Here is a 57,671-nt window from a genome sequence, read left to right on the forward strand (position 1 = left end):
TCTCCGCCCAGTCCTCCACCTTGATCACCCTCCAGAGAGTGGAGGGGTCAACATTCAGCCGTCGCCTGGGGGTCAGTATTCACGCGTCGTCGACAACAAATGGGCCCGGGTGCTGGTGCATGTGCCCGACCACGGCTCAGAGACTCAGCAGGCGACGTACTCGATCTATCGGGGAGCGAGCGCGTCGGGGGACAAGACGGTGACGCGTACCATCAACGCCAAATCTCATTGGGAACAGCAACGCCACCGGTGGGTGTCGCTCGGCGTCTTCGACTTCAACGGCATTCCCGAGATCAGCCTCAGCAACATGACGCGGAGCGGGGAAGGCACGAAGGGCTGGTCCGGCCAGCACAACATCGCCTGGGACGCGGTGGCGATCCAACCGCTCCCGCGCAAGCCGAAGAACTTCGTGGTCGCACTCGGCGACTCGTTCTCCTCCGGCGAGGGAGCGGTCAGCGAGTACGAAGACGGCACGGACTACGACCGTGAGACGGACATGAGCGGCCACAGCGAGGAGGGCAACCAGAACGCCTGCCACCGCTCCAAGTGGGCATGGTCGCGCAAGGCGACCCTCAATGACCAGCCCGAATGGCTGATCGGGGGCCGGGAGACGAACCTGGACAACGACCTCGACTACCACATGGTCGCTTGCTCCGGTGCGCAGACCGAGAACGTGATCGCCTACGGCACCGAGAACGCATGGGGCGAGGGGTCCACCAGCCAGCGCGACACCACCACCGAGGTGCCGCAGATCGAATCGGGATTCCTCGACCAGAACACCACGCTGGTCACCCTGTCGATCGGGGGCAACGACGCAGGCTGGTCCGGAGTCGTGCTGCACTGCCTGAAAAACGGCAACTGCCCGTCCACCACGATGGAAGGGACCAGCGGCCCGCTGAGCGAGGTCTTGCCGCAGCGGATTCACGACCAGGTCATTCCGTCGGTCGAGACGGTGCTCGAACAGATTCACACCAGGGCGCCCAACGCGAAGATCATCCTCATGGGCTATCCCCGGCTCATCTCCGACAACGGCGACTGCCTGGATGTCGACGTGTGGATTCCTTTCCTGAACAAGACCCTGGGCTTCGGCCTCAGTGGCGACGAGACGGCATGGCTGAACGACATGGCCGACTACTTCGCCGAGCGGATGGACGCGCTGGCCGTCAGCCTGCGCAACCTGGGCACGCCGGTCTGGTTCGCCGATCCCCGCGACTACTACGAACGAAAGGCACTGTGCGGCGACCCGCCCGGAATCAACTTCGCCATCGTGACCTTCACCCCGGGCGAGAACCCGGACGCCGAGTTGTGCGATTACGTCGAGCGGTTTTCCTGGTTCGACGAATGCCCGCACTCGCAGTGGCGCCTGGGATTGTCCTCGCAATCGTTCCACCCGAACCTGAACGGCACCACGTTCTATGCCAACGCCCTCATGGACGTCCTGCGCCGACCCGAAATCGACCAATGATGGCCTGGCGCCAGGCGAACGAATATTCCACAACCGCACAGAAGGAGCTCTTGTATGCCGCAACGAACATCCCAACGAGTACTGGCGCTGGCCGCCGCAGCGATCGGGATGATCCTGCCGCTGGGGATTGTCGCACCGGCGCACGGTGATTCGCCTTCCACGGTGGCCGTCGACCCCCTCCCCGCCGACACGGTGCTCAAGATCGGAGCGGAGCCGAAGAGGACCCTCCGTCCTGCTGGCGCCAAACCGAAAGCGGCACTCTCACTTCCTGAGCTGAGCTGGCGGCCTCTGTACAACTGGGGCAACCGCTATGCCGTCACCGTGTCCGGATGGCCGCCCAGCAAGGCCGAGGGCGGGCGCCTGTGGATGGGGCCGTACGGCAATCCATGGTGGCACCAGGAATGGTGGTTCGGCCCGAAGCTGGGCGGCACCGCCTACCAGATGATGGTCCGCCACAGTGCGAAATGCATGGACGTCGAAGGCCCCAGCCTCGAAAACCTCGCCCCCGTTCATCAATGGGGTTGCTACCAGGGCAACAACCAGTTCTGGTACCTCCGTGACACCGGCTACTACGACAACGAGACCGGCTGGACGCTATGGGAAATCGTAAATGCCCGCAGCGGCAAGTGCCTCGACATCAAGGACGTCAATCCCGACCCGAAGGCATACCTCCAGCAATACACCTGCCTGAGCAACAAGCCGTGGAACCAATCGTTCATGGTCCCCGGCATCTGAATCGCCGCCGGACACCCATCGCTACGAAACCGGTGGCCCACTGCCAGGGAGACTCCATAGTTCCCGGGACTGAACAAGTGCCCTCATCCAGGGATTCGCGCATCTACGCCGAGCGGAACCGCGCTAGATGCCAACACACGACATGGGCGTCCTGTGACCAGAAATCGACCAATAGCGGCCTGGTCGCCAGGCGAACAGAAGGAGATCAGTACATGAAAGCAGGACGACGGTCCCGCTCGATTCTGCTCGGGCTCATACTGGCACTCGCCAGCAGTCTGATAGTGGTACTGCCGGCCGCACCCGCGTATGCCGCGTGCTATGGCGCTACTTGCAATGGCCTCGATCCGGTCGCCCAGGGCTGCTTCGGCAGGTCGATCGTTCCCAACACCGAAAAATGGGGCTCGCGCGAGGACTATGGAATGTACATGATCCATTCGAGCGGGTGCAGCTCGCGCTGGACCAGGATGAATATCACCAGCTGCCCGACCGTCCAATGCCTCGATGGGCGCATAGCCATCACGCGCCAGCGCTGGAGTCAGCAAGAAGGCTGGTATAACGCGCAGTTCTACCACAAGGCGTTCAGCTTCATGGCCAGTAACGTCCAGATCAACACGCCGATGGTGCCTGACCTTGCCGTTCAGGAACGTTACATAGCGTGCTACCGATTCGAGGGGACGGAGGGGTCGTCGTACGTCGGGTCGTGGGAGTGCGGGAGGGGGGACAATGGGGATGGCTGGGTCTATGACCCTCCCCAGTAGATTGTCAGGCGGTCCCGGCATGGCCGGGCCGGTGCATGGAACCGATATTTCATGATCTCCGGCGTTCGATGGGCTTGATATCTTCCTCCCGAGCCGCAACAGGGCCTCGTCGGCACGTGTCGGCGGGGCCCTGCCCGCTGCTGGAGAGCCCGGTGTACGCCTTTCCTGTGCCGCGTTCGGCGGCATGGTGGCGACCTTCGTTATGACAGGCTAATGACGGCGGTCCTCATGCTGGAATCGCAGCAGCGGAAAAGGAGATTTCACGTGAAACGGAAGCGCCGATCCCGCTCGATTCTACTCGGGTCCGTCCTGGCACTCACAAGCAGCCTGATGGTGGTGCTGCCCGCCGCTCCCGCTCATGCCGCATGCTATGGCGCAACCTGCAAAGGCCGGGATCCGGTGGATCAGAACTGCGCCGGGACACCGGTACCAGGCACCTCCTTATGGGACATCCCGCGAGAGAGATGGGGCATGTACATGGTCCATTCCAATGGCTGCAGCGCACGATGGACCAGACTGAACGTCGCGTCATGCTTTTCGACCGGATGCGTAAGGTGGCGTATCACGATCACCCGCCAGCGCCCGGGCAAGAACGGCGGATGGATTACCACAGATTTCTCCGACAAGCTGGTCGATACGGGCCCGCATAGTCAGTTCAACACGCCGATGGTGGCTGACAATCCTGACCCTGGCCATCCAGAACGCTTCCAATCGTGCTACCGGGACGAGCCCGACACAGGCCCAGGCCCCTGGCAGTGCAGTTCATGGGTCACCTGACCCTTCCCGGTGGACCTCGCCCATGACGTGGTGCCTGAATCATCGGCCGGCACCGCCGGCCACCCATCCTCGCCATCGAAAGGAAGAACTCTTGCGTATTACTAGCTGGATGACTCGCGCGGCGGCAGTTGCCGGCGCAAGCGCCCTGCTGTCGATCGGCTTGGCCACGACCACCGCGAACGCCGAACCAGATCCCTGCACCGGTCGCACCGGCGACAGCGGCACAGGCAGCCAATTCTCCTCCTACCCCACCACAGTATATGGAACTTGGTATAATTGCCGGCTCCGACCGAGTCAAAATCCGGATAGCGAATTCCGACGACGGTCCTTGCATAACAGTCGGTTACCGGAGCACCGGCTCATCCGTCGAAAAGAGATATCCCTATATCGTCTCTGGACCGGCGCCGCGCTTTGACGGCTGGATCCGCTGCTGACAATGGACGGTCGGCGGACGTCCCACATCAGCCACAGGTAAGGGCTCGCCCCGGCCCACATGGGGCGGGCCCTTTCGCGTTTCTCTGCCCGGGGAGACTGGCGACGTCCACCTCGCTGCTGCTCGGACTGGGTCGGTCGCGCTGCTCGTGGGCGGATCGGTGTCGCCGACACGATGGTCATCTCGGTGCTGGAACGCCGTTCGGAGATCGGTCTGCGCCGGTCGCTCGGCGCTACGAAGGCCAGGTCCGCACACAGTTCGTCGCGGAATCGCTGCTGCTGTCGCTGATCGGCGGGGCGGCCGGCGCGCTCCTGGGCTACCTGGTGACCGGAACCTACGCCACGATCCAGAAGCGGCCCACGGTCGTACCGTTGCGGGGCCTCGCCGGCGGTGTCGGCGAGACCGTGCTGATCGGTGCCATCGCGGGCTTGTACCCGGCGATCCGCGCCTCCCGGCTGGCGCCGACGGAAGCGCTGGCGGCGACCTGATCGGTATTCCTCACCGCCGTTGTCCGGGGAAGCCTGCTGAGGCCTTCCCCGCAACAGCTTTCGGCGGGCTGGTGATCGAGCAGGTCGCGGCAGAACCGGCGGGCGGCAGGCGGCGGTCAGTCGCAGCCGCAGCCATCGCAGGCACAGCCGTCCTCGCCCTGGCAGCAGGAGCAGCAGTTGGCGCAGCAGTCGCAGCCAGGGCAGTCGCAGCCGGAGCAGTCGCAGCGCTGGCAGAAGGAGCTCTCCCGGTCCTCGTCCCAGGCAGGCCGGTACAGGCCGCATGTGCAGCAGGTCAGCGCGGCGCACGCCAGCGACAGCAGCCCGCCGGGGTCCCGCTTCGGCGGCCGTTCTCCCGGCGGCGCGCCGGGGTCGCCGGGCGCGTGTCGGGGCTGGTGGCCGGTGCCGTGCGTCCCGGCGGTGGCGAAGGCCCGGGAGACGGCGCTGCCGGTCTCGCGCACCAGCAGGGCGCGCGTCAGGCCGGGGCGCGGCAGGTCCAGCCCGTCCACGGCGGCGCGCAGCTCGGCGTGCGCGGCGTCGCAGTGGCGGCGCGCCTCGTCCAGGCCGGTGCCGGTGGCGGCCAGCGGGTTGTACGCCCCGGACGCCCGGTCATCGGCCAGGTCCTCCACCGCGTCGATCAGGTGTGCCAGCCTCCCGAATCCGCGCCCGGCCGCCTCCAGTGCTTCCCGGTTGTGCGGCTTCCCCGCGAGTACCGCGGTGTGCGCGAACGCGGCGGCCACGGCGTCCTCGGTGGGTCCCGTCAACTCCCGCAAACCGGGCGCCGCGACGTTCCTCGGGGGCGCCTGGGCCGGGGAGCGTTCCAGGAGGGCCTGACGGTCGGCCGCCGCTGTCAGCGGGGTGGGGTCGAACCCCAGCGTGGCGGCCATGGCGGTGCCGGCCGAGGACCAGCGGCCCGCCAGACGGGTGGCGCCGGCGGCCACCGGGCGGCGGGCGTACACGCCATCCCCGTCTGCCACATGGTCGCGCACTTTGCCGGCCGCCAGGAGCAGCGACACCGAGGCCGCCAGCCGCACCCCCTCGGCCTGCACCACGTCGGCGCCCTTGAAGCCACGCAGCGCGCATGCGCCCGCCCGCCGGCGTGGCGCGGACGCGGGCGACTGGGCCTCGGTGAGGACGGACACGAGCAGGCCGTCGTAGTTGGTCACCAAGCGGGACAGGTGTCCGTGCTCGTCGCGGAGCGCCAGGCAGAGCCCGCACAGGTGGCCCATCCAGTCCGCGTAGAGTCCCTTGCACATGACGTGCCGACACGGGCGGACAATGCCGAACATATGTCCCCTTATATGCGTATTACCGAGCAAACCGTAGCACCGGACCGCCGGAAGACACGCCAAGTCCGTGGGACACACGCCAGGTCTCCTGAGACGGGACAGTCGTTTGGGGTGCTACTGCCATCTAGCGCGGCTCACTGCCGCATCCACTGCCAACTTCCGTGCCGTACTGCCAGCTTCAAGGCGTCCTGTCTGGAGCCACTCAACATGACAGCGGGGCCTGCGGCTGACCTGGACACTGTCATTTCGACGGGTGTCGAAACACCGCCGAGGAATGATCGAAACCTGTGGATCCGCCGGGAAGGGGTGTACCTTCCCGGATCATCCGATGTGGTTTCGAGATAAGGCCGACGCGCCAACGTCGGTCGGGAAGGCACACCCGTGCCGCTTACCGTAGTGCCCGAGCCGCCCGCTGACGACAGCAACCCCGCATCCGCCGGCTCTTCGTCGCTGATCGATCAGATCGTCCGCGGCGGCGCCCGAAAGATGCTCGCCGCCGCGCTCCAAGCCGAGGTCGAGGCCTACATCGCCGCCTTCGCCGACGAACGCGACGACAACGGCCGCCGCCTGGTCGTGCGCAACGGCTACCACGCCCCGCGCGAGATCCTCACCGCGGCCGGCGCGATCGAGGTCAAGGCCCCGCGGGTCAACGACAAGCGCATCGACGCGGCCAGCGGCGAGCGCAAGCGGTTCTCCTCGGCGATCCTGCCCGCCTGGGCGCGCAAGAGCCCGGCGATCGGCGAGGTGCTGCCGCTGTTGTACCTGCATGGCCTGTCCAGCGGGGACTTCGTGCCGGCGCTGGGGCAGTTCCTCGGCTCGAGTTCGGGCCTGTGGGTGGACGGCATCCACGTCAACATCCGGCTGGAGGAGCACAAGCTGTGCCTGCTGGTGATGATCGGCGTGTGCGCGGACGGCCGCAAGGAGCTCGTGGCGCTGTCCGTGCGACATGACTGAGCTCCTGCGTGCCTCTACGGGTTCGGCGGGCCCGCTCCAGGCGCAGGCACCATGACGATGGCGTCCCTGGTGCCCTCGACGATGGCGACGATCTCGCTCTCCTCCGCGGGCGGCACCTGATACTTCGCCAACGCCTGGTGCAGGTCATCCATGAAGGACTCCCACTCGTCCTCGGCGATGGCCAGGTGGCGGTGGGAGTCCCCCATGGTCCGCCCCGAGTACTGTTGCGGGCCGCCCGCAGCCGCGCAGACCATCTCCGTGACGAGAAACTTGAAGCCCGCCGGGGAGACACGATGGTGTGCCTCGTCCACGGCGGGATTCTTGTTCAGCCGCGGGTCGCTCATGACCCGGTCGATCAAGTCGTCGACGACCGTGGCGATGCTGTGGACGCCTCCGAGCCGGTCGTACAGCGACGGACCCTGGTCAGGCTGCATGGGCCCTCCCGTTGCGCTCGCGATGAAGTTCGTCCGCTCTGGGCTGGACGGCCACCAGACCTTTTAGTCCTGTCCGATTAGTCCTGTCCGATTTCGGCCGAGCCTAACGGGCCATGGCAACAGTTGACCGTGCCGTGTAGTTCGGGAGAACACATGACCGTAAGGAGACCTACGCATAAGATTCGGGCTCAAGGTCAAGCCCGCGTATGAACTTGACGCCCTTGTGCGCCACAGGTTCGAGGAACAGCAGATCGCTGCCGACATCTCGCGCGCCCGCTGGCGCGAACCGAGAGGGAAGGTTTTGCGTCTGCCTCCAACTAGACCGGAGGGCGAGCGCAGCACAACCAGCTCGTCGTCCAGCATCCGATGCGCGGGACAAACCGCGGCCCAGCCCAGCTTCCACCAGACCGGCCACGCTCCGCCCGAAGCCGCCAGGCACTTCTGGCATGCCCGGCTACCGAAGAACTGCACCCACTCACGGCCCTCTGCCCGGCGGACTGACTCCTTACCCCCACGCGGACACCTGCCAGATCCACGGCCGAGCCGTCGAACATCTCCAGGTGCATCCCACGCACGATCTCGGAGCTCACGCCTGTAGCAGCCCCGATCGCCTTGCATGTCTCCGGCGTCACAACGACGCCGTACGCCAGTGAACGGACCTCACTTGACGCGCGTACATCCAGCCCCAACGCCTCGGCGATCATCGACGGTGGACATCCGTTGCGTACCGCCATCCGATCAGACCAAGAGGCGAACGATTCACCCGGCTGCGGCTCAGCCACCACTGGAGCTTGTCACGTGAAGAGTGATATTCCCACCAGTGCCGGACGCCGGGGGAGGCCAACTGTCATCTTGACGTGGGGGCGGCAGCTGGCCCCTGAGCGCGATAGGTGGCCCACCTGGGCGCGCTGGCTCGGCCCTCGTTTGTCCGTCAGACAAGGGCTTGGTATAGCGGGTCCGTGCGGGAACGGGGCCCCAGTGAATGTCGCGGGAGCTTGCAGCGGCGTGATCCACCGGCTGCGACTGGCCCGACGGGGTCACAGACGATGGATCCTGCTCACCTCGGTTCGGGGATGACTCCACACAGGTAGGTGGACCCCTCCAGCAGCTCCGGTGACAGCGTGATGCCGGTGAGATGCTCGGCCAGGAGGAACGCCGGCCCGTCGCTGGGATAGAGGTGTCTGTAGTCGGCGTCGATCCGCTGCATGGTCTCCACGACCTCATCCGGTACCTCTTCCGAGTAACCTTCATCAGCGATGAAGCAGAACCGGATCTTCCCATCTTCGCTCCAGTAGAAGTACTCGACGCCTTCGACGTCGCGGAAGTGGGAGACGAGGCGGGTTCCCGCCGACAACGAAGTGATGATTTCTTCATCGGCGCCGAGCCCGCCGTTGGGCTCAACGATGAACGCCCAGTCGCCTATGGTCGTGGCGCCGAGAAACGCGGTGTCGTAGCTGTTCCTGTGGCTAGTCTCGATCAGCTTCTCAAGCGTCATGGGCGTGAAATCCTCGAGTCGGCCACCGAGCCGGACCACCAGTTGCTCGGGTGCCAGGCCGCGGACGTAGGTGAAGCAGTAGGCCTCCGCCAGCTCGGGGAAGCGCTCGTAGGAGAACCAGGCATAGTCGCCCGGGGTCGCGATCATTTCGTCATGCTCGCAGCGCCGACCGACACAATTGTGTTCCCAGGCGCCCAGGGCCGACTATCGCACCCAGCCACGCGTGAGGAGATTGCTTAGGTTCCAGGGGAAGCGCGCGGGTTCGCGGATTCCTCATCCTGTAGTCAGGGGACTCGTGCGTGGTGGGGACCTAGGTCATCTCAATCTCATGCGAGCGAGTTCGTGACAGACGGGTCGGCGGGTCGGCGGTCGGGGAACAGCGTCCGCATCGGCGGTCGGGGAACAGTGCCCGCATCGGCTGGCACGAAACTCCTGTGAAACCGAGGGCGAGCAGCGTCTCCATGTCGACGCCAAGCTCGAGCCCGATCGTCGCGAGCTGCCGTCTTTACCCTGATCAGAGCGCGAGATCATCCCACGGTCGCTGACGGCTTTGGGAGCTAGCTCCCAAAGGGAATCCTTCGACAGGCCGAAGAAATCCGGTGCACGGGAGACGAAGCTGGGGGCATGATCGCAAAAGTCTTAGGACTCGCAATGGTCGCGGCCCTGTTGCCCGGTGCACCGACCCCTCCGACTGGTCTGCACGAGTGCGCGACCGCGACCGCGCGCTGCGACGGCAGCACCGATGTCCCCCTCGATTGGGAGAACTCCTCCTCCGAACGCATTTCCGTGGCCTTCGCCTGGATTCCGGCCAAGGACGCCGACGGCACCGTGGTGGCCAACCTCGGCGGGCCAGGGCAGACTCTGCCGACCATACCGGAGATGCAGCGAGTCCTCGGACCTGTGCTCGAACGCAAGAACCTGCTGGTCATGGATCCGCGCGGGACAGGGAAGTCCTCGCCGCCGCTCTGCCCGGGAGCCGGCATCGACAAGCCCGAGACCATCGCCACCTGCGCCAAGAGTGTGGGTTCGCGGGGCGCGTACTTCACCGCAGACCAGGCCTCGCACGATCTTGACGTGATTCGGAGGGCGCTTGGTTTGGGCAAGGTCAGTTTCTACGGCAACTCCTACGGCACCCTGTACGCCCAGGCGTACGCCGCTCGGTATCCAGGTAGCCTCGACGCGATCTTTCTGGACAGCTCTGTGATCGTGGACCGCGACGGATACGCGACGTGGAAGAACTACTGGTCCAGGCTCCGCCAACTCGATCTTGTCTGCGAACGGTCGACGGAATGCGACGCGCTGCCAAGCAGCGCCTCCGGCACCTGGACGCGGCTGGTGGACCGGCTGCGGGAGCGGCCCGACCCAGAGGTCTCGGTGTTCCAGACCCTGTCGCTGAGCGGGGTGTCCGAGCCCGTGTTCGGCCGGGAGTCCACTGCGGCCGCGGACGCCTACCTGCGCGGCGACCCGGCTCCGCTGCACCGCCTGGCCCGGCTGATTCCCAAGACCCTTCCGCCGGACAACGACCCGCATATCGCCGGGTATCTGGGCTATCGCTGCGGCGACGGCACCTTCCCATTCGACCGGCTGGCCTCGGCGACCGAACGTCAGGCTCAGGCCGAGCGCTACTACGAGCGGGTACGCCCGCTGACGCCCTATCAGATCACCGACATGTTCCCCGGGATCGGCACCGTGGAGCCGTGCATCAACTGGCCAACTCCGCGCCACAGCCCTCCGAGCCCACCTGCACAGGCGCCGCCCACAGTGCCCGTCCTGGCGATGGCGGGGGAACTCGACATGAACAGCCCCGCCGAAGTAGCTCGATCGCTGCGGGCCTTCCCGAACGCGACCGTAGTGCGAGTCCCGTTCGGGCCGCATGCACTGACCTCTCCCACCTCGCCGATGGGTGATTGCGTGCGCGGCATGCTGCGCACCTTCCTGACCACCAAGCAGGTGACCGACCGAAAGTGCAGCGGCGAGAACTATCGCGCCCTCGGGGCCTTCCCCCAGACCATCGGGGACGTGCCGCCGCATCCGGCCCGCAAGCTCAGCACCGCCCAGCGGCGGGTGCTCGCGGCCACCTTCGCCACCGCCGCGGACGCCACCGCCCGCCGCAACCCCAACGGCAACTTCTATAAAAGACTGCAGAACGAGCCGGGGCTGCGCGGCGGCCAGGTCACCTTCGGCCAGGACATCACACTCGACGCGGTGCGGTTCGTGCGCGACCTGCGCGTCAGCGGCCCGATCAAGCTCACCCCGGACGGCCGCGCCGCCGCAACCCTCACGGCCGAAACCGGCGGCCGCACCCACGAGGTAACGCTGACCTGGACGCCGTTCTCCACCCGCCCGTCCTTGTCGGGCACCTTCGACGGCATCCCCTTCGACTAGCTTCCCTGCCATGGCTCTGCCGGCTTCAGCGCGAGGGCGGTACTGCCGCACGTTCGGGATGGGCAGCGTGGACGTAGCGCATCGCCGTACCGGCCGAAACGCCGAAGACGCGGATTGCGGGTGTAGTGGAGGCGCCGCCATGTTGGAGTCGAGGCAGAGTGCTGCTGAAGCGACGTTGCCAGATCCGCTGAACGTCATGGGAGGCGGACGCCGACGAGGACCGCACGGCCGGCCTGGCCAACACCATGATCGAAGAACTCACGACCTGGAGACGGCTCTGCCGGTGATCGGGATCGGCTGCGTTCTGCCTCGCCTCCCACATTTCAGCGCCTGACCAGCGGGGCCATCTATCGTCCCCATGGGCCAACTAACGCCCCCGATGTCACATCTTGAGCTCCCACTATCAGGTCACCTATCAAGTACCACGCCGAACTATCAAGTTGAGCGGCGCCAGACAGCCTGTCTGGTGACGCCGAACCTGACAGCGGCGCGTATCGCTGACCAGGGCACTGTCATTTAGGGCGATGTCTAATCAGCTTGGCCGAACGCCATTCAAAGTGACAGTGCCAATCCGATCGCGGTTCGGGAGAGGTCTGGATGGTTGCGGGATGCGGCATCGCCGCGCTCATCTCGCTGATCTGGGGCAGGTGGCGGTCGACGACAGGGGGCGTCGGCGTGGATCTATTGGGCGCCGCCTCGCTCTCCTGCTGCAGCAGTCCCCGATGATGGAGACCGCCCCCACACCCCGCCCGGGATGAACCGGGAGAACAGCGCGATGTAGTGGCTCGGCAAGGTGGTGACGAGCCTCTGCTTGAACCGGCCGGAACCTGCCCGGGCGCGCCGCGAGAGCTAGGTGGCCCCCTGGATGAACCGGGTGCTCGCGTGGTCCCGGGCGGGCGAGCCGTGGGCCCCGACGACGCCCCCGGGGCATCGGGCCCGGCGGCCCATGGCGGGTCGCCGGGCCGGTAACCGGTGGTCAGCTCGGGATTGCGCTGCCCTCGCAACCTTTGGCGATCTGGCCCGTCTCGAAGTACCGCACCACGTCGGCGGCGCACTTGGGCACCCGGGTGGTCGACACGTGCACGTCGTCGGCGACCGTGTAGACGGTGCCGCCGATGGCGCGCCGTGTCTGCAGCGTCCAGTCGTAGACGGACATGAACTCGTGCAGGTGCCCCGCCAGCACCAGTGACCCGCTGCTCCGCTTCAACGTGGCCTGCTGCACCGGCAGCGGCCAGCCGGGACACATGACAGGCAGTCCCCAGGACCGGCCGGTCGCCGGATGGCGCTTCACGAGCTGCTCGTAGTCACGCCATGCGGTGTCGAAACCGGCCCGGCTGCTGTCCTCGTTGCACGCGACGGCCAAGTTCATGGTCCTGTTCAGTGTTTCGGGCGCGCCGGGCACGGGCGTTCCCATCATGGGTGCGCCGAGCAGTTCTTTGACGGCGGGCGGGGCGGTGGTGCCCGTCGCCGTCCGCAGTTCGGCCAGCGCCTTGCCCGCGCGCACCCACTCGGTCGAGTTGCGCCTGGCCAGCTCGGCGACGGCCGAGCCGTCGATGGACCGCTGCAGGTCGGTGTAGGTCTTGGGGCTCTTGTCGTACGCGCGGACCAGCTTCGCCACCTCCTCGCGCACCTTCCGTGCGGTGGCACCGAGACCGTAGGTCCCGTCGCGGCGGGCCAGCCAGGCGGCCATGCGCCCGAAGTTGCGCTCGGCCGCCTCCGCGCTGTCCTTGGCGTGCTCGTCGATACGGGTCCACGGCGGCGCCACGCTGTCCAAGAAGGCCCGTCCGGTGTGCCCGGGGAACAGGCTGCGGTACACCATGCCCAGATAGGTGCCCCAGGAGAAGCCGAGCAGGTTGAGTTTGCTCTCACCCAGCGCGGTCCGTACCAGGTCCAGATCTTTGGCCACGTTCTCGGTGGTGAGCTGTCCGAGGAAGGCGGGGTCAGAGCGTCCGCACTTCTGGTTGGCGGCGACCTGGGCGTCGTATATCTTCCTGGCTGCCTCCTTGGTCAGCGTGCCGGGCTCCTGCGGGCCTACTGGCGAGAAGGTGCAGGCGACCTTGGTGCTGTTCCCGACCCCGCGCGGGTCGAAGCCGATGATGTCGTATCGCTCGTTGAGCCCCGCCATCTCCTCGTTCCTGAGCGCCGCCCGCAAAATCGGGTCCAGGTATCCGCTGTTGCCCGGCCCGCCCGGCAGGACCGCAACGGCGCCGAGCCGGTGGGCCTCGTCCGTGGCGGCCAGCCGGGTCACCGCGATGTCGATCTTCCGCCCGCTGGGGTCACGATGGTTCAGCGGGACGCTGACCGTGCCGCACTCCAGGCGCTTCATCAAGGAGCGGAACGCCGCAACCTTGTCCTCCGCCACGCGCAGGCTGCGGATCACCTCATCGGAGTAGGCCGGGCAGGATTTCCACTGCACGGAAGACACGCCGGAGCTCGAGCTGGGGTTCGCGGTGGCGCTCGCTCTCGCGGCGACGGTAGCGGTGGCGCCCGCCGCGGAAGGATGCGCCGCCAACCCCGCCAGCGCCAGGGCCAGTGCCGTCAGTGAAGTTCGGTACGTCATGCGGATCAGTAGTAGAGCAGCGGTTGTTTCCTTACCGTTTCTATGAGGATGGTGGCCCGCCCTACGCAGCTCTCAAGATCCACGCCAAACTGTCAGGTTCGATGGGTCCAGACAACAGCTGTCTGGACGCAGCGAAGATGACAGTGGAGCCTGCTCCTGACCTGGGCGCTGTCACTTCGATAGGTGTCGAAATATCGGCGCTCGCGTCATCGAAGTTGGCAGTACCCGGTGGAAGATCGCGTTTCCTTGAGGGAGGGCTATGACTCCGCGCGGAGGCTTCAGGGAGTCGGACGCCGAGCGCTTGACCGGGGGATTCTCGAAGCTCGCGTTCTTGGTCCATCCTGCGGAAGAGTCCGCATCGTACATCGCAAAGACTAACTGGCGATCTTGCGATAGGTGCGCCAGGGTGTAACTATTGCGCCGATCGCCAGGTCGCACACCCGCTGGCCTGGTGAGTCGTCGCCGGTTTCGTCAGCGGACGTTACGCAGGCGCAGGAGATGCCCGGTGATGTGGTCACGGGCCGCGGTGACAGCGCGAACTGCGTGATCGTCGATGCCTTGTGGCGGGCGGGTGCCCTTGAAGAGCAGGGTGGCGTAGCCGTGCGTGGTGGACAGGTGCACGTAGACGAAATCGGCGGTGTCGGCCCAGGAGGTGTCGGCGGGCAGCACGTCCGCGGCCAGGCGCATGAGGGCGGCCGTGAGGTGGCGGCTCTGCTCCTGGACGGTCGGGCGGTGGGGCTCGGCGAAGTCACAGGAGTAGACGAGGTCGAGGCCGGCGCGGTGCTCCAGAACGAAGCGGGTGTAGGCGCCCGCGGTGGCAGCGAGCCGGTCCACGGGATCGGGTCCCGCTCGCTCGGCCGCCTCGACGAGAACGTTGGTGATGTCGCTGATGATGGCGGCCGCGCAGGCGGCGAGCAGTGCCTCCCGATCGGGGAAGTGACGGTACGGCGCGGCCGATGACACGCCGATGCGGGTGGCGACCTTCGCCACGGAGAAACCGGTGACGCCCGATTCGGCCAGGAGCGCGAGACCCTCGCGGATCAGCTCGGAACGCAGGTCGCCGTGGTGGTAGCCGCGTTTCGGCGGCGTGGGTCTGCTCACGGCGAACGATTCTCCCTCCCTTCCCAATGTTAGAGTACTCTTACTTAATGTTAGAGTACTCTTACATCTGCGGGAATGAGAACGCCTCATGGAGCAACGGACCCTCGGACGGCAGGGGCTAGCGGCGTCGGCGCTGGGATACGGCGCGATGGGCATCTCCCTGGCCTATGGGTCGTCGGATGAGAACGAGGGGATCGCGACGATCAGCCGGGCCCACGAGCTGGGCGTGACGTTCTTCGACACGGCCGAGCTGTACGGGCAGGGCGAGAACGAGCGGATCGTCGGCGCCGCGCTCGCCCCGATACGCGACGAGGTCGTCATCGCGACCAAGTTCGGCTTCGACTTCACCGGCACCAGAGAGGGCGGTGTCGACAGCCGTCCCGAGCACATCCGCGAGGTCGTCGACAACAGCCTGCGTTACCTCGGCGTCGACGTCATCGACGTGCTCTACCAGCACCGCGTCGACCCCAACGTGCCGATCGAGGACGTGGCCGGGACGGTCAAGGAGTTCATCGACGCCGGCAAGGTCCGCTACTTCGGGCTGAGTGAGGCGGGGGCGAACACCATCCGTCGCGCGCACGCCGTACAGCCCGTCTCGGTCCTGCAAACCGAATACTCCCTGTTCGAGCGGGACGCCGAGGTCCTCTTCCCCGTCCTGCGCGAGCTAGGGATCGGGTTCGTCGCCTACTCGCCGCTCGGCCGGGGTTTCCTCACCGGGCAGGCCAAGCCCGGCGCCGAGTACGATCCCACCGACATGCGCACCTGGGACGCCCGCTTCCAGCCCGGCAACTACGAGAAGAATCTGGAGGCCACCCATCGGCTCGCCGACCTGGCCGCGACCAAGGACGCCACCGTCGCCCAGCTCGCCCTGGCCTGGCTCCTGGCCCAGGGCGACGACATCGTCCCCATCCCCGGCACCCGCAGCATCCAGCGGCTGGAGGAGAACGTGGCCGCCGCCGACCTCACCCTCGACGACACCGACCTGAAGCGCATCGCCGAGATCCTCCCGACCGGCGGCTTCGGCGCCCGCTACCCCGAGGGCATGCTCCCCACTTGGGACTGACCCCGTTGACCGGGCACGGCCTTTTTCTCCTATTCGGGTACGGCTCGGACACCAGCCGACAGATAGACGCGATGCCGGGGGCGGGTCCCGCAGGGCAGCGGATGCCGGGCGACGCGCAAGACCGGATCAGGTGCGGCCAGGCACTGGGGGCAGAAGGCCGCGGCATCAAGGGTTAGGGACGCCGCCCCGCCCAGGGCGACCCTTTGCACGGGGCCGCCCGATACCACCACAGCACCACCACACAACGGGCCGCGACAGCGTCAGTCCTGGGCTCCGGCGTTGATGCTGCCGACGGTCAGGTCGGTCAGCGCCGCGATGGCCTCGGCGACGGTGGCCCGTCCCCGGTTCAGTTCCGCGGCGATCGCCTCGGCCGCGCCCAGCGCGCCGACGCAGCGCAGCCGGAGGGCTTCGTGCGTGAGCCCGGAGTACGGTCGCAGGGCGGTGGCCATCAGGTCCGTGTAGCCGTCGAGCAGCTCGCGCTCGATCGCCTCCATCTCCTGGTTCCCCTTGAGCGCGGCCGAGATGGCGGTCCACTCCGGCATGTCGTTGGCGCAGGCGAAGTAGGCGGCGCTCAGGACGCGGGCGATCTCGCGGGGGACGGCCGGGGCGTCACGCAGGGCCTCCTCCGAGGCGGCCCGGTGCCGCTCGTCGAGCCGCCGGTAGAGCGCGATCAGCAGGCCGGGGCGGGTGCCGAAGTGGTCGTAGACGATCGGCCTGCTCACTCCGGCGGCCTCCGCCAGGCTGAGCAGCGTGAGGCTGTCGGTGCCGTGGGCGCGCACGATCGCCATGGCGGTGTCGAGCAGTTGCTCCCGCCTGGCCGGCTTGGACAGGCGAGTCGATCCCGTGGTCATCGTCCTCCCTTGCGTTGCCTCCCAGCATAAGCTACAAAATGTAAGTTACAGAATGTAGGTTAGTGAGAGGACATCACCGTGGAGCACTCCGTACTGATCATGGGCGGATCCGGCCAGGCGGGCGCGGGGACCGCAGCCCTCCTGCGCCGGTGGTACCCGGAGCTGCCGCTGACGATCGCGGGCCGCGATCTCGGCCGCGCCCGGCGGGTCGCCGACGAGCTCGGCGGCGCGACAGCCGTGACCATCGATCTGCGGCGAGCCGACCTCGGCCTCCAGCGGACCGACGGCTACTCGGCGGTCGTGGCGACGGTGTGGGACAGCCACCTGAACGGACTGCGTTACGCACAGGACCGCGGCCTGCCGTACGTCAGCATCTCCAGCGGCCTGGTCGACATCGGCCCCGAGGTCGTCGCCGCCGGCCTGCGAGCCGGCGCGGCGCCGATCCTGCTGGCCAGCCACTGGTACGCGGGGCTCGTCGTCCTCGCGGTGCTCGGCCTCGCCAGGGAGTTCGACCGGCTCGACACCATCGAGGTCAGCGGCGTGCTGGACGAACAGGACAGCGGCGGGCCCGCGGCCACGGCGGACATGGCACGCCTGCTGGCCGCCACCTCGGCGGGGCACGTCCGCCGCGACGGCGTCTTCGACTGGGTCAGCGGCCCCGACGCGCAGGTGGAGGTCACCAGCGTCGACGGCGCCGTGCTGCCCGGCCAGATCGTCCCCATCCTCGACGTGCCGAGCCTGGCCGTCGCGACGGGCGCGCCCAACGTCCGCTTCGCGTTCGCGATCGGTGAATCGGCGGGCAGGCGGCGCGGCGGGCCCGCGTCCACGGAGGTCAAGATCGACCTCGAAGGCGTGGACCGCGCGGGCGCACCACTCAGGAGGAGCCGCTACCTCCTCCACCCGGAGGGGCAACGCCCCCTGACGGCGCTCGGCGTCGCCCTCGGCGTCGAGCGACTGCTCGGCCTGCGCGGCGACCCCGTGCCGCCCGGCCTCCACACCCCCGAGGCGCTGATCGACCCCGGCTACGCGGCCGAGCGGATGGCGGAGATCGGCGCCACCTTCACCGGCGCGCACGACGATTACTGACTCCGCCGACCGAGAATCGCGGGCGGCGCACCCGTGAGACGACCTGGTTCATGATCGCTCTGTCAGGCACGGGCCGCCCCGCCGGGCTCGCCCGGGCGTCTCGACACCGAGGACGGCGACCGCGGCCTGACCGCCCCGCCGAGCTCGCGGGTACGGACATCATTTGACGCGCGTACATTCAGCCCTGGCGCCTCGGCCATCGTCCACGGCGTACATCCGTTCCGCAGGGCCATCCGATCCACCCACTACGCGAACGACTCGCCGTACGCCGGTGCCACCACCAACGCCAGCCGCCGGGGCCAGAGCGCCGCCATCTCCCGAGCCGAACCTCCTGCCGTACACGCCCCCACTGTCACTCCGATGGCCTACCGGCATGTCCGCTTCCAGATGGCGTGACGGACTGTCATCTTCAAGGCCGTCAGACCGTTGTCTGGACCCAGCGAAGATGACAGTGGGACTTGCTCCCGACCTGGGCACTGTCAGTTTGACGGGTGTCGAAGTATGGGTGGTCGCGTCATCGAAGTTGGCAGTACCCGGTCGAAGATCGCTTTTCCATGAGTGAAGCCGGGGCTGTCGATGGAAACCCCGGGTTTCAGCGGCGCTTCCTTGCGCGGCAGACGCGGCCGCCCTCGGCAGACGCCCGGACGTGGTAACTCCCGGGCATCTGATGCGACGGTGTCCGGGTGGTCGTTCAGCCGAGCTGTCGGGTGATTGTCGGGTCGGTAATCGCCGTGTCGTCGGCCAGGAGGAACGCCTTGGAAAGGAGCACTGACAATGTTCCCCCGTCGTCCTCGAACGGCAGGAAGACCGATCCGGCCGCGCGCCCGCTCGCCGGGACGATGCACAGGTACGCGTCGTTGGGCTCCATCAGGACGTTCGTCGACCCCAGATGGATCTTGTACGTCTTCAGATCACCCCGGACGAGAAGAAATCTGTCGGTCAGCTCCACCCGGGAGGCGATCTTCAGTTTCGGCAGCAGCCGGGCCAGCACCTCGCGCCGGGTCTTGGCCGTCTCCGTCAGCTCACCGAAGCCGTGGGAGCGCCAATAACGTTCGTGGCCGATCAGCGCCTGATCGTCGCGGGCGACCGAGGCCACGCCCACGGCGAGGTCGGCCTCGCGGAAGATCTCCGAAAGCACCAGCGGCGGCAGATCGGCCATCGACGCCGGTCGCCCGTCGCGGTGGAAGGTGATGCCCTCGGTGGCGCACAGCATAGGCTCGGCCCCGGGGTCGGAGACGATGTGCATGGCCCAGCGGGCCTGCCAGTCTGCCAGGTCGCGCACCACCTCGCCCTGGTCGCCGCCGTTCTCGTAGTCCCAGTTGCCGATCGACCGGCCGGTCCAGCCGCGCTGCCCCAACAGGGTCCGGGCCTGGCCATAGTGCAGAATGTGGCCGGCGAAACGGTTGGAGAAGGTGGCGGTTCGCTCCTCGGCGGGGGTCAGCAGGTAGAGCTCGCGGAAGACCTGCTTGAACGGCTGGCGTACACCATTGTCGAGAAGATGGTCGCGCCATGCCGCCACTTCGTCGGCGGTCGCGTGGATCGGGTGCCACAGGCCTGCCACGGCGTCGGGGGCGGGGCGGTGACCGGCCAGCTCCCAGCCACCGGCGGTCTTGACCGGCAGGGCCGCCGGGCCGCCGGCGATCTGCCAGACCAGGGTGCGGGCGTAGGGACCGGTGACCGGATGGTCGAGGAAGTATTCGGTCACCTCGCGCCAGTGCCACGTCCGTTCATGGACGATCGCCTGTTCCAGGCGGGCCCGCTCGGCCGCCTGAGCCAGCTTGAGCTCCTTCAGGACGGCCCGCAGATCGGACAGCTCCGCGCGCAGATCCTTCGGCAGCGACTTGACGGTCTTGCCGGCGGCGTTCACGTAGCGCAGGGCGGGCACCTCGGCGCACAGCCTGACCCGGTAGTCGCCGATCTTCTCCTCGCGGACGCCGTCGGTGTCCAGGCCGAAGGTGGGGACCGTCCGGTCGAGCAACTGCTCGCGGGTCAGCCCGTTCTCGACGGCCACCGCGTCAAGGGCGAGGCTCAGATTCCTCTGTACGGACCTCGCGCGCACCTTCGCCTGGATCCTGGACAGCGGGACGATCACATCGAGGCCACCCCTGCGGGCCAGGACGCCGACAGCGGCGTTGGTGACGGGCTCACAGCGGCATGTGGAGCCCATCCCGTTGCTGCCGGTGCCACAGGTCATCGCGACGTCGGTGACGAGCGAGGTCACCCAGCGCTCGTCGATGACCTGGCAGGTCCACAGGATGCCGCGCACCACGACGATCGTGTCCTCCTTGAGGAAGACCTTGTCCCACCACTCCTCGTCGTCATAGCGGACGACCCAGTCTCCACCCCGGTAGGCCGCCAGCCGCGTGAGCAGCTCACGGACCAGGGCGACTGCACCAGGGGTGAGCATCCGCGCGGCGTTCCTCAGCCACCGGGCGCTGGGTTTGGCCGAGCGGGCGGCGTTCCAGTGGCGGAACAGCGGCAGCACCTCGACCAGGCGCGGGCCATACTCCTCGGCCAGCATGCGGGCGAAGTGGTCGGTGTCCCCGATCTCGGTCCGGACCACCCCGGCCGGGCCGTTCTCGGCGGGCTCGGTGAGCAACTCGGTCACCTGCTCTGCCAGGAGCGCCCGCGCGTCCTTCAGCCACGGCCCCGACCTCAGCCAGCGCAGCAGGTCCCGGCGCAGCTGGTAGTCGAACCGGCGGGCCGCCGCGAGCGGGATCCGGAACAGCTCCTCGTAGCGGGTGTGCCCCTGCCGCACCCAGTACCCCGCCCGCTCCATGAGGTGATGCGCTTCCCGGTAGGTGAAGTCGATGTCACGCTCGGCCACCGACCGGACCACGCGCAGCACCCGCTCGTCGTAGTCGTGGCCGCCTTCCGGCCCCAACCAGAGTTTCATCTGCGCATAAGTGCCGTAGACCCGCCAGTCGACGCCGGGGCCGGGGTCGAGTCCCTGCTCGGTGAGCTCGTCGAACCGCTGGTAGGCGGCCCTCGTGGCCGGGCCCAGGTAGTCCCACTTGCCCACTGACGTCATGACACGGCTCCACTGGTGATCGGAAACGCTGGCTGATCATGGATATCAGCCGGGACTGACAGATTTCCCCTGTCTGCCTTGCGCTTCTCCCGGCGGGCCGGACCTGAGGAGAGGTGGCCCCCTGCCAGAGCGTTCCGGCCCAGGGGTGGTAGGGGCGTTGGTCCACAGCCATCGTCCACGGCCGGCGTCCGTCTCGCGGGACCGTCCGATCGACCGCGACGCGAACGACTCGCCGTACGCCGGTGCCACCACCAACGCCAGCCGTCGAGGCCAGACCGCCACCATCTCTCGGGCCGAACCTCCTGCCGTACACGCCGCTACTGCCAACTCCGATTGCGCGCTTCCATGTCCGCTTCCAGTTGCCGTGACGGACTGTCATCTTCAAGGCCGCCGCCAGACAACAACTGTCTGGCGTCTCGGAACTTGCTAGCGGAGCCAGGTCCTACCTGCGCGCTATCAATTAGACGTATGTCTAACTAGGGCGGCCGAACGTCATTCAACGTGATAGCACGATCCGAACACGGTTCGGGTGCCCCCACTGATTGCTCTTCCAGACGTCGCCTCTGAAAGCTCTGGCTCGTTCGCGACGCGCGCTTGTCGGCGCGACCGTGGACGAACTGGCTGTCGTCCGGCGCGATGGCCCGAGTGGTAGGGCGGGCGAGGGCCGAAGAGTAGAGGGCGAAAGGTGGCAGCCGCGCCGCCCGCGGGCTAGAGACGGGGTGCCCGAGCCGAGGCCGCGGCTGAGCGAACCGCGCCGTCCGCCGCCACGTCTACCGGATATGCGGATACTTCCAGCCACAGTGCTCCTCGTGCTCGCGGCGGCCTGCGGTACCGCCCGAGCGCCGGTCACTGCCGACGAGTTCGCCGACCGCGCTCGTGATGTCGCCGAACGCTGGCAGAGCTCGGCGGAGCGCGAGCCCTGGATCGAGGGGTTCGTCCCGCTGCGGAACCTGACCCTGGAGCCAGATTGGGGGCGCATGCCGCGGTGGGTTGGCCGGAGCCTGATCAACAGCGCCTGGAAGCTCGAGATCGAGCTCTCGGTCGAGGTGCCTGCCCCGGCCGTGCTGCGCTGGGCCGATGGGGGCACGTTGAGCGTCCCGGTCCTGGCGGCCACAGCCGCCTACGCCGGGCTCAGCAAGCCTAAGTCCTTCGTCGACGAGGAGTGCCCGGCCAGGGGCTGCCGGCCGTTGCGAGTGATCGCGGTGGCGCGGGGTGAGGCCACGATGCCCAGCAGCCGGGGGGACGTGCGAGTGCCCACGTGGGACTTCACCGTGAAGGGCGTGCCCGAGCCGTTCCGGCGGGTCGCAGTGGACCCGGCCGCGATGGGCGGGCCGCCCCGGCCGGTGAATGACGGGATCCAGGAGGTGCGCACCTACGAGGTGCACGCGCCGACTGAACTCCAGCTGAGCTACCTGCACGGCACCTGCGACACGACCTACGGCTCGCGGGTTCACGAGACGCCCGAAGCGGTGGTCGTGGACGTCGACGTTCGGCCTGACGACGACGTGGACTTCTGCAACGCGATGGGGAAGATCGACCGGATCGGTGTCACGCTGCGCGAGCCACTGGGCCGCCGGGTGGTGCTGGACTCCAGCAGCGGGGTGCCCCTGCTGTCGCAGAGCGATATCCACCTGGTCGAGTTCCAGAACTACGACCCACGCCGCTCCTAGTCGTGATCGAGCAGGCTGCGCGGGATCTCTGTGGCACCGCGGTAGTGGGAGGTGGCCTGGGTTCGTACGATCCAGTCGCCCAGCTTCTTCCGGATGGGCCCGTGAAGCTACTTGGCCTGCCAGAGTTAGCGTCCACGGGAGTGGTGTACGGGTTTGAACCTACTCGTCACCTTGATGCCCGTGAGGGAAGACCGGTGGTTGCGTCATCGAAGTTGGCAGTAGCCAGCCGAAGATCAACTGTCGGGAGAACATCACCTGCTTGAGCGCCTGCACCCCCGCCCGCGTCGATCGGCGCCGGCGTGTGGAACAGCACATCCGGCGCGACGAGCTCGTCGATCGTCTTGGCGATCACCTCCGCGTCGCCGCTGTTGATCGCCTCGTGGAAACGGCTGAACAACGTCTTGTTGCCGGTGACCTGCTCTGCTGACATGTGGCTTCTCCTCGTCCAGATGGCCGACGGCCGGCGGCGGCCGTCGCCTGTACGACGAAAGTGCGGCCACGAATGTGACACCCGTCGATGCCGCCCCGGCGGCGGCTCCGCCCGGGCCCACCATGAGCAGGGCGTAGCCGACGAGCCCGAGCGCCGCGATGGGCCCCGGGTCTCGTTGATGACAGGACGGGCTCAGACGGTGATGACGATCTTTCCTCGCGCGTTTCCCGCGACGAGGTGGCGCATGGCCTCCGGCGCCTGCTCCAGCGCGAAGGTTCGGTCGATGCTCGGCGTCACCTTGCCCGCCTCGATGAGGTCGCCGAGCCGTTCGATGTCACTGGCACGTTCGCTGGCGATGAGACCGGTCAGCCGCTGGCCGACGAAGCGTGACAGGACCAGGGCGCGCAGTTGCCGGTCGATGCCTCCTGTCAGCCGGCCGCCGTCCTCGCCGCCGACGAAGACGGCCGTCCCGGTGGGCGCGAGCGCGCGGCGCAGCCGTGACAGGGTGGGGTTTCCCGCGATATTGATGATCACGTCGTAGCGCTGGGCGCCGTCGGCGAAGTCGTCGCGGGTGTAGTCGATGACATGGTCGGCGCCGAGCGAGCGCACCAGGTCGAGCTTGGCGGGGCCGCACACGCCGGTGACCTCCGCCCCGGAGGCCTTGGCCAGTTGCACGGCGTAGCTGCCGACCCCGCCCGACGCGCCGGTGATCAGCACCCGCTGCCCTTGCTGGACCCGGCCGACGTCGCACACGGCCCTCAACGCGGTGACCCCCGAGATCGGGGCCGCCGCGGCCTGCTCGAAGGTGGCGTTCGCCGGCTTGCGGACCAGCTTGTCCTCGCGGGCCACGGCGTATTCGGCGAACGAGCCCGGGGCGACCCCGAACACCTCGTCGCCCACGGAGAACCTGGTCACCGCCGAACCGACCGCGACGACCGTGCCGGCGACATCGCGCCCCGGCACCGGATTCCTCGGTCTGCGGAATCCGAAGGCCAGGCGGATCAGATACGGCAGGCCCGCCATCACATGCCACGTGCCCCGGTCGAGCCCGGCCGCGTGCACCCGCAGGAGCACCTGGTTGCCGGTGACCTTCGGCCGGGCGATCCGCGCCAGGCGCAGGACGTTCGCCGAGCCGTAGGCGTCCTGCACGATCGCCCGCATCGTGCCGCCCGCCGTGCTGCCGCTCTGGCCGTCTGTCGCGGCGTTGCGCTGCTGAGATTCCATCATCGTTTCCCTTCGTGTGCCGGTGGTCTTCACGCGCGCCGTCCCGGCCCATCAGCGCCGAGGGGCGCGATGGAGATCACTTCGATGTTGACCGAAATCAGATGGGCCAGGACGCCGTGCAGGTGTGAGCTGTCACCGATGTCGCCGACCAGGCGGGTGACGCCGTCGCCGGCATGGTCGAGGGTGAAGTCGTCGAGCAGCGGCCGCAGGAGCCTGGCACTGACCCGGCCCCGGATCACGATCTCGTAAGTGGTCGGCTGACGCATGACCCGATCATCACGGCGAGCGGCATGACGTGGCCTCACACCGCCGGCCATCTCACCCGGGTGAGATCCGGGGCGGTAGGTTCTAGAACGTGAGCACGATGGGGGAGACGAACCTGGCGGCCACCAAGCTGCGCCCGCCCCCGCCGCCCGGTCAGCTCGTCCGCCGCTCCAGGCTCGACGACCTCCTCGACCGCGGCGTCGGCGGCCAGGCCCGCCTGGTCCTGGTGAGCGCCCCGGCAGGCTCGGGCAAGTCGACCCTGCTGGCGTCGTGGCTGGCCGGCCGGCCAGAAGCCGTCGCGTGGCTGCAGGTGGAGGAGAGCGACTCCGACCCGGTCAGGTTCTGGTCCTATCTGGCCGAAGCCATCGGGCAGGCGCACCCGATCGCCGCGAACGACCTGAAGGCGATCGTGGTCGGCTCGAACGGCGACGAGTTCGTGGTCGTGACCGCTCTGGTGAACCAGCTCGCCGCCGTCGCCGGCCCGCTCGTCGTCGTCATCGACGACTACCACCTGATCGACAACGCCGGCGTGCAGCGCGGTGTGGAACGCCTCATCGAGCTCTGCCCGCACCAGGTCACCATCGTGCTGTCCACCCGGATCGACCCGCCCTTCCGGCTCGGCCGGCTACGCGTACGCGATCAGCTGGCGGAGGTCCGGGGCGCCGACTTACGTTTCGACGCCGACGAGGCAGCCGGTCTGCTCGGCTCGCCCGCGCTCGACCGGGCTCTTCTCGATCAGCTCTGTGGCCGGACCGAGGGCTGGGCCGCCGGACTCGTGCTCGCGGGCCTGTCGCTCGAACGGGCCGCCGACCCCGGCGGGTTCATCGAAGCGTTCCGGGGCGACGATCAGTTCGTGGTCGACTATCTCCGCGACGAGTTCCTGGCCACGGTCGGCGCCGACGATCGGCGGCGCCTGCTGGAGACGTCGATACTCGACCAGTTCAACGGCGCCCTCGTCGATGCCGTCACCGGCGCGTCCGGGGGGGCGGCCTGGCTCAACGACACCGCGAGCGCCAACCAGCTCCTGATCGGTCTCGACCGCACCCGCACCTGGTTCCGCTACCACCACCTCTTTCGTGATCTGCTGCGGCTCGAAGCGCACCAGGCCTTCCCTGAGCGCGTCCCCGGCCTCCACGCCCGCGCCGCGGCGTGGTTCGAAGCCCAGGGCGATCACGGTCAGGCGATCGTCCATCGGCTCGCCTGCGGTGACCTCCACAAGGCCGGCCGGCTGCTGCTCGTGCACGGACCGCGGCTGATCGCCGGCGGCCAGACGGAGACCCTGCGGGGGTTGCTCGACCGGCTCGGCGAGGTGGCGAAGACCCTGACGTGGTGCGCTCTGATGTACGGCTGGTGCGAATACATCAGCGGTCGTTACGCGCGCGCCGAGGAGTGGCTCGGCATCATGCTCGACGCGGCGCCCGAGGGCTTCGACCAGACCCCGTCGATCTCGCTGCGCGTGAACATCCAGCTCGCCCGGGGTGACGTCGCCGCCGCGCTCGGCACCGCCCGGCAGGTGAGCGCGTCCCTGATGGCGTACTCAAGCGATCTCACGACCGCGGTCGGCGCGGCCTACGCCTGGGCGGGGCAGGCCGGCGAAGCCAGGCGGGCCCTGCGGCTCGCGGCCGAGATGGCCGCCGCCGACGAGATCAGGACGGCGCAGGTCCTGGCCCTGGTGTACCTGGCCGTGGTGGAGTTCGACGACGGCCACGCGGCGAGCGCTCAGAGCGCCGCGTGCACGGCGGTGGACACGGCGCGGCGGTTCGGGCTGGCCTCCTATCACGGAATCGCGCCCGCGTACGCGATCCGAGCCAGAACCGGCGAAGACCCGGCGCGCGCTCACGCGGACGCGACGCACGCACTGAGCCTGGCCAGACGGGCCTCCACCGATCTTGCCCTGGGCTTCGTCCTGACGGCCTGCGGCGACACGCTCATCGGCTTGGGGGATCCGGCCGGAGAGCCGCTCCTGGCCGAGGCCCGGGCCGTCTTCGCCCGCTGCCCCGACCCCGGCATCGCCGGTCGCTACCTGGCACGTACGCAATCCCGCCATGGCGTCGCCGAGGCGCGGGCCGGTCGCGTGGCCGTGCTCGCCGAGCAACTGACCGAGCGGGAGCTGGCCGTGCTGCGGTATCTGCCGGCGAACCTGTCGCAGCGCGACATCGCGTCGGAGCTGTACGTGACGCTCAACACCGTGAAGACCCATTGCCGGGCGATCTACCGCAAGCTCGGCGTCGGCGACCGCACAGCCGCCGTCCAGGCCGCACGCGACCTGCACTTGCTGTAGACCGTCACCCCTCCGCTCGATCAAGCTTCTCCCCGCTGCTCACGGCCGCAGCCTGACCCTGACGGCGAAAAGCCGTGCGGTGAGCTCCCGGCCGCGCGATAGTGCGAAGAACGAGCCGCGACGAGACGGAGGCGCTCGCTCAGGTTCGGTCGGGGTGCTCGGGCGCAGGTTCTCGAAGACGTACTCGCCGTCGTAGATGGTGAGGAAGTCCTCGCCGAGGGTGTAGCGCTGCGGGGTGTAGGGAGGCAGGCCGAGCAGGGACGCGACGGTGTCGCGGTGGCTGTGCTGCGCTTCGACCAGGCGGAAGAACCAGGAGTGGAAGGTCTCGCCGTCGGCCGGTGGCGGCACCAGGGCGAGCCGGCGCGGCGGCGGCCGGTCCGGTTGCCGTTCCTCGAGTTCGAGGTGATGCCGGATCATCCGGTGCTCGCACCCTGGCCAGAGGCGGGCGGGGCCTTCTTGGTGCGGCGCCGGGCAGCGCTCTGGCGGCGGGCTTTGGGTCTTGGCGTAGTCGACCTCGTCGTCGTGGCCGAGCACCACGCTGTCGAGGACGTAGCGGGTCAGCGCTTCGACGCCGGTGTCCATCGCCGTGTGAGCGGCCTCTTTGAACAGCATGGCCAGCGCGCCGATGTAGCCGGAGGTGTGTTCGTGCAGGTAGCGCCAGTGGTGCAGGGTCAGATCGCCGGGTGGGTGATCGAGCAGGATCAGGTTGCCCTCGAAATGTCGCACCAGCGACATCCAGGTGCGCTGCTGCTCGCGGGTAGCGATCGGAAACGGGGCCAGATGCTGCAGGTCGGCGAAGCGGGAACCGAACTGGCCGGCCCGCCCGCGCTCCTGTCCCTGCGTAGCGCTGCCTGCCTTGCCCGGTCGGGTGCGGGGCGGGGCGCCGTCGGTGAACAGGTTGCCCTGCTCCAGCAGGATTCCGGCGCCGACGATGGTGACCGCGGCGTGGTTGGCCAGGTTCTTGATGTGGTCGTTGGTCTCCTGGCCGCCGTCGCGGATCTTGTCCAGCATGTGCAGGTCGTCCAAGAGCAGCAGCTCGGTGCCGCAGGCCTCGATCGCATCCAGCACAGGATCGGTGAGGGTCCACTTCGTCGCCGTGCGGCCGGGGTTCGCAACGTGCAGGAACTTGCCGATGGCCTGCGACAGCATGCCAGCGGTCGCGCCGGTGCTGGCGCTGACATAGATCACCGGCACCCGATCACCGAGAAAGTCCCCGCGAAAGTCGGCCGGTGACACTCCGGGGTCGGGAGCCAGGTCGGGGTGGCGGCGACGCCAGTCCAGCTCGCACTCCTTGCCGATCAGCTTGAGCAGCGACGTCTTGCCGCAGTGCCCGGGCCCGTTGATGATCGCGCTGTGGAAGGTGGCGTCCTGGCTGTATCGACCCTGCGTCAGCTCCGGCTTCAGCGCCGCCAGCATGGGCCGGGCCGGCTGCTCATCGGTCACTCGTCTCCCGGGCCAAACCTCCTGCCGTACACGTCGCTACTGTCAACTTCGATGGCGCGCTTCCATGTCCGATTCCAGTTGCTGTGACGGACTGTCATCTCCAAGGCCGCCAGACAGCCGGACACAAGGGAGCTGGGGCTTGACGAATAAAATGAACGTACTTTTAATTCACATATGGGGCGTATCGCCGGTGTGACCGCCGCCGAGACACGCGCGCGGCTGCTGCGCGCGGCGGCCGACGTCTTCGCCCGGAGCGGGTACGACGGCACGCGCGTGGCCGACATCGCCACGGCCGCGGGCGTGAGCAACGGCGCGTTGTACGCGCACTTCGGCTCGAAGGCCGACCTGCTCGTGGCCGCGCTGCAGGCCCACGGGCGGCGGCTGCTGGCCGACCTGTTCGCCGCCGAACCGGACCGGTCGGTCACGGAGCTGCTGCTGGTGATCGGCCGCCGGCTGCCCCGCCGCTGCGACCCGCAGGGCTATCTCATCGTGGAGGCGCTCGTCGCCTCCCGCCGCGACGCGGACGTCGCCGGGCCGATGCGCGACTACGTGGGCGAGCGCGCCGACTCGATCGCGGGGCTCGTACGCGTCGCGCAGTCGGGCGGCGAGCTCGACCCCGCGCTGTCGCCGGACGCCCTCGCGCACTTCTGCCTCCTGCTCGCGATGGGCAGCGCGCTCGTCACGCCGGACCTGCACGCCGTCGACGAGGAGCAGTGGGCCACGCTGCTCGCCCGGATCGTGACCGCACTCGCCCCAGCCCCCAGTGCCCCCAGTGCCCCAGCCCCCAGTGCCGGAGACTTCGAGGAGCCGTGAGATGACCGTGGACGACCGCTTCATCCAGGACTACAGGGAATCGCCCGGGGACGTGCCCCTCGGCACGCGCAACGAGATCATCACCGGGCCGGTCTCGGACTGGGCGACCGACTTCTCCCATCACGAGCCCGAGTGGGTGGCGGATCCGTACCCCATTCAGGACGACCTGCGGCAGCGCTGCCCGATCGCGCACACCGGGCGGTTCGGCGGCGGCTGGCTGCCCACGCGGTACGAGGACGTCGCGGCGATCGCGTACGACACCGAGCACTTCTCCTCGCGGTCGATCATCATGAGCAACTTCCGGCCGCCGCGCGAGCTGGCGCCGATGGGCGGCTCGCCGCCGATCTCGTCCGACCCGCCGTTCCACCACGACGCGCGCAAACTGCTGCTGCCGGCGTTCACCAAGACCGCGGTGGCCCGGCGGGAGGAGGCCACCCGGGCGTTCTGCCACACGCTCATCGACGGGATGGAGGGGCAGGAGGTCGTCGACGCCGCCCGCGACTACGCCCAGCACATCCCGGTGCGGGTGATCGCCGACATGCTGGGCTTCTCGCCGGAGGACGGGCCGCGGTTCAGGGAGTTCATCGAGAACGCGCTCGAAGGCGTCAACCTGCCGCCGGAGGAGCGCATGGAGCGGATGGGGCGGCTGTTCGACTACCTGCTGGCCCAGATCCGCGATCATGTCGACAATCCGCGTGACGACCTCACGTCCTACCTGATCAACGCGGAGCTGTACGGCCGGAAGCTGGACCCGTCCCACGTGGCGGGCACGATGGCGCTGCTGCTCATCGCCGGGATCGACACCACCTGGAGCGCGATCGGCGCGTCGCTGTGGCACCTGGCCAAGACCCCGGCGGACCGGGAGCGCCTGGTGGCCGAGCCGGAGTTGCTGCCGACGGCGATGGAGGAGTTCCTGAGGGTGTACGCGCCGGTGACGATGGCGCGGCTGGTCAAGGAGGACATGCACTGGCGCGGGATCGACATGAAGGCCGACGACTGGGTGTTGTTGTCGTTCCCGGCGGCCAACCGCGACCCGGCGCAGTTCGAGCGGGCGGGCGAGGTGGTCATCGACCGTGAGGTCAACCGGCATGTGGCGTTCGGCCTGGGCATTCACCGCTGCGTGGGCTCGCATCTGGCGCGGATGGAGCTGCGGGTGGCGCTGGAGGTGTGGCTGGAGCGCGTCCCGGCCTTCACCCTCGACGACCCGTCGGCGGTGACCTGGGCGCCCGGCCAGGTACGCGGCCCGCGCACGCTCCCGATCCGCGTCACCCGGGCCTGAGCCTGCGGGCGTCGGCCACGAGAGCGACGGCCACGCCGGTGACGGCCAGGGCGACGGCGGGCACGATCGCCAGGCGGGGCGCGGCGACCAGCAGCGGCACGGCCTCGCTCACCATGCCGCCCCAGTCGGTCGCCGGCGGGGGCAAGCCGATGCCGAGGAAGCTCAGCGAGGTGACCGCGATCAGCGTGCGGCCGAAGTCGGCGGTGGCGACCGTGAGCACCGGCCCGGCGACGTGCGGGCCGATGACGCGGCGCAGCAGGTAGGACGGCGACGCGCCGATGGCCCGGGCGGCGAGCACGAAGTCCGACGTGGCCACGCGCCGGGTCGCCGTGTGCGCGACGAGGCCGCAGTTCACCCATCCGAACGGGACGAGCGCGGCCACCACCGCGCCGGGCCCCGGCGGCAGGACCCCCGCCAGCGCGAGGGCGAAGGTGAGCCCGGGCAGCGCGAGCGCCACCGCGGACGCGTGTCGCAGCAGCCGCTCCGGCACCCCGCCGGCCAGCCCGGCCACGGCGCCGGCCACCGTTCCTGACGCCGTGGTGAGCGCCGTGACGGCGAGCGCGATCAGCAGGGACACCGCGCCCGCCGCCGCCGTCCTGGTGAGCAGGTCCCGGCCGAGCTGGTCGGTGCCCAGCCAGTGCCGTCCGCCGGGCGGCAGCAGGGCGAGCGCGGGATCCGGCAGGTACGGGTCATGCGGCGACACCAGCGGCGTCAGCCCGCAGAACACCACGACCCCGGCCAGCAACGCGACCCCTGCCCGTCCTCCCGGGGCCTGTCCTCCCGGGGCCTGTCCTCCCGGGGCCTGTCCTCCCGGGGCCTGTCCTCCCGCGGACCGGCGACCGCCCACGGCGCGGCCCCTCACGGCCGGCGCACCCGCGGGTCGGCCGCCGCCAGGCACAGGTCCGCCAGCGCCAGCAGCAGCACCGTCGCCACCCCGACGACCAGCACGTACGCCTGCACCACCGGCAGATCCCGCTGTCTGATCGCCGAGATCGCCAGCTGCCCCACCCCGGGCCAGGCGAACAGCGTCTCCACCACCACGGCCCCGGCCACCAGGTCGGCGAGCACCGCGGCCGCCGCCGCGATCGCGTTCGGCGCGGCCACCCGCAGCGCGTGCACCGTCACGGCACGCCGCGCGCTCAGCCCTTTCGCCGCGGCCAGCCGGACGAAGGGCAGCGCCAGCGCCCCGGCCAGGTCGGCCCGCAGCAGCCGGGCCAGCGTGGCGGCGCCCGCCAGCCCGAGGGTCAGCGCGGGCAGCACCACGGCTCCGGGACCGGCGTCACCGCCGGTCGGCAGGGCGCGCAGGCCCACCGCGACCACGCTGATCAGCAGAATCCCGACGATGTACGGCGGCACGCTCGCGACCGCCACCGTCACGGCCGTGATCGCACGCCCGCCCAGACCCCGCGGCCGGAGCGCGGCCGCCAGCGCCAGCCCGATCGCGACGAGCGCCGCCGTGCCGGCCAGCCGCAGCGTCGCCGGCACGCGCGCGGCGATCTCGGCGCCCACCGGAGACCGATCCACATAGGAACGCCCCAGATCGCCCCGCGCCACGTCCGCCACCCACCGCACATACCTGACCGGCAACGGCTGGTCGAGCCCCAGCTCGGCGCGCAGGGCGGCGACGTCGGCCGCCGACGGCTGGATCCCGCCCCGGCGCAGGATCTCCTCGGCCGGATCACCCGGCGCCAGCGAGGTCAGCAGGAAGACCAGCACCGACAGCAGCAGCAGGACGAGCAGCGTCTCCGCGGCGCGCCGCGCGAGGAATGCCACCTCAGCCCGACGGCGTCAGCTTGCCGAGATCCACGACATACGCCGCATTCTGCACCACCCCGCCGACCTGGGCGGTCGTCACGACGGGATTGTCCTGGTAGGCCAGCGCGATCATCGGCCGGTCGGCCGCGAGCACCCGCTGGACGCGCCGGTACAGCTCCCGCCGACGGCCCGTGTCGGTCTCCGCCGCCGCCTGGTCGACGAGCCGGTCGAACTCCTCGCTGCGGTAACCCAGCCTGCGCTCGACGTTCCAGGCGGCGTCGGAGCGCAGGAACCGGCGGAACAGGTAGTCGGCGTCCCCGTTCGGCACGCTGTACGCGCTGAGGAAGACGTCGTAGTCACCGGCCTCCATCACGGCCTTCGTCGCCTCCGCCACGGTCACCTTCGCGGGCAGCCCCACCTGCTCGAACGCGGCCCGCAACACCTCGGCGACGTCGGCGTAGGGGAACTGCCCGGTCTCGGCCGACGAGATCAGGATCGTGACCGGCGCCGCCGGCCGCCCCGCCGCGCTCACCAGCGCCCGCGCCTTCGCCGGACCGTACGCGGCCGCGAGGCCGGGATCGGCCAGTTCGCCGAACACGGGCGACAGGAACCCGGCGCCGGGCGCGGCCGTCCCCGCGAGCAGCTTGCCCGCGACCATCGCGCGGTCGACGGCCAGCTCCGCCGCCTCCCGCAGCCGCGGGTCGGAGAACGGCCTCCGTGAGCCGTTGAAGGTGAGATAGTGCGTCAGCACGGAAGGGCTGCGCACCACCCGGAACCGGCTGTCCGCGGCGACGGCCGCGACCTGCCCGGACAGCAGCGCCCCCTTGTCGATCAGCCCGTCCACCTCGCCCGCGCGCAGCGCCGCGACCCGCGCGTTGGCGTCCGGGATCACCTTGACCACGATCTTCTTGTACTCCGGCGCCGCACCGTGGTAGTGCGGGTTGGCCGCCAGCTCGGCCTGCTGCCCCTTGACCCACCGCGCCAGCGTGTACGGCCCGGTGCCCACCGGGTTCCCGGCGAAGTCGCCCGAGGCCGTGAACGCCTTCGGGGACTGGACCATGCTGTAGAACCCGGCCAGCCGCCCCGGCAGATCCGCCACGGGCTCGCGCAGCACGAACGTCACCCGGTTCGCGCCGTCCGCCCGCACCTCGCCGAGCTTCCCGTAGGCCACCTCCATCCCGGCGTCGAGGCTGAAGAACGCCGACTGCCGGGGCGCGATCCGCACGAACCGCTGGACGTTGGCCACCACCGCCTCCGCGGTCAGCGCCGTCCCGTCGCTGAAGCGCACGCCCTCACGCAGCGTGAACGTCCACCGCCGCCCGCCGTCCGCGCTCTCCCAGCCGGTGGCCAGCGCCGGAACCGGCCGCAGCCGGTCGTCCACCGTCACCAGCGGCTCCCAGACACGCAGCGTCTGATGCGTGAAGTACGGATCCTGCGCCCCCGCGACCAGGTCACGGGGCGCCGCCAGCGTGAGCAGCCCGGCGTCCTCCGTGGCCTCGGGCGACCCGCCGCACCCCGCCAGGACCCCCGCTGACAGCACGGCCAGCGCCACGACCGCGGCTCGTCCCCGCACCCTTGTCTCCCTTCGTCCCACTCAACCCGCGCAACGATAATGGTTTTCATCGTTGCTGGAAAGCGATGGAAAGCGCGGCATCCATTTGCGACAATCCGCACATGCATGTCTTAGCCCGAGCCGTGGTGGCAGGCGCCGTCGTCGGTCTGGTGGAGACGTTCCTTCAGCTCCACGACCCCGATGACGGCTGGATGTTCTTCGCGCCCTTCCTGGCGGGCCTCGTCCTGAACTGGGCGATGGGGGTGCCGCGCTGGGGCGGGGTGGCGGTCGTGGCGCCGTTCGTCAACATCGTCCTCCTGCTCGCCGGTTTCTGGCACCTGAGCCCGGCCGAGGTCATGGACCTCGGCGTCTGGCAGGGCAGCGCGCTCTTCATGATGGTCGGGGCGAGCGGCAACCTCGTCGCCGCCGCACTCGTGGGCCCGGGGGCCACGGCGATCCGGACCGCCGTGGCCGGGGCGGTCGCCGTCGCGTTCATGGGCGTGGGCGCCCACCAGGGCGCGATGGACGAGACCGCGCAGGCGCGCCGGCTGGGCGCCTCCGGCATCCCGCTCATCGCGGCCACCGTTCCCGGCCACGAGCTCACGACGCTCTCCGAGCGGTACCGGTACGCGGAGGAGCAGCCGTCGATCGAGCTGGTCTACGAGCGCCACTCCGACGGCTCGGAGCTGGAGATGTACGTCATGCGGCCGACGGCGGCGACCACTGTGGAAGCGGCGTGCCGGGAGCCCGTGCCGGAGGTCACCGGCATGATGGGCACCTCCGGCACGTGCCGGAAGGTCTCGAACTACGTCTGGGTGCGCGAGGAGGAGATCTGCACGCGGGTGTTCGCGCTGGGCGAGGGGGCGCTCGTGCAGCTGGCGAGCGAGGCGATGCCGGAGAACGAGCTCATCGCCCTCACCGGCAGGTTCCGCCCGGTCACGGCGGCGGAGCTGGCCGCGCTGGACGACGCCTAATTCCTCGGGGCCTCGCCCCGCACGGCCTTGTAAACCCCGTACAACGCCTCCAGGCCGCCGACGACCATCAGCACCACGCCGGCCTTCGACGGCGTGAAGATGAAGATCTGCGTGTCGAGTCCGGACAGCCAGAGCGCCAGGCCCACGACGAAGGTGGCCAGGCCGATGAGGAGCGTCCTGCGGGCGGAGGTCATGAGGGAACGCTAGTGAAGGCCGAGGCCGTCAGGCCTCCTGCCCGCTGAGGAGATCGGCGTACATCCTTCGATTGAGGAAGGAGACGGGCATACATCCTTCGATTGAGGAAGGAGATGGGCGTACATCCTTCGATCTACCTGCCGAGCAGGCGGGCGGCCTGCTCACGCATCTCCACCTTGCGGATCTTCCCGGTGACGGTCATCGGGAAGGAGTCCACCACGTGCACGTACCGGGGGATCTTGTAGTGGGCCAGCCGCCCGGCGCAGAACTCCCTGACCTGCTCGGCCGTCAGCGGCTCGGCGCCCGGCCGCATGACGATCCAGGCCATGAGCTCCTCGCCGTACTTCTCGTCCGGCACGCCGATCACCTGCACGTCGCGGATGTCGGGGTGGCCGTACAGGAACTCCTCGATCTCGCGCGGGTAGATGTTCTCGCCGCCGCGGATCACCATGTCCTTGATGCGGCCGACGATGGTGACGTAGCCGTCGCCGTCCATGACGGCCAGGTCGCCGGTGTGCATCCAGCGCGCCGCGTCGATGGCCTCGGCCGTGGCCTCCGGCCGGCTCCAGTAGCCGAGCATGACCGAGTAGCCGCGGGTGCACAGCTCGCCGGGCTCGCCGCGAGGGACGGTCAGCCGGGTCTCCGGGTGGACGATCTTCACCTCGATGTGCGGCATGACCCGGCCCACCGTCTCGGTGCGGCGGACGAGGCCGTCGTCCCCGCGGGTCATCGTGGACACGGGGGACGTCTCGGTCATGCCGTAACAGATGGCGACCTCGGTCATGTTCATCTCGCCCACGACGCGCTTCATGACCTCGACGGGGCAGGGGGAGCCGGCCATGATGCCGGTGCGCAGGGAGGACAGGTCGAACTGCGCGGACATGGCGAGTTCGGCGATGAACATCGTCGGCACCCCGTACAGCGACGTGCACCGCTCCTCCTGCACGGCCCGCAGCGTCGCCTCCGGGTCGAAGCCCGGCGCGGGCAGCACGACGCAGGAACCGTGCGAGGTCGCGCCGAGATTGCCCATGACCATGCCGAAGCAGTGGTAGAGCGGCACCGGCAGGCACACTCGATCGGCTTCGGTGTAGCCGAGCAGCTCGCCGACGAAGTAGCCGTTGTTGAGGATGTTGTGGTGCGACAGCGTGGCACCTTTGGGGAAGCCGGTGGTGCCCGACGTGTACTGGATGTTGATCGGGTCGTCGAACGTCAGCTCCGCCGCCCGCTCCCGCAGCGCCGCCGGATCGCCGCGACGGCCGCTCTCGACGAGCTCGCCCCACCCGCGCTCGCCGATGAAGACGGCGTCCGCGAACCCGATCTCGCCGATCATCGCCCGGTAGTCGCTGGTCTTGTGCGTGACGGCGCTGATCAGCAGCCGCATGCCCGACTGCTCGACCACGTACCGCAACTCGTGGGCCCGGTAGGCGGGGTTGACGTTGACCAGGATCGCGCCGATCTTGGCGGTGGCGTACTGGACGAGCACCCACTCGGCGCAGTTGGGCGCCCAGATGCCCACGCGGTCGCCCTTGGCGATGCCGCGGGCCAGCAGGCCGAGCGCCACCTCATTCACGGCGGCGTCCAGCTCGGCATACGTCCAGCGGCGCCCGGCCGCCACGTCCACCAGCGCCTCGTGCCCGCCGAACCGCGCCACGGTGCGCTCGAAGTTCTCCCCGATCGTCTCGCCCAGCAGGGGGACGTCCGACACGCCGGAGGCGTACGAGAGCAGTGCATCAGCCATGCATGCAGGATGCTCCGCGAGCGGGACCGCCGCCACCCCCGTTCGGGGGTGGCCCTCGGCCCCCGGCGGCGTCCATGCTGGTGCCATGGCCGCACCGCACGCGCCCGCCGACCGTGAGGCGCTCACCACCGCCGTCGGAAGGCTGCGCCGGGCGACCGGGCTGCCCGTCGCGTTCGGCGGCGTGGTGGGGAGCGGGTGGCGCGGCGTCACGCTGACCGCGTTCAGCGGCACCCTGACCGGCGCGCTGCGCGGCCTCGCCGTCAGCGCCGGCCACGGCCTCGGCGGCCGCGTGATCACCACGGCCCGGCCCGGCACGGTCGACGACTACGCCGCCGACCCCCGCATCAGCCACGAGTACGACAAACCGGTGATCGCGGAAGGGCTGCGCGCGATCGCCGCCGTGCCCGTCACGGTGGACGGCACGGTGTCCGGCGTCCTGTACGGCGGCATCCGCGAGCCCTTGTCCATCAGCGACCGCGTCGTGGACGCCATGACGCAGGTCGCCGCGAGGGTGGGCTTCGAGCTGACCGTGCGCCGCGAGGTCGAGCGCCGCCTGGCCGAGCTGGAGACGGCGGCGATCACCCGGGCCGCCCGCGAGACCCCGGCCGCGGCGGAGTGGGAGGCAGTCCGCCAGGCCCACGCCCAGCTCAGGGTCATCACCCGGGAGATCGCCGACGCCGGGATCCGTGAGCGCCTGCAGGACGTGTGCGACCGCCTGGCCCGCCCGGACGGCAGTGTCTCTGGCGTCATGCCGAACCCGCTGTCGCAGCGCGAGCTGGACGTCCTCGCGCTGGTGGCCGTGGGCTGCGGCAACGCGGAGACGGCCGCCCGCCTCGGCATCCGCCCCGAGACGGTCAAGAGCTATTTGCGCAACGCCATGCGCAAGCTGGGCACCCACACCCGCATGGAAACCGTCGTCGCCGCGCGCCGCTCCGGTTTCCTCCCCTGAGCCCCGGGCCGGCGGCCACCGGCCATCGGTGGGCAGGTATGTACGCGCGGGGTTCCCGAGCGCCGCCAACCCGCTCACCATGGCGGAAGAAGTCCGTTGAGCAGAGAGGTGTGACACGACATGCCGTCCGTCGTACTGATCGGCACTCTCGACACCAAGGGCGAGGAGTACGCGTGGCTGCGCAACCGGCTCGTGGAGCTGGGCAGCGACGTGGTCGTGGTCGACGCCGGCGTCGGCGAGCACGACTTCCTCGTCGACGTCTCCAGCGAGCGGGTCGCCGAGGCGGCCGGGAGCGAGGTGCGGGCGCTCCGCGAGCGGGGCGACCGCGGGGCCGCCGTGACCGCCATGGGCGAGGGCGCGGCGGCCGTCCTGGCCGGGCTGAACGCCGACGGCCGCGTGGACGCCGTCCTGGCGCTGGGCGGCAGCGGCGGTTCGTCGATCGCCGCCCGGGCCGTGCGCGACCTGCCCGTCGGGCTGCCCAAGCTGATCGTGTCCACCATGGCCGCCGGCGACGTGTCGCCGTACGTCGGGGCCAAGGACGTCACGCTGATGTACAGCGTGGTCGACATCGCGGGCATCAACCGGGTGTCCCGGGCGATCCTTGGCAACGCCGCCGCCGCGGCCGCCGGCATGGCCAGGGCGTACCACCTCGCCAGGGCCGAGCAGACCTCGGGCGGGCCGGACCGCCCCCTGATCGGCGCGTCGATGTTCGGGGTCACCACCCCGGCCGTGGACGCCGCCCGCGAGCGGCTGGCCGAGCTCGGCTACGAGGTGCTCGTCTTCCACGCGACCGGCTCGGGCGGCCGCGCCCTCGAAGGGCTCGCGGCCGGCGGGATGCTGGCCGGGGTGCTCGACCTGACCATCACCGAACTGGCCGACGACCTCGTGGGCGGCGTGCTGTCGGCCGGCCCCGAGCGGCTCACCGCGGCCGGGGCGCACGGCGTGCCGCAGGTGGTCGCGCCCGGCGCCCTCGACATGGTCAACTTCGGGCCCCGCGACACCGTGCCCGGCGCGTTCGCCGACCGGCTCCTGTACGTCCACAACCCCACCGTCACGCTGATGCGCACCACGCCCGGCGAGATGCGCGAGCTCGGCGGCCGGGTGGCCGCCAAGCTGCGGGCCGCGGCCGGGCCCACAGCCCTGTTCGTGCCCCGGCAGGGGGTCTCCGCGCTGGACGCGCCCGGCGCGGCCTTCGCCGACCCGAAGGCCGACGCCGCCTGCTTCGAGGCCATGGAAGAGGGCCTGCGCGGCTCCGCGGTCGCCGTGGAGGACCTCGACCTGCACATCAACGACCCCGCCTTCGGCCGCGCCATGGCCGACCGGCTCCACGACATGATCACCGGAGGTACTTCGTGAACAGGCAGGACGTCCTCGACAGGCTCCGCACCACGGTCGCCGCCGGCCGGCCCATCGTCGGCGCGGGCGCCGGCACCGGCCTGTCGGCCAAGTGCGCTGAGGCCGGCGGCGTCGACCTGATCATCATCTACAACTCGGGCCGCTACCGCATGGCCGGGCGCGGCTCGCTGGCCGGGCTGCTCCCGTACGGGGACGCCAACCAGATCGTCGTCGAGATGGCCGCCGAGGTGCTGCCGGTCGTCCGCGACACGCCCGTGCTCGCCGGGGTGTGCGGCACCGACCCGTTCCGCGTCATGCCGTACTTCCTCGACCAGCTCAAGGCCATGGGGTTCGCGGGCGTGCAGAACTTCCCGACTGTGGGCCTGTACGACGGGACCTTCCGGCAGAACCTGGAGGAGACCGGCATGGGCTACGACCTGGAGATCGAGATGATCCGGCTGGCCCGCGAGCGTGATCTCGTCACCGCCCCCTACGTCTTCGACGAGGACCAGGCGCGGGCCATGACCGAGGCCGGTGCCGACGTGCTGGTGCCGCACGTCGGGCTGACCACCAAGGGCAGCATCGGCGCCGGCACGGCTCTGACCCTGGACGAGGCGGCCGAGCGCGTCCAGGCGATGCGCGACGCGGCCGCCGCCGTACGGCCCGACGTGCTCGTGCTCTGCCACGGCGGCCCGATCGCCGAGCCCGAGGACGCCGCCTACGTCCTGTCGCGCACCAAGGGCGTCGCCGGCTTCTTCGGCGCCTCGTCCGTCGAACGGCTGCCGACCGAGCGCGCCATCACCGAGCAGGTCCGAGCCTTCAAGTCACTCAGTCTCTGAGGAGAGCGCCATGCACGTCAGCCCCGACACCGTGCCCACGATGTCCTTCGACTGGGGATTCATCAAATGGTTCGTCACGCCGTCGGCCATCCCGGGGGCGGCCAGCACGCTGGGCGAGGTCATCGTCAACCCCGGCAAGGGACACGCCCGCCACAACCATCCCAACGCCGAGGAGATCATCTACGTGATCTCGGGGGAGGGGCGGCAGATGGTGGACGACGGCCAGGAGTTCACGATCAGGGAGGGTGACACCGTGCACATCCCGATGGGCGCCTACCACTCCACGTACAACACGACCTGGCGGCCGCTGCGGCTGATCGTCACGTACACGCCCGGGGGAGAGGAGAAGGCGCTGGAGGCGGCCCCCGACCTCACGGTGCACGAGGCGGGGACCGTCGCGGAGTGGCGCCAGGCCTGACGCCGGGACGTCGGCGATGTCGATCCATCGGCGACCCGTTACCGTTCGTCAAGGTCGAATGTAACGGTCACGGCCGGCCACCGGCCGATCGTCATGACGATGACGCGCTGAGCCGCCGGTCCTCAGCGTCATCGCGCAGTTGCTTGCGCAGCTCGACGGCACGGTGGAGGTAGTGCGAGGCCAGCGCGGCGCGCCCGGACGAGCGATACACCTCGCCGAGCGTCTGGAACGTGTCGGCCTCGCCGCTCCGGTCGCCGAGCTGCTGGAAGATCACCAGCGAGCGCTGCAGCTCGGCGGAGCCGTGTGAGCGGTCGCCCCGCGCGGCGAGCAGCCCGCCCAGGTTCTGCAGGGCGTACGCGCCGCAGTGCCGGTCGCCGAGCGTCTCGAAGATGTCCAGCGCCCGTCCCTGGAAGCGCATCGCCTCGTCGGACTCGGCCGCCAGGTCGTGCAGCCGGCCGAGCTGCATGGACACGCACCCCTCGCGGTGGGAGTCGCCGAGCTCACCGGCCAGCCGCAGCGCCTCGCCGAGCCACCGGGAGGCCTGGCGCAGGTCCTGCAGCGACAGGTACACCCGGCCGATGGCCTGCCGCGCGTACGCCTCGCCGCTCGGGTCGCCGTCCGCCAGGAACATGGCCAGGGCGTGCCGGAAATAGCCCAGCGCCCGCAGATGCCGGCCGGAGAACTGGTTGACCGCTCCCAGCCCGCAGATCGAGATCGCCTCGCCGCGGGCGTCGCCGAGTTCGCGGAAGATCACCCGGGCGCGGCGCAGCATCTCGTCGGCCTCGGCGTAGCGGTCCTGGTAGAGGCAGACCTGACCGAGGCCGCGCAGCATGGCCGCCTCGCCGCGGCGGTCGCCGGCCGCCTGGGCGCTGTCGAGCGCGAGACGGTGGGTGAGCTGCCAGTCGTCGAGGCGGCAGTGCAGATCGAAGTACGGGACGAGCGTCGCGGCCAGCCCCCACGCCGACTGCGCCAGTCCCATGCGGGCGGCCAGCCGCACCGCCTCCACCAGCGACTCACGCTCGGCGACGAACCACGACAGCGGGTCCGCGGTCATGCGGCCGAGCGTCTCCCGCTCCAGGCCCCAGCGGGGCGCCGCCTCCGACGTCATGCTGAACAGCGTGGTCGGCAGGCGGGTCGTGGCGTGCTCGGCGGCGCTCATCCAGCCGCCGAGCACCCGGGTCAGCGCCTGCCGCTCGGCCTCGCCGCCGCCCTTCTCCTTGGCGGTGCAGCGGACCAGGTCGTGGAGGCGGTAGCGGGGCTGGCCGAGTGGATCGGTCCCGACCTGGCGGAGCAGGCTCACGTCCACCAGCGTGTCCACGACGGCGTCCGCGCGGTGCCGGTCGAGCACGGCGTCGGCCACCCAGCCGGGCACGGACGCCGGGCCGAGCAGGGCCAGCGTGCGGAAGGCCTGGGCCGCGTCGCCGGGCAGGCGGTGGTAGCTGAGGTCGACAGAGGCGCGTACCTCCAGGTCGCCGGCGCGCAGCTCGTCGAGCCTGGTGGTCTCGTCCGCCAGCCGACGCTGGAGCTCGCGCAGCGACCAGCCGGGCCGTCCGGCCAGGCGGGCGCCGGCGACGCGGACGGCGAGCGGCAGGTGGCCGCACGCGTCCAGGATCGCCAGCGCGGCCTCCCGCTCTCCGGCCACCCGGCCGGCGCCGGCGATCCTGCCCAGCAGCTCCTCGCCCTCCGCCGGCGTCAGTACGTCCAGCTCCAGCAGCAGCGCCCCGGGTAACTCGGTGATGCGGCGGCGGCTGGTCACGAGCACCGCGCAGCCGCTGCCGGGCAGCAGGGGCCGCACCTGGGCGGTGTCGGCGGCGTCGTCGAGGAAGACGAGCATGGGGCGCTCGGCGAGAAGGGAGCGGTACAGCGCGGCCCGCTCGTGCACCGAGGCGGGCAGGGCCGCTTCGGCGACCCCCAGCGCCCGCAGGGCCTGGGCCAGCAGGTCGCCGGGGTCGGCCGGGGTCCGGTCGGTGCCGCCCAGGCACAGGTGCAGCTGTCCCTCGGGGTAGGCGGCGCGTACGGCGTGCGCGCAGTGCACGGCCAGCGCCGACTTGCCGACCCCGGGCGGTCCCACGACCACGGCGATCGACGGCGGGCCGTCCGCTCCACGCTTCTCGGGAGACAGGGCCCTCGTGAGGGCGGCGACCGCCTCGGCCCGTCCGGTGAAGTCCGGCACGTCGGCGGGCAGCTGATGCGGCACCGGCATGCCGTGCGCGACGGGCGGGTCCGCCGAAGGCGCGCCCGGCCCGGCGACGGGCGCCCCGGCACCGGCGGCGGGCGCCCCCACGCCGGAGGGGGTGGCGGCCTGCTCCATCGGCTGCGGGGGGAGGTCGTCGGAGAGGACGGCGGCGTGGGCGTCGCGCAGGTCCTGGCCCGGCTCGATGCCGAGCTCGTCCACCAGTTGCCGCCGGACCGTCGTGTACGCGTGCAGAGCCTCCGCCCGCCTGCCGCTCCGGTGCAGCGCGAGGATCAGCCGCTGCCACAGATCCTCACGGTAGGGGTGTTCCCCGATCAGCTCGCGCAGGTCGTCGATCGCCGCCGTGTACTCCTCGCGGGCCAGCTTCGTCGCCACCAGTTCCTCGGCGGCCCCGAGCCGCGCCTGGGCGAGCGAGCGCAGCCGCCCGTCCCACACCGGGCTGCCCGGCAGGTCCCCCAGGGGGTTGCCGCGCCACAGCGCCAGCGCCCTGCGCAGGTGCCCGGCCGCCTCCTCGGTACGCCCCGCCGCCCGCGCCCTGGCCACCAGGTCCTCGAACAGCAGCGTGTCGAGCTGCTCGGTCCGCAGCTCGACCGCGTACCCCGAGGGCTGGGCCACGATCCTGGCCCCGGCCTCGCCCACGGCGCCGCGCAGGGCGCTCACGTACGTCCGCAGGTTCGCCACCGCGGACGACGGGGGATTCACCGGCCACAGGACCTCGATGAGCACGTCCGAGGCGACCACCTGGTTCGCCTCAAGAAGCAGCGAGGCCAATAACAGCCGCGGCTTCTTGCCGGCGACGCGGACGGCATGTTCCGGCGTCCTGACCACCAAGGGCCCGAGAATGCCGAAATTCGGCAGGTCAACCACTACGAACGCACCTACTCCTCAGCTTGCGCGGTTGCGGCAATTCGTTGGGTCGTCGTTGAAGCCGGCTGAGCCTTTATACCGATTTTGGATGTTCTCTGTATGCCGTACTCCCAATCTGGGTCCCCAGCAAGAGCGCTTCGTAAGATCACGAAAGGATCCGTATGAGACCCAGAGGGGTACTTACGGTGGGTTTTGTTCTGCTGGCCGGGTTGATGTCAGGCCAGGTCGCCTCGGCGGGACCGATCGTGGGCAAGGCCGCTCCGACGCCATCTCCGTCGGTGACGGCCACTCCCACGCCGTCTCCGACGGCGCACCCGGACGACCCCCCGAACACCGTCGACGTGCCGCCGGTCTCGACCCTGGCGGCGCCGCGCTTCCAGCTCCCCTTCCCGTGCGACCAGCGCTGGACCGGCAACTCCAGCAACAGCAGCGCCCACCGGTCGTACGAGATCGACTTCAACCGGGGCAGCACGGCCGGCGCCGACCTCGGCGACACCGTCGTCGCGGCCGCGGCCGGCACCGTGGTCATCTCCGCCCACCAGGGCTCCGTGAACGGCTTCGGCAACCTGGTCAAGATCGACCACGGTGGCGGCTGGCAGACGTTCTACGCGCACCTGAACCGCCGCGACGTCGTCGCGGGCGCCCGCGTCTCGCAGGGGCAGAGGATCGGGACGGTCGGCAAGACCACCAAGCCCAGCAACAGCGGGATGAGCCCGCACCTGCACTACGAGGTCCGGCAGGGCAACGGATACCCGGGCAACATCCGCAAGGCCGCCTTCAACGGGGCCACCTTCGGCTACCCCACGCAGACGCTGACCTCGAAGAACAAGTGCGGCGGCGGTGGCGGCGGGACCAACCCGCACACGCCCGAGAAGGTGTGCGGCAGCGGCTTCAAGGTGATCGACCAGGCCGCGCTGGGCACGGCGGGCACCGCCTACCTGCTGTACAACTCCACCAGCGGCGCCAACTGCGTGACCACGATCAAGAAGACGTCGCTCGGCAAGGCCAGCGCCGTCAGCGCCTTCCTCGAGGTCGAGAAGAAGTCGCGGGTGACCGACAGCGGCAACTTCACCTACTACGCGGGACCGGTACGCGCCTCCGCGGCGTCGGGCAAGTGCGTCAAGTGGGGCGGCAAGGCCGGCACGGCCACCTACACCAGCCCCTTCGAGCACTGCGGCTGACCCTCAAAGCCGGAGCGGCCGCCGTCCCCCTCCTGTGACCGGCGGCCGCTCCACGTTTCGCGTTTCAACCTCCCGAGGAGAAATCTGTGCACCCCCGACTCCGCCGATCAGCCGTGCTGCTGGCCGGCGCGCTGATGCCCCTTCCGCTGCTCATGGGCCAGGGACAGGCGACCGTGGCCGCCGATCCCATGGCCGACGCGTTCGCCGGCGCGGCCGCCAAGTACGAGGTGCCCCGCGATCTGCTGGTGACGCTCGCGTACGCCGAGACCCACCTGGACGGGCACGACGGCGAGCCCAGCATGAGCGGCGGGTACGGCGTGATGCACCTGGTCAGCAACCCCAAGACGCGCACGCTGGAGCAGGCGTCCAAGATCACCGGCGAGGACGTCGCGAAGCTGAAGAGCGACGACGCGGCCAACATCGCCGGCGGCGCCGCCGTGCTGCGCGCCCTCGCCGACGGCGCCGGGGTGACCGCCGCGGACCGCAAGGACCCGGCGAAGTGGTACCAGGCGGTCGCCAAGTACGGCAACGCCTCCTCGCCCGACGTGGCCCGCCTGTACGCCGACTCGGTCTACGACCTGATGGCGCAGGGCGTGCGCGCCACCACCCCGGACGGCGAGACCGTCACGGTGCCGGCGCGGGCGGTCGAGCCGGAGCGCGGGCCGTACGAGAAGGCCAAGGACCTGAACGCGCCCAACCAGACGCTCGCGGCGAACACCGACTACCCCGGCGCCACCTGGGTCGCGGCGCACAGCAGCAACTACGCGGTCTCCAACCGCCCCACCAGCGACAAGATCGACAAGATCGTCATCCACGTGACGCAGGGCTCGTACGCCGGGACGATCTCCTGGTTCCAGAACGGTCCCCGGGCGAACCCGTCCTCCTCCCACTACGTCATCCGCTCCGCGGACGGCGCCATCACCCAGATGGTCAGGGAGAAGAACCGGGCCTTCCACGCCGGCAGCTACAACAGGCGCTCGGTCGGCATCGAGCACGAGGGCTTCGTGAACAACGCGACGTGGTTCACCGACGCGATGTACCGATCCTCGGCCGCGCTGACCCGCAACATCGCCGACCGGTACGGCATCCCCAAGACCCGCACCAACATCGTCGGCCACAACGTCGTCCCCGGGACCGACCACACCGACCCGGGACCGCACTGGAACTGGACCAAGTACATGCAGTACGTCACCGGCGGCGGCGGTGGTGGCGGCACCCCCAACCCGCACACGCCCGAGAAGGTGTGCGGCAGCGGCTTCAAGGTGATCGACCAGGCCGCGCTGGGCACGGCGGGCACCGCCTACCTGATGTACAACTCCACCAGCGGCGCCAACTGCGTGACCACGATCAAGAAGACGTCGCTCGGCAAGGCCAGCGCCGTCAGCGCCTTCCTCGAGGTCGAGAAGAAGCCGCGGGTGACCGACAGCGGCAACTTCACCTACTACGCGGGACCGGTACGCGCCTCCGCGCAGGACAAGTGCGTCAAGTGGGGCGGCAAGGCCGGCACGGCCACCTACACCAGCCCCTTCGAGCACTGCGGCTGACCCTTCGCAGTGCTGCCGGTCGGCGGCGGATCAGGCCGAGAGCAGGAAGCCCTCGTAGCCGTCCGCCGCCACCTGGCCGCATTTCTCCCGGTAGACCCCCACACCGCCGACGTACGGCATGAACACCCGGGGTTTGCCGGGAATGTTCGCGCCCATGTACCACGAGTCCGCCCGCGGGAAGAGCGTGTACCCGGCGACCTCGTTGACGTGCGCCACCCAGGCGTCCCCAGGTACGTGCGCGGCCCGGCCTGCCACTTGCGCCGCAGGGACAGGCGCCCTTGCCGGAGGAGCCCGTGCCGATGACAGCGACCCGCCGGCCGGCGATTGTCGACCCTTATCCCAGGCTCCTCCGGACCGCTCCGGCCACGAAGTCCAGCCCCGCGGCGCTGCCCGGCAGCACGTTCACCATCGTGAAGAAGACGTGCATCTGGCCCTCGAACCGCCGCAGCTCGACGGGCACCCCGGCCTGGCGTAACCGCTCGGCGTACGCCTCGCCCTCGTCCCGCAGGATGTCGTACTCGGCGGTCAGGACGACCGCGGGCGGCAGGCCCGACAGGTCCGCGGCCCGCAGCGGGGAGGCGTCCGGATGCGTCCGCGCGGCCGGGTCGGGCGCGTAGTGGTCCCAGAACCAGGCCATGGCGTCGCGGGTGAGCAGGAGCTGGTTCTCCGGGTCGCTGTAGCAGGCGCCGTCCAGGTCGCAGTCCGTCGCCGGGTAGATGAGGACCTGCAGCGCGATCGCGGGGCCGCCCTCGTCGCGGGCGCGCCGGGACACGACGGCCGACAGGTTGCCGCCGGCGCTGTCGCCCGCCACGACGATCGGCAGGCCGGGGAAGGCGCCGGCCGTCCACAGCAGCGCGGTGTACGCGTCGCGGGCCGCGACCGGGTAGCGGTGCTCGGGCGCCAGCCGGTAGTCGACCAGGACCACCGCGCAGCTCGTCCGCTGGGCCAGCTGCCGTCCCAGCGTGTCGAACTCGTCGAGGGCGCCGAGGACCCAGCCCCCGCCGTGGTAGTACACGATCACGCCGCGCGGCGGCTCGGCCGGGATCAGGATCCGGGCTCCGAACGAGCCTCCGTCCTCGGCCGCGATCACGGCCTCCTCGACGCGGGCCATCGCGGGCCCCTCGCCGTACAGGTCGCGCAGCGCGCCGAACGTGACGCGCGCCTCCTCGGGACTCATCTCGTGCAGCGGCTTGGCGCCGGCCTCGCCCATCTGCAGCAGGAACCGGGTCGTCGCTTCGTCAAGGGACATGGCCGTGCACCTCACCCTGGGCCAGGAGTGATCGACGTCACCCGGAACGTTCCCTCAACGTAAGAGGAGCGAGGAAAGGCGTCAACGGACGAGCGCGGTCGGCCGGCCGTCGGTGCGCATGGACGAGGCCTCGACCACGCGGGCCCGACGGCCTGAGCGCGGTGCGGATGCCGCGGGCCTTCACGAGCGTGCAGGCCGGCCGGCGACTCACCCTCCCGATCGCCACGGAGTCGCCGGCGTCCGGCTCGCCGGATGGATCCCCAGCGGATCGCCACATGGGAGACGCCGGCTGATCGGCAACTTGTCAGCCGCGTCTCCTCTTTTTGTTTCCGAAACTTTCCGGCAATTTGTCGCCATAGGGGAATCCTATCGACGCCGTGACCCGCGCTAATGCCATCGACGAGGACAGCAACCAGGTCAGCAACATAGCAGGCCGCCAGCCTCTTGACACGATTCATTGACGACCCCTAAGTTGCCGCAATATTAACGGATCTTCTCGAAAGTTTTCGGTGTCCCCCAGCGTGACGCTTTCCCGCTGAACACCGTGGGACGACGCCGTCATCGGCCGAAAGGATGGCATGAGGGGTCAGGTACCCATCGACACGTCCACCGCGACCGGGGAGAGCCCGCCGTGGCAGGACACCCGGCTGTCACCCGCCGAACGAGCCGCGGCGCTCGTCCCGCTCATGACGCTGGAGGAGAAGGTCGCCCAGCTCGTCGGCGTCTGGGTCGGCGCCGACGCCTCAGGGGGAGGCGTCGCGCCGCACCAGAGCGAGATGACGGGCGTGGAGTGGAACACCGTCATCGGCAACGGGCTGGGCCAGCTGACCCGCCCGTTCGGGACCGCGCCGGTCGATCCCGTCGCCGGCGCCCGCTCGCTCGCCGCGTCCCAGGCGGAGATCGTGGCCGCCAGCAGGTTCGGCATCCCGGCCCAGGTCCACGAGGAGTGCCTGACCGGGTTCGCCGCCTGGGGGGCGACCGTCTACCCGGCGCCGCTGAGCTGGGGCGCGGCCTTCGACCCCGAGCTGGTCGAGGAGATGGCCGGTCAGATCGGCCGGTCGCTGCGCGCCGCCGGCGTCCACCAGGGCCTCGCCCCCGTTCTCGACGTGACCAGGGACTACCGCTGGGGCCGCACCGAGGAGACCATCGCCGAGGACCCGTACCTGGTCGGGACCGTCGGCGCGGCGTACGTGCGCGGCATCGAGGGCGCCGGGATCGTCGCCACGCTCAAGCACTTCGCCGGCTACTCCGCCTCCCGGGGCGGCCGCAACCACGCGCCCGTCGAGATGGGCCCCAGGGAGCTGGCCGACATCGTGCTGCCGCCGTTCGAGATGGCGCTGCGCCTGGGCGGCCCCCGATCGGTGATGAACTCCTACGCCGAGATCGACGGCCTTCCCGCGGGCGCCGACGAGCGCCTGCTGACCGGGCTGCTGCGCGAGGAATGGGGATTCACCGGGACGGTGGTCTCCGACTACTTCGCCGTCCGGTTCCTGCAGCGTCTGCACGGCGTCGCCGCGGAGGCGGGGGACGCGGCCGGGCTGGCGCTGCGAGCCGGGATCGACGTCGAGCTGCCGACCATTGACACCTTCGGCGCCCCGCTGATCGACGCGGTGAAGGCCGGAGAGGTCGACGAGGCCCTCATCGACCGAGCCCTGCGCCGCGTGCTGGCGCAGAAGGCCGAACTCGGCCTCCTCGACCCCGGCTGGCGGCCCCTTCCCGAGGACGTGGAAAGGCTCCGCCTCGACGACGAGACCGGCCAGGACATCGCGCTGCGCCTGGCCCGCCAGTCCATCGTGCTGCTCCGCAACACCGGCGGCGTCCTGCCGCTGGCCGCCGGCCGGCGCGTCGCCCTGGTCGGGCCGGTCGCCGACGACCCGATGGCGATGCTCGGCTGCTACACCTTCCCGGCGCACGTGGGCCCGCATCCCGAGCACGGGCTCGGCGTGGAGATCCCGTCGCTGCGCGAGGCGCTCGCCGCGCTGGTCCCGGACCTCGCGTACGTGCCGGGCTGCGACATCACCGGCGACGACACCTCCGGCATCGCCGCCGCGGCCGCCGCGGCGGCCGGCGCCGACGTGTGCGTGCTCGCCGTCGGCGACCGCGCGGGCCTGTTCGGGCGCGGCACCTCCGGCGAGGGCTGCGACGCCACCGACCTGAACCTGCCGGGCGTGCAGGCCGAGCTCGTCCAGGCCGTGCTCGCCACCGGCACACCCGTCGTGCTGGTGCTGCTCGCCGGCCGCCCGTACGCGCTGGGCGAGGCGGCCGGCGCCGCCGCGGGCGTCGTCTGCGGCTTCTTCCCCGGCCAGCGCGGCGGCCAGGCCCTCGCCGAGGTGCTCACCGGCGCGGTCAACCCGTCCGGGCGGCTGCCGGTCAGCGTGCCGCGCGACGCCGGCGGGCTCCCGTCGACGTACCTGTCGCCGCCGCTGGGCCGCAGCTCGGAGGTGTCGTCGGTGGATCCGGCGCCCGCGTTCCCGTTCGGGCACGGGCTGAGCTACACCACCTTCGAGTGGAGCGACGCCGGCGTCCGCGGGCCGGCCGAATGGCCGGTCGGCGGCGAGACGACCGTCGAGATCACGGTACGCAACACCGGGCCGCGGCCCGGCACCGAGGTCGTGCAGCTGTACCTGCACGACCCGGTGGCGCAGACGACCCGGCCGGTGGTGCGGCTGGCCGGCTACGCCCGCGTCCCGCTGGAGGCCGGGCAGGCCGCGCGCGTGTCGTTCACGGTCCCGGCCGACGTCACGTCGTTCACCGGAGTACGCGGCCGGCGCGTCGTCGAGCCCGGCGACGTCGAGCTGCGGTTCGGCCGCTCCAGCGCGGAGACGGCCGCGGCCGTGCGGTTGCGCCTGACCGGCGCCGAGCGCCAGGTCGGGCACGACAGGAAACTGCTGGCGACGGCCGGCGTCACACCCATAGCGGGGGAGAAGGCGGCGGCGTATGGCGACCGAGCCGGCCTCACGGAGTGAGGCCATGAACACGAGCGGGATGAGCACGACCCTGGACGATCCGCCGCGGGTCACGGGCCCCGACCGGCCGGACCCCGGACGGCGCAGGCGGGCTCGCCCCGGCACGTGGCGGCACGCGCTCCGCCGCGACTGGCAGCTGTACTCGCTGGCCGTCCTGCCGCTGCTGTTCTTCCTGATCTTCCGGTACGCCCCGATGATCGGCAACGTGATCGCCTTCCGGCGGTTCGAGCCCGGCGGCAGCATCTTCGGCGAGTCCTGGGTGGGCCTGCGGTACGTGAAGCTGTTCCTGAACGACCCGATGTTCTGGAACGTGTTCACCAACACGCTCGTCCTCGGCGGGCTGACCCTGCTGTTCTGCTTCCCGCTGCCCATCGCGCTGGCGCTGCTGCTCAACGAGGTGCGCAGCCGTCGCATCAAGCGGTTCCTGCAGTCGGTGTCCTACCTGCCGCATTTCCTGTCGATGGTCATCGTGGCCGCCCTCGTCATGCAGATGCTGGCCATCGACGGGCCGGTGAACCAGATGGTGAAGGCGCTCGGCGGTGAGGCCACCCCGTTCATGCAGAAACCGGAGTGGTTCCGCACGATCTTCGTCTCGTCGGAGGTCTGGCAGACGGTCGGCTGGGGGACCATCCTCTACCTGGCCGCGCTGACCACCATCGACGAGCAGCTCTACGACGCGGCCCGGATCGACGGCGCCAACCGGTGGCGGCAGATCTGGCACGTCACCCTGCCGGGCATCCGCCCGACGGCGATCACGCTGCTGATCCTCAACATCGGCACGTTCATGGCCACGGGCTTCGAGAAGGTCCTGCTGCTGTACAACCCGCTGACCTATCCGACCGCCGACGTGATCTCCACATACCTGTACCGCATGGGCGTGGAGTCCAGCAACCTGAGCTACGCCGCCGCGATCGGCCTGTTCGAGGCGCTGATCGGGATCGTGCTGATCGTGTCGGCGAACCTGATCTCCCGTCGCACAGTAGGGACTGGCCTGTGGTGACGATCGCCAAGAGCCGTGGCTACCGCGTCTTCCAAGGGATCAACGCCGTCATCCTGACCGGCGTCGTGATCGTGACGCTGTATCCCTTCGTCAACATCATCGCGCGCTCGTTCAGCGAAGAGCGCTACATCATCACCGGGCAGGTCAACCTCATCCCGCGCGGGTTCAACCTCACGACCTACCGCATCGTGGTCTCCGACCCGATGTTCTGGACGAACTACCGCAACACCGTGGTCTACACCGTCGTCGCCACGGTCATCGCGATGGTGATGACGACCTGCTACGCGTACGTGCTGTCCAAGAAGCACCTCAAGGGCCGCACGGCGCTGATCTGGGTGGCCGTCTTCACCATGATCTTCTCCGGCGGCCTGATCCCCCAGTACGTGCTCGTCAACAGCCTCGGGCTGACGAACTCCATCTGGGCCATCGTCCTGCCCAACGCCATCAGCGTCTTCAACCTCCTGGTCATGAAGGCGTTCTTCGAGGGCCTGCCGGGCGAGCTGGAGGAGGCCGCCGCCATCGACGGCCTGAACACCTACGGCATCCTGTGGCGGGTGGTGCTGCCGCTGTCGAAGGCGGTCATCGCCACGATGGTGCTGTTCTACGCGGTCTCGTTCTGGAACTCGTGGTTCACGGCGTTCCTCTACCTGAACGAGCAGGAGTTGTTCCCCGTGACCATCTACCTGCGCAACCTCATCGCGGGAGCCACCGGAGCCGAGTCCGCCGGCGCGGCGCTCTCCGAGGTGGGGCAGGCCGCCTCCAACATCCAGGCGGTGACGATCATGCTCACCGTCCTTCCCATTCTCGCGGTCTACCCCTTCGTCCAGAGGTACTTCGTCTCCGGAGTCATGCTCGGCGCGGTCAAGGGCTAGCGCCTCCCACCCCCACGGCAAAGGAATCCCCCAATGCGCGAAATCTCACGACGCCAGGCGATCGTCGGCCTGGGCGCGTTCACGCTGGTGCTCGCCGGCTGCGGCGAGGACGAAGCCCCGAAGAAGGCCGCCGACGTGTCCGCGAACAAGGCGGGCGCGATGGCCGGCTACGCCGCCGGCCAGCAGTTCAAGGCCACCGAGCCGGTCTCGTTCGACGTGCTCTACAACAACCACCCGTTCTATCCGCTCAAGAACGACTGGCTGTTCTGGCAAGAGCTGACCAAGCGGACCAACGTCACGCTCAAGCCCGTGGCGGTGCCGCTCAGCGACTACGAGAAGAAGCGCGGCCTGCTGGTGGGCTCCGGTCAGGCTCCGCTCATCATCCCGAAGACCTACCACCCGGCCGAGGAGGCGTTCGTGTCCTCCGGCGCCATCCTGCCGGTCAGCGACTACATGGACCTGATGCCGAACTTCAAGGACAGGGTCGCCAAGTGGCGGATGGAGCCCGAGCTGAACACGCTCCGGCAGTCCGACGGCCGCTTCTATCTGCTGCCCGGCCTCCACGAGGAGATCTGGGTCGACTACTCCCTGGTGATCAGGACCGACATCCTGGAGAAGCTCGGCCTGGAGGTCCCGAAGACCTGGGACGAGCTGTACACCGTGCTCAAGGCGATGAAGAAGGAGTACCCCGACAACTACCCCATGACCGACCGGTGGGGCGTCCCCACGCCGGGCGGCAACCTGCTCAAGATCGTCGCCCAGGCGTACGGCACCAAGGGCGGCTGGGAGTACCAGCACGCGACCTGGGACTCCGCCGCCGGGAAGTTCGCCTACACCGGCGCCATGCCGCAGTACAAGCAGATGATCGAGTATCTGCGCAAGCTGGTGGACGAGAAGCTGCTCGACCCGGAGAGCTTCACGCAGCAGGACGAGCAGGCCAAGCAGAAGTTCAACTCAGGCAAGTCCTTCGTCATGAGCGCCAACGCGCAGACGATCGTCAACGACCACCGGGCGACGCTGGAGAAGACCGTCCAAGGCGCCAAGATCGTCAAGATCCCGGTGCCCATGGGCCCGATCGGGGAGTACAAGATCGCCCCCCGCACCGAGAACGGCGTCATGATCTCCAAGAAGGCCCTGGAGAACAAGAACTTCGTCGCCATGATGCAGTTCATCGACTGGCTCTACTACTCCGACCAGGGCCAGGAGTTCGCCAAGTGGGGCGTCGAGGGCACCACCTTCACCAAGGACGCCGCCGGCGCCTACAAGCTCGCCAAGGATGTCGACTTCGTCGGGCTCAACCCCGGCGTGCCCAAGCACCTGCAGAAGGACTTCGGTTTCCACAACGGCGTGTTCACCTACGGCGGCACCACCAAGCTGCTGCAGTCCACCTTCTCCGAGGAGGAGCTGGAGTTCCAGAAGGTGATGAACGCCAGGAAGCCCTGGCCGGTCGAGCCGCCGCGCCCGTTCACCGACGAGGAGCGCGAGCAGGCCTCGCTGTGGGAGACGCCGCTGAAGGACCACGTCACCCAGAACACGCTCAAGTTCATCCTCGGCGAGCGCGACCTGAGCGAGTGGGACGCCTACGTCAAGGAGCTGGAGGCCAAGAACATGACCTCCTACATGAACCTGGTCACCACCGCCTACGAGCGGTTCAAGAAGGAACACGGCTGATCGGCGGGACGCCGCCGTGGTGGGACAGCAGGCGGGACGGCAGGCGGCCGCCCGGCCGGGAGGAGGAGATTCGATGAGTGAGGCGACGGCCGGACGGCGCTTCGGCGCGGGTCCGCTCTCGCGCGCCGCCGCGCTGATCTACAGCCTGCTGGTGGTCGAGGGCCTGTTCCTGGTCACGGCCGCGCCCGGCCTGGTCGCGCTGACCCTGCTCGGACGCGACGCGAGCAACGTGCCGCTGGCGGCCGCGTGCGCGCTGCCGCTCGGCCCGGCGCTGTCCGCCGCCCTCTACGCGCTGCGTCATCGCAGCAGGGACCTCGCGGACCTCCATCCGGCGGCGGCGTTCTGGCGCGGCTACAGGGCCAACGTGCGCGGGGTGCTGAAGATCTGGGTGCCGTGGCTGGCGGTGGTCGCCGTCGTCGGCACGAACCTGGCGAACTTCGCCGCCGCCGGCGTGCCCGGGTGGTGGGCGGTCCTGCTGGTGCTCGTCGCGGCGGCGGCGATGTTGTGGGTGGCCAACGCGTTGGTGATCACGTCCCTGTTCGAGTTCCGGGCGGTGGACGTGGCCCGGCTGGCCTCGTACGTCCTCACGCGCCACCCCAAGGCCACCCTGGCCAACGCCTCCCTGCTGGTCGTCGCGGGCGGCGCCACGCTGGTGGCCACCGAGCTGCTGCCGGCGCTCCTGGCCTCGGCGTTCGCGGCGGCCCTGCTGTGGAACAGCCGCCCGGTGATCGCCGAGGTCCAGGAGGAGTTCACCGCCTGAGCCCTCCCAGGGGAGCTCGGTGATCAGGCGCAGTCAGGGGATGCGCCGGCCGTGCGCGTCGGGCATCCCCGACTTGCGGGAGAAGTAGGCGTTGATCTGGTCGCGCCACTCCTCGGCGCAGCGGAGCTGCTCGCCGAGCAGCTCCCTCACCCGGGCGTACAGCGCCGGCTCCACCAGCCCGGAGCCGTCAAGCTTGTCCCAGCGCGTCCGCATCTCGGCCACCTGCTCGGCGCCGGCGAAGTGGGTGTCGTAGATGTGCTGGATGACGGTCGAGCCGCTGTGCAGCTTGTGCCCGTACGGCACGTGATGGAAGAACAGCAACAGCTCGTCGGGGCACCGGCCGGGGGACTCGTAGACGTCCGACCACGGCTGCGGGTACTGGCCGGTGAAACCCGTGCCGGAGGCGCGGGTGCGGTCCACGCCGACGCCGTCCCGATCGGCGAAGTGGTACGTCCCCCACGGCGTGTACTCGTAGCCGTCCACGTCGGGGCCGTAGTGGTGCCCGGACCGGACCATGAAGCCCACGCCCAGCGGCGCCGTGTAGCTCTCATAGGTACGCCAGGAGCCGTCCATCATCGCGTGCAGCGTGCGCCGCAGCGGCTCGGCGGCCGGGGCGAAGGTGAGGCCGATCCACTCGTCGAGGACGGCCGCCGGGTCCAGGCGCGGGTCCCAGGCGAGGCGGCCGAAGGCGTACAGGTTGGCCTGGGCGAGCGGATGCCCCGTCCAGAACGGGTCGTCGCCGACGTTGGAGACCGCGACGAGGCCGCCGCCGGCCGCCACGTCCGCCACGGCGGGCCCGTCCGCCCCCCACGGGCCGAACCGGAGCACCTCGCTCCACAACGGGGCCAGGTAGCACACGTGTTTCTGCTGACCGGTGTACTCCTGCGTCACCTGGAACTCCACCGCCAGGCGGGTGCCCGGCATGGCCGCGATCACCGGCGACACCGGCTCGCGCGGCTGGAAGTCCATCGGGCCGTACTTCACCTGCAGGATCGCGTTGTCGCGGAAGCGCCCGTCGAGCGGGGCGAAGTGGTCATGGGCGGCGCGGGCGCGGTCGGTCGACCTGTCGCGCCAGTCCTGCCGGTGGTTGTAGACGAAGGCCCGCCAGTGCACGACACCGCCGTGCGGGGCCAGGGCGTCGGCGAGCAGGTTGGCGCCGTCGGCGTGGGTGCGCTCGTACGCGAACGGCCCCGGCTGCCCCTCCGAGTCCGCCTTCACCACATATCCCCCGAAGTCGGGGATCGTGGCGTACACCCGCTCCGTGGCCGTCGCCCACCACCGCCGCACGTCCTCGTCGAGCGGGTCGGCGGTCGGCAGCCCGCCGAGCGCGACGGGGGAGGCGAAGGTGACCGACAGGTGCACGCGGATCCCGTACGGTCGCAGCTCGGCGGCGATCGCGGCGACCTCGCCGAGCCGGTCGGTCAGCAGGCGGGCCTCGGCGGCGTGCACGTTCACGTTGTTGATCGCGACCGCGTTGATCCCGCAGGCGGCCAGCAGCCGCCCGTACGCCCGCACCCGCGTCAGATCCGCGCGCAGGACGCCGTCCCGCCAGAAGATCGACCCGCCCGCGTAGCCGCGCTCGACCTGGCCCATGACCGGATGCACGTCGATGTTGTCCCAGTGGTCGAGCATGCGCCGCCGCGTCGCGGGCCGGTGCCGCTCCACCGGCCGATCGGCGCCGAACGCCGGCTCGCCCAGCCGTACCACGTGGAACAGGCCGTAGAGCAGGCCGGCCGGATCGTCGGCGAGCACGACCGTGACGCCGTCGCGGCGGGCCAGCACGTAACCCTCAGCGCCGGCCGGCCCCGCCTCGTCCCTGATCGCCGCCGCCACGGCCGGCAGCGCCTCGGCCGCCGAGAGCGCCAGCACAAGGTCGGACGGGCCGTCGCCGGTCCGCCGCACGCTGCCGCCGTACCGCTCGCAGGCGCGCGCGACCTCGGCGTGCACGGTCTCGGCGAGCGTGCCGTCGCCGCGCACGAGGGCACGGCGTGCGCCGATCGCCCGGAACGCCTCCGGCGGCAGCCACGCCGCGTGCACGTCGGTCAGCTCAGGAATGGTCACGAAGCTCCTCCGGTCAGGCGGGCCGAGCCGTCACGGAGAATCTACCGAAAGCGATGATCGCCGATCAGACCAGCCCGACGATGAAGCCCTCGTCCTTGATGCCCAGGTACGCCGCCGGGCGGAAGCGCCCCATCGCCTCCTCGATGACCGGGATGTACTTCGGGTTCGAGCCGAGCGGCAGCCGGTAGCCGTTCTTGACCGTGTGGAACTCCCACAGGTGCTCCATGCCCGGGTGACGCGCCCGGAAGCCCGGGTCGGCGGGGAAGAGGTCGAGGCGGACCATGATCTTGCGCAGGATGTAGTCGGCCGGCTGGACGCGGCGCTGCTTGGTGCGCGAGATGCCCACCCCGGACAGCTCGGCCCACGGGACCGCCCACGGCTTGCCCTGCGGATCGTCCCAGCGCACGCCGAAGGCGTCGAAGACCAGCCGGCGCGGCCGGTTCAGCCGGCGCCAGGCGATGATCGGCAGCAGGCCGATGGACAGGAAGACCAGCGCGAAGACCACGCCGACCACCGAGCCGCCCGAGCCGCCCGTGACCTGTCCGGTGATCGACCAGTAGAGCGTCATGACCCCGATGACACCGGCGACCGAGCCGCCGATCAGCGCCTTCACCTTGGCGTCCCCGCCGACGTCGATCACCACGGGCGGGGGATGCGGGGCGTTGAACTGTGGCTGATGAGGGCCATATGTCATGAAAGGGCACGTTAGTACTGGGTGGTGAGCTGTCCGGCACATTTCAGGGTTTTGCGAAGCGTGCCGTCAGGTGATCAGCGCGTTGACGACGAGCACTTCCTCGCCCGCGGGCCCGCCCAGCCGGATCGACACCTCCCAGGCCCCGGTCATCGGGAACAGCTCGCCCTCGGCCACGAAACGGCCGGGCGCGGCCTCCCGCGCGGCGATCTCCGGCGTGGAGTGCCCCATGCCGGTCATCACCGCCGACAGGGCCACGGTGTCCGGGTCGCCCGAGGTCACCTGCACCTCCACGGAGACACGGCCGGTCGCCGGCTTGCCGATGACGACGGTGACGGCGTAGCGGGCGCCCGTGCTGGTGGCCCGGAGCGGCTCGGACCCCAGCCCGCGGCCCACGATGAAGATCACCACAGCCGCGACGACGAGGACGACGGCGATCACGATCCGCCTCACCGGGTGCCCTCCGGCGCAGTCACGTCGACGGTGAACGGCACCGTCACGATCCGGTCGCCGAGGGCGTACTGGGCCCAGGCGAGATACCGTCCGGCCCGCGG

At 69.9% G+C, this 57,671-nt stretch carries 47 protein-coding genes and 1 pseudogene (1 of these 48 running past the window's edge); 24 read left to right on the forward strand and 24 right to left on the reverse strand.

The features are described 5' to 3' along the window. The first annotated feature begins 109 nt into the window (after positions 1-109). The 4 genes from ACIBX3_RS53055 (at position 110) to ACIBX3_RS53070 (ending at position 4,656) form a co-directional block, all read left to right on the forward strand. A complete protein-coding gene (locus ACIBX3_RS53055; RefSeq protein WP_397128412.1) occupies positions 110-1,465 on the forward strand; it encodes an SGNH/GDSL hydrolase family protein in 1,356 nt (451 codons plus the stop codon). Between the two features lie 54 nt (positions 1,466-1,519). Then, a complete protein-coding gene (locus ACIBX3_RS53060; RefSeq protein ID WP_397128413.1) occupies positions 1,520-2,200 on the forward strand; it encodes an RICIN domain-containing protein in 681 nt (226 codons plus the stop codon). Positions 2,201-2,412: 212 nt separating this feature from the next. Continuing rightward, on the forward strand, positions 2,413-2,958 hold the full coding sequence (locus tag ACIBX3_RS53065; protein WP_397128414.1) for a hypothetical protein: 546 nt from the start codon (positions 2,413-2,415) through the stop codon (positions 2,956-2,958). A 1,188-nt stretch (positions 2,959-4,146) separates the two neighbouring features. Continuing rightward, positions 4,147-4,656: an ABC transporter permease gene (locus tag ACIBX3_RS53070; protein ID WP_397128415.1), complete on the forward strand. Its 510-nt coding sequence runs from the start codon at positions 4,147-4,149 to the stop codon at positions 4,654-4,656. A gap of 116 nt (positions 4,657-4,772) precedes the next feature. On the opposite strand, the gene ACIBX3_RS53075 is transcribed toward ACIBX3_RS53070, so the two are convergent. Continuing rightward, positions 4,773-5,942 carry a DUF5685 family protein gene (locus tag ACIBX3_RS53075; protein WP_397128417.1) on the reverse strand — a complete coding sequence of 390 codons (1,170 nt, stop codon included), beginning with the start codon at positions 5,940-5,942 and terminating at the stop codon, positions 4,773-4,775. A 381-nt stretch (positions 5,943-6,323) separates the two neighbouring features. On the opposite strand from ACIBX3_RS53075, the pseudogene ACIBX3_RS53080 reads away from it, so the two are divergent. Beyond that, positions 6,324-6,881, forward strand: a pseudogene (locus tag ACIBX3_RS53080) (transposase); the annotation flags it as partial. 29 nt (positions 6,882-6,910) lie between these two features. Here ACIBX3_RS53080 and ACIBX3_RS53085 read toward each other — a convergent pair. From ACIBX3_RS53085 to ACIBX3_RS53095, 3 genes are all read right to left on the reverse strand, one after another. Beyond that, positions 6,911-7,330: a group 1 truncated hemoglobin gene (locus ACIBX3_RS53085; RefSeq protein WP_397128418.1), complete on the reverse strand. Its 420-nt coding sequence runs from the start codon at positions 7,328-7,330 to the stop codon at positions 6,911-6,913. Positions 7,331-7,647: 317 nt separating this feature from the next. Beyond that, complete coding sequence (locus ACIBX3_RS53090) at positions 7,648-8,115, reverse strand: TniQ family protein (RefSeq protein WP_397128419.1); 468 nt, start codon at positions 8,113-8,115, stop codon at positions 7,648-7,650. A gap of 272 nt (positions 8,116-8,387) precedes the next feature. Continuing rightward, positions 8,388-8,972, reverse strand: a complete 585-nt coding sequence (locus ACIBX3_RS53095) for a DUF6461 domain-containing protein (protein ID WP_397128420.1) — start codon at positions 8,970-8,972, stop codon at positions 8,388-8,390. Between the two features lie 504 nt (positions 8,973-9,476). Here ACIBX3_RS53095 and ACIBX3_RS53100 point away from each other — a divergent pair. Next, a complete protein-coding gene (locus tag ACIBX3_RS53100) occupies positions 9,477-11,210 on the forward strand; it encodes an alpha/beta fold hydrolase (RefSeq protein ID WP_397128421.1) in 1,734 nt (577 codons plus the stop codon). A gap of 976 nt (positions 11,211-12,186) precedes the next feature. Here ACIBX3_RS53100 and ACIBX3_RS53105 read toward each other — a convergent pair. Both ACIBX3_RS53105 and ACIBX3_RS53110 read right to left on the reverse strand, forming a co-directional pair. After that, positions 12,187-13,770, reverse strand: a complete 1,584-nt coding sequence (locus ACIBX3_RS53105; protein ID WP_397128422.1) for an alpha/beta fold hydrolase — start codon at positions 13,768-13,770, stop codon at positions 12,187-12,189. 471 nt (positions 13,771-14,241) lie between these two features. Next, positions 14,242-14,871, reverse strand: coding sequence for a TetR/AcrR family transcriptional regulator (locus ACIBX3_RS53110; RefSeq protein ID WP_397128423.1), 630 nt, complete (start codon positions 14,869-14,871; stop codon positions 14,242-14,244). Between the two features lie 88 nt (positions 14,872-14,959). Here ACIBX3_RS53110 and ACIBX3_RS53115 point away from each other — a divergent pair, with 88 nt between their 5' ends. Next, positions 14,960-15,934: an aldo/keto reductase gene (locus tag ACIBX3_RS53115; RefSeq protein ID WP_397128424.1), complete on the forward strand. Its 975-nt coding sequence runs from the start codon at positions 14,960-14,962 to the stop codon at positions 15,932-15,934. Between the two features lie 260 nt (positions 15,935-16,194). On the opposite strand, the gene ACIBX3_RS53120 is transcribed toward ACIBX3_RS53115, so the two are convergent. After that, positions 16,195-16,785 carry a TetR/AcrR family transcriptional regulator gene (locus ACIBX3_RS53120; protein WP_397128425.1) on the reverse strand — a complete coding sequence of 197 codons (591 nt, stop codon included), beginning with the start codon at positions 16,783-16,785 and terminating at the stop codon, positions 16,195-16,197. A gap of 78 nt (positions 16,786-16,863) precedes the next feature. On the opposite strand from ACIBX3_RS53120, the gene ACIBX3_RS53125 reads away from it, so the two are divergent. Further along, positions 16,864-17,871: a hypothetical protein gene (locus ACIBX3_RS53125; protein ID WP_397128426.1), complete on the forward strand. Its 1,008-nt coding sequence runs from the start codon at positions 16,864-16,866 to the stop codon at positions 17,869-17,871. Between the two features lie 691 nt (positions 17,872-18,562). Here the strand turns inward: ACIBX3_RS53125 and ACIBX3_RS53130 are convergent. Then, positions 18,563-20,902 (reverse strand): DUF4132 domain-containing protein, encoded by a 2,340-nt coding sequence (locus ACIBX3_RS53130; RefSeq protein ID WP_397128427.1) that lies wholly within the window; start codon positions 20,900-20,902, stop codon positions 18,563-18,565. A gap of 800 nt (positions 20,903-21,702) precedes the next feature. Here ACIBX3_RS53130 and ACIBX3_RS53135 point away from each other — a divergent pair. Next, positions 21,703-22,572, forward strand: a complete 870-nt coding sequence (locus ACIBX3_RS53135) for a hypothetical protein (protein WP_397128428.1) — start codon at positions 21,703-21,705, stop codon at positions 22,570-22,572. 166 nt (positions 22,573-22,738) lie between these two features. Here ACIBX3_RS53135 and ACIBX3_RS53140 read toward each other — a convergent pair whose 3' ends face one another. The 3 genes from ACIBX3_RS53140 to ACIBX3_RS53150 all read right to left on the reverse strand — a co-directional run bounded on the left by ACIBX3_RS53140 (position 22,739) and on the right by ACIBX3_RS53150 (position 24,492). Next, positions 22,739-23,002, reverse strand: a complete 264-nt coding sequence (locus tag ACIBX3_RS53140) for a hypothetical protein (RefSeq protein WP_397128429.1) — start codon at positions 23,000-23,002, stop codon at positions 22,739-22,741. 192 nt (positions 23,003-23,194) lie between these two features. Then, positions 23,195-24,229, reverse strand: coding sequence for an NAD(P)-dependent alcohol dehydrogenase (locus ACIBX3_RS53145; protein ID WP_397128430.1), 1,035 nt, complete (start codon positions 24,227-24,229; stop codon positions 23,195-23,197). Positions 24,230-24,255: 26 nt separating this feature from the next. Beyond that, entirely contained in the window at positions 24,256-24,492 is a 237-nt protein-coding gene (locus tag ACIBX3_RS53150; RefSeq protein WP_138664249.1) for a hypothetical protein, read from the reverse strand. Between the two features lie 98 nt (positions 24,493-24,590). Here ACIBX3_RS53150 and ACIBX3_RS53155 point away from each other — a divergent pair, with 98 nt between their 5' ends. Beyond that, positions 24,591-26,771 (forward strand): LuxR C-terminal-related transcriptional regulator, encoded by a 2,181-nt coding sequence (locus tag ACIBX3_RS53155; RefSeq protein WP_397128498.1) that lies wholly within the window; start codon positions 24,591-24,593, stop codon positions 26,769-26,771. A 39-nt stretch (positions 26,772-26,810) separates the two neighbouring features. Here ACIBX3_RS53155 and ACIBX3_RS53160 read toward each other — a convergent pair whose 3' ends face one another. Beyond that, a complete protein-coding gene (locus ACIBX3_RS53160) occupies positions 26,811-28,214 on the reverse strand; it encodes a TniB family NTP-binding protein (RefSeq protein ID WP_397128431.1) in 1,404 nt (467 codons plus the stop codon). Between the two features lie 174 nt (positions 28,215-28,388). On the opposite strand from ACIBX3_RS53160, the gene ACIBX3_RS53165 reads away from it, so the two are divergent. Beyond that, positions 28,389-29,027 (forward strand): TetR family transcriptional regulator, encoded by a 639-nt coding sequence (locus tag ACIBX3_RS53165; protein ID WP_397128432.1) that lies wholly within the window; start codon positions 28,389-28,391, stop codon positions 29,025-29,027. A gap of 1 nt (position 29,028) precedes the next feature. Further along, on the forward strand, positions 29,029-30,306 hold the full coding sequence (locus ACIBX3_RS53170) for a cytochrome P450 (protein ID WP_397128433.1): 1,278 nt from the start codon (positions 29,029-29,031) through the stop codon (positions 30,304-30,306). On the opposite strand, the gene ACIBX3_RS53175 is transcribed toward ACIBX3_RS53170, so the two are convergent. From ACIBX3_RS53175 to ACIBX3_RS53185, 3 genes are all read right to left on the reverse strand, one after another. After that, on the reverse strand, positions 30,293-31,051 hold the full coding sequence (locus tag ACIBX3_RS53175; RefSeq protein WP_397128434.1) for an ABC transporter permease: 759 nt from the start codon (positions 31,049-31,051) through the stop codon (positions 30,293-30,295). The genes ACIBX3_RS53170 and ACIBX3_RS53175 overlap by 14 nt on opposite strands. Before the next feature lie 113 nt (positions 31,052-31,164). Next, complete coding sequence (locus ACIBX3_RS53180) at positions 31,165-32,079, reverse strand: ABC transporter permease (protein WP_397128435.1); 915 nt, start codon at positions 32,077-32,079, stop codon at positions 31,165-31,167. Between the two features lies 1 nt (position 32,080). Continuing rightward, positions 32,081-33,634: an ABC transporter substrate-binding protein gene (locus ACIBX3_RS53185; RefSeq protein ID WP_397128436.1), complete on the reverse strand. Its 1,554-nt coding sequence runs from the start codon at positions 33,632-33,634 to the stop codon at positions 32,081-32,083. 101 nt (positions 33,635-33,735) lie between these two features. On the opposite strand from ACIBX3_RS53185, the gene ACIBX3_RS53190 reads away from it, so the two are divergent. After that, positions 33,736-34,587 carry a hypothetical protein gene (locus tag ACIBX3_RS53190; RefSeq protein ID WP_397128437.1) on the forward strand — a complete coding sequence of 284 codons (852 nt, stop codon included), beginning with the start codon at positions 33,736-33,738 and terminating at the stop codon, positions 34,585-34,587. On the opposite strand, the gene ACIBX3_RS53195 is transcribed toward ACIBX3_RS53190, so the two are convergent. Continuing rightward, the gene (locus ACIBX3_RS53195) at positions 34,584-34,781 is read right to left on the reverse strand and encodes a DUF5708 family protein (protein ID WP_397128438.1); all 198 of its coding nucleotides are present in this window, start codon (positions 34,779-34,781) and stop codon (positions 34,584-34,586) included. The two genes, ACIBX3_RS53190 and ACIBX3_RS53195, sit on opposite strands and share 4 nt — an antisense overlap. Before the next feature lie 134 nt (positions 34,782-34,915). Further along, positions 34,916-36,520, reverse strand: a complete 1,605-nt coding sequence (locus tag ACIBX3_RS53200) for an AMP-binding protein (RefSeq protein ID WP_397128439.1) — start codon at positions 36,518-36,520, stop codon at positions 34,916-34,918. 85 nt (positions 36,521-36,605) lie between these two features. Here ACIBX3_RS53200 and ACIBX3_RS53205 point away from each other — a divergent pair, with 85 nt between their 5' ends. The 4 genes from ACIBX3_RS53205 to ACIBX3_RS53220 all read left to right on the forward strand — a co-directional run bounded on the left by ACIBX3_RS53205 (position 36,606) and on the right by ACIBX3_RS53220 (position 40,061). Then, positions 36,606-37,469: a LuxR C-terminal-related transcriptional regulator gene (locus tag ACIBX3_RS53205; protein ID WP_397128440.1), complete on the forward strand. Its 864-nt coding sequence runs from the start codon at positions 36,606-36,608 to the stop codon at positions 37,467-37,469. Between the two features lie 120 nt (positions 37,470-37,589). Further along, positions 37,590-38,825: a Tm-1-like ATP-binding domain-containing protein gene (locus ACIBX3_RS53210; RefSeq protein WP_397128441.1), complete on the forward strand. Its 1,236-nt coding sequence runs from the start codon at positions 37,590-37,592 to the stop codon at positions 38,823-38,825. Next, positions 38,822-39,643 (forward strand): phosphoenolpyruvate hydrolase family protein, encoded by an 822-nt coding sequence (locus ACIBX3_RS53215; RefSeq protein ID WP_397128442.1) that lies wholly within the window; start codon positions 38,822-38,824, stop codon positions 39,641-39,643. Before ACIBX3_RS53210 ends, ACIBX3_RS53215 begins: the two co-directional genes overlap by 4 nt. Before the next feature lie 10 nt (positions 39,644-39,653). Then, complete coding sequence (locus ACIBX3_RS53220) at positions 39,654-40,061, forward strand: cupin domain-containing protein (protein ID WP_397128443.1); 408 nt, start codon at positions 39,654-39,656, stop codon at positions 40,059-40,061. A gap of 91 nt (positions 40,062-40,152) precedes the next feature. On the opposite strand, the gene ACIBX3_RS53225 is transcribed toward ACIBX3_RS53220, so the two are convergent. Next, positions 40,153-43,122 carry an AfsR/SARP family transcriptional regulator gene (locus ACIBX3_RS53225; RefSeq protein WP_397128444.1) on the reverse strand — a complete coding sequence of 990 codons (2,970 nt, stop codon included), beginning with the start codon at positions 43,120-43,122 and terminating at the stop codon, positions 40,153-40,155. A 185-nt stretch (positions 43,123-43,307) separates the two neighbouring features. On the opposite strand from ACIBX3_RS53225, the gene ACIBX3_RS53230 reads away from it, so the two are divergent. Next, complete coding sequence (locus tag ACIBX3_RS53230) at positions 43,308-44,303, forward strand: M23 family metallopeptidase (RefSeq protein WP_397128445.1); 996 nt, start codon at positions 43,308-43,310, stop codon at positions 44,301-44,303. An 86-nt stretch (positions 44,304-44,389) separates the two neighbouring features. Beyond that, positions 44,390-45,847 (forward strand): N-acetylmuramoyl-L-alanine amidase, encoded by a 1,458-nt coding sequence (locus ACIBX3_RS53235; RefSeq protein WP_397128446.1) that lies wholly within the window; start codon positions 44,390-44,392, stop codon positions 45,845-45,847. Positions 45,848-45,877: 30 nt separating this feature from the next. On the opposite strand, the gene ACIBX3_RS53240 is transcribed toward ACIBX3_RS53235, so the two are convergent. Together ACIBX3_RS53240 and ACIBX3_RS53245 are read right to left on the reverse strand one after the other, a co-directional pair. Further along, positions 45,878-46,063: a hypothetical protein gene (locus ACIBX3_RS53240; RefSeq protein ID WP_397128447.1), complete on the reverse strand. Its 186-nt coding sequence runs from the start codon at positions 46,061-46,063 to the stop codon at positions 45,878-45,880. Positions 46,064-46,181: 118 nt separating this feature from the next. Then, positions 46,182-47,096, reverse strand: a complete 915-nt coding sequence (locus tag ACIBX3_RS53245) for an alpha/beta hydrolase (protein WP_397128448.1) — start codon at positions 47,094-47,096, stop codon at positions 46,182-46,184. A gap of 578 nt (positions 47,097-47,674) precedes the next feature. Between ACIBX3_RS53245 and ACIBX3_RS53250 the strand changes: the two genes are divergently transcribed. The 5 genes from ACIBX3_RS53250 to ACIBX3_RS53270 all read left to right on the forward strand — a co-directional run bounded on the left by ACIBX3_RS53250 (position 47,675) and on the right by ACIBX3_RS53270 (position 54,365). Further along, a complete protein-coding gene (locus tag ACIBX3_RS53250) occupies positions 47,675-50,062 on the forward strand; it encodes a glycoside hydrolase family 3 N-terminal domain-containing protein (RefSeq protein ID WP_397128449.1) in 2,388 nt (795 codons plus the stop codon). Between the two features lie 4 nt (positions 50,063-50,066). Beyond that, positions 50,067-51,062 (forward strand): ABC transporter permease, encoded by a 996-nt coding sequence (locus tag ACIBX3_RS53255; RefSeq protein WP_397128450.1) that lies wholly within the window; start codon positions 50,067-50,069, stop codon positions 51,060-51,062. After that, on the forward strand, positions 51,059-51,934 hold the full coding sequence (locus ACIBX3_RS53260) for a carbohydrate ABC transporter permease (RefSeq protein WP_397128451.1): 876 nt from the start codon (positions 51,059-51,061) through the stop codon (positions 51,932-51,934). Before ACIBX3_RS53255 ends, ACIBX3_RS53260 begins: the two co-directional genes overlap by 4 nt. Positions 51,935-51,967: 33 nt before the next feature. After that, positions 51,968-53,605, forward strand: coding sequence for an extracellular solute-binding protein (locus ACIBX3_RS53265; protein WP_397128452.1), 1,638 nt, complete (start codon positions 51,968-51,970; stop codon positions 53,603-53,605). A gap of 73 nt (positions 53,606-53,678) precedes the next feature. Beyond that, positions 53,679-54,365 (forward strand): hypothetical protein, encoded by a 687-nt coding sequence (locus ACIBX3_RS53270; protein WP_397128453.1) that lies wholly within the window; start codon positions 53,679-53,681, stop codon positions 54,363-54,365. Positions 54,366-54,398: 33 nt separating this feature from the next. On the opposite strand, the gene ACIBX3_RS53275 is transcribed toward ACIBX3_RS53270, so the two are convergent. From ACIBX3_RS53275 to ACIBX3_RS53290, 4 genes are all read right to left on the reverse strand, one after another. Beyond that, the gene (locus ACIBX3_RS53275) at positions 54,399-56,426 is read right to left on the reverse strand and encodes an alpha-glucuronidase (RefSeq protein ID WP_397128454.1); all 2,028 of its coding nucleotides are present in this window, start codon (positions 56,424-56,426) and stop codon (positions 54,399-54,401) included. A 64-nt stretch (positions 56,427-56,490) separates the two neighbouring features. Further along, positions 56,491-57,120, reverse strand: coding sequence for a hypothetical protein (locus tag ACIBX3_RS53280; protein ID WP_397128455.1), 630 nt, complete (start codon positions 57,118-57,120; stop codon positions 56,491-56,493). 66 nt (positions 57,121-57,186) lie between these two features. Further along, positions 57,187-57,570, reverse strand: a complete 384-nt coding sequence (locus ACIBX3_RS53285; protein ID WP_397128456.1) for a hypothetical protein — start codon at positions 57,568-57,570, stop codon at positions 57,187-57,189. After that, positions 57,567-57,671, reverse strand: the 3' end of a protein-coding gene (locus ACIBX3_RS53290) for a hypothetical protein (protein ID WP_397128457.1). It continues 1,197 nt past the right edge of the window; 105 of the gene's 1,302 nt are visible here — the last part of the coding sequence; its start codon lies off the right edge, out of view; it ends in the stop codon at positions 57,567-57,569. Before ACIBX3_RS53290 ends, ACIBX3_RS53285 begins: the two co-directional genes overlap by 4 nt.

Source organism: Nonomuraea sp. NPDC049480 (assembly GCF_044465905.1).
Classification (GTDB): Bacteria; Actinomycetota; Actinomycetes; order Streptosporangiales; family Streptosporangiaceae; genus Nonomuraea.

Coding starts and splice junctions, on each gene's coding strand:
- ACIBX3_RS53115 (WP_397128424.1), top strand. CDS start 14,960: ATGGAGCAACGGACCCTCGGACGGCAGGGGCTAGCGGCGTCGGCGCTG.
- ACIBX3_RS53095 (WP_397128420.1), bottom strand. CDS start 8,972: ATGATCGCGACCCCGGGCGACTATGCCTGGTTCTCCTACGAGCGCTTC.
- ACIBX3_RS53105 (WP_397128422.1), bottom strand. CDS start 13,770: ATGACGTACCGAACTTCACTGACGGCACTGGCCCTGGCGCTGGCGGGG.
- ACIBX3_RS53165 (WP_397128432.1), top strand. CDS start 28,389: ATGGGGCGTATCGCCGGTGTGACCGCCGCCGAGACACGCGCGCGGCTG.
- ACIBX3_RS53250 (WP_397128449.1), top strand. CDS start 47,675: ATGAGGGGTCAGGTACCCATCGACACGTCCACCGCGACCGGGGAGAGC.
- ACIBX3_RS53195 (WP_397128438.1), bottom strand. CDS start 34,781: ATGACCTCCGCCCGCAGGACGCTCCTCATCGGCCTGGCCACCTTCGTC.
- ACIBX3_RS53085 (WP_397128418.1), bottom strand. CDS start 7,330: ATGCAGCCTGACCAGGGTCCGTCGCTGTACGACCGGCTCGGAGGCGTC.
- ACIBX3_RS53120 (WP_397128425.1), bottom strand. CDS start 16,785: ATGACCACGGGATCGACTCGCCTGTCCAAGCCGGCCAGGCGGGAGCAA.
- ACIBX3_RS53265 (WP_397128452.1), top strand. CDS start 51,968: ATGCGCGAAATCTCACGACGCCAGGCGATCGTCGGCCTGGGCGCGTTC.
- ACIBX3_RS53075 (WP_397128417.1), bottom strand. CDS start 5,942: ATGTTCGGCATTGTCCGCCCGTGTCGGCACGTCATGTGCAAGGGACTC.
- ACIBX3_RS53210 (WP_397128441.1), top strand. CDS start 37,590: ATGCCGTCCGTCGTACTGATCGGCACTCTCGACACCAAGGGCGAGGAG.
- ACIBX3_RS53060 (WP_397128413.1), top strand. CDS start 1,520: ATGCCGCAACGAACATCCCAACGAGTACTGGCGCTGGCCGCCGCAGCG.
- ACIBX3_RS53155 (WP_397128498.1), top strand. CDS start 24,591: ATGGGGGAGACGAACCTGGCGGCCACCAAGCTGCGCCCGCCCCCGCCG.
- ACIBX3_RS53255 (WP_397128450.1), top strand. CDS start 50,067: ATGAACACGAGCGGGATGAGCACGACCCTGGACGATCCGCCGCGGGTC.
- ACIBX3_RS53280 (WP_397128455.1), bottom strand. CDS start 57,120: ATGACATATGGCCCTCATCAGCCACAGTTCAACGCCCCGCATCCCCCG.
- ACIBX3_RS53270 (WP_397128453.1), top strand. CDS start 53,679: ATGAGTGAGGCGACGGCCGGACGGCGCTTCGGCGCGGGTCCGCTCTCG.
- ACIBX3_RS53190 (WP_397128437.1), top strand. CDS start 33,736: ATGCATGTCTTAGCCCGAGCCGTGGTGGCAGGCGCCGTCGTCGGTCTG.
- ACIBX3_RS53145 (WP_397128430.1), bottom strand. CDS start 24,229: ATGATGGAATCTCAGCAGCGCAACGCCGCGACAGACGGCCAGAGCGGC.
- ACIBX3_RS53200 (WP_397128439.1), bottom strand. CDS start 36,520: ATGGCTGATGCACTGCTCTCGTACGCCTCCGGCGTGTCGGACGTCCCC.
- ACIBX3_RS53220 (WP_397128443.1), top strand. CDS start 39,654: ATGCACGTCAGCCCCGACACCGTGCCCACGATGTCCTTCGACTGGGGA.
- ACIBX3_RS53205 (WP_397128440.1), top strand. CDS start 36,606: ATGGCCGCACCGCACGCGCCCGCCGACCGTGAGGCGCTCACCACCGCC.
- ACIBX3_RS53140 (WP_397128429.1), bottom strand. CDS start 23,002: ATGTCAGCAGAGCAGGTCACCGGCAACAAGACGTTGTTCAGCCGTTTC.
- ACIBX3_RS53130 (WP_397128427.1), bottom strand. CDS start 20,902: ATGACGTCAGTGGGCAAGTGGGACTACCTGGGCCCGGCCACGAGGGCC.
- ACIBX3_RS53150 (WP_138664249.1), bottom strand. CDS start 24,492: ATGCGTCAGCCGACCACTTACGAGATCGTGATCCGGGGCCGGGTCAGT.
- ACIBX3_RS53065 (WP_397128414.1), top strand. CDS start 2,413: ATGAAAGCAGGACGACGGTCCCGCTCGATTCTGCTCGGGCTCATACTG.
- ACIBX3_RS53100 (WP_397128421.1), top strand. CDS start 9,477: ATGGTCGCGGCCCTGTTGCCCGGTGCACCGACCCCTCCGACTGGTCTG.
- ACIBX3_RS53170 (WP_397128433.1), top strand. CDS start 29,029: ATGACCGTGGACGACCGCTTCATCCAGGACTACAGGGAATCGCCCGGG.
- ACIBX3_RS53245 (WP_397128448.1), bottom strand. CDS start 47,096: ATGTCCCTTGACGAAGCGACGACCCGGTTCCTGCTGCAGATGGGCGAG.